The organism is Achromobacter ruhlandii, assembly GCF_002082135.1.
GTDB lineage: Bacteria > Pseudomonadota > Gammaproteobacteria > Burkholderiales > Burkholderiaceae_B > Achromobacter > Achromobacter ruhlandii.
This window is the reverse complement of sequence record NZ_CP017433.1, coordinates 5,817,631-5,875,301: the sequence shown is the minus strand read 5'-3', so window position 1 is coordinate 5,875,301 and position 57,671 is coordinate 5,817,631. Positions and strand designations below refer to the sequence as shown.

45 protein-coding genes and 1 pseudogene (2 of these 46 only partly in view) are annotated in these 57,671 nt (G+C 64.8%); 10 read left to right on the top strand and 36 right to left on the bottom strand.

Annotated elements, in window-relative coordinates; translation table 11 throughout:
* The 28 genes and pseudogenes from stbB to AruCF_RS26510 form a co-directional block, all read right to left on the bottom strand.
* A protein-coding gene (gene stbB, locus AruCF_RS26640) for a StbB family protein (protein WP_083036994.1) crosses the window boundary here: on the bottom strand, positions 1 to 202 show its start. 506 nt of this gene lie to the left of the window's left edge; 202 of the gene's 708 nt are visible here — the first part of the coding sequence; it begins with the start codon at positions 200 to 202; the stop codon falls past the left edge of the window.
* 9 nt (positions 203 to 211) lie between these two features.
* Positions 212 to 634, bottom strand: a complete 423-nt coding sequence (locus AruCF_RS29350; protein WP_157130061.1) for a hypothetical protein — start codon at positions 632 to 634, stop codon at positions 212 to 214.
* Between the two features lie 37 nt (positions 635 to 671).
* Positions 672 to 1,319, bottom strand: coding sequence for a KfrB domain-containing protein (locus AruCF_RS26635; RefSeq protein WP_157130060.1), 648 nt, complete (start codon positions 1,317 to 1,319; stop codon positions 672 to 674).
* Positions 1,320 to 2,008: 689 nt separating this feature from the next.
* The gene (locus AruCF_RS26625; RefSeq protein ID WP_157130059.1) at positions 2,009 to 3,058 is read right to left on the bottom strand and encodes a helix-turn-helix domain-containing protein; all 1,050 of its coding nucleotides are present in this window, start codon (positions 3,056 to 3,058) and stop codon (positions 2,009 to 2,011) included.
* Positions 3,059 to 3,122: 64 nt separating this feature from the next.
* Entirely contained in the window at positions 3,123 to 3,392 is a 270-nt protein-coding gene (locus AruCF_RS26620) for a hypothetical protein (protein ID WP_056560060.1), read from the bottom strand.
* A gap of 293 nt (positions 3,393 to 3,685) precedes the next feature.
* On the bottom strand, positions 3,686 to 4,705 hold the full coding sequence (virB11, locus tag AruCF_RS26615) for a P-type DNA transfer ATPase VirB11 (RefSeq protein WP_083036989.1): 1,020 nt from the start codon (positions 4,703 to 4,705) through the stop codon (positions 3,686 to 3,688).
* 115 nt (positions 4,706 to 4,820) lie between these two features.
* Positions 4,821 to 5,990: a type IV secretion system protein VirB10 gene (gene virB10 / locus AruCF_RS26610; protein ID WP_083036987.1), complete on the bottom strand. Its 1,170-nt coding sequence runs from the start codon at positions 5,988 to 5,990 to the stop codon at positions 4,821 to 4,823.
* Positions 5,987 to 6,805, bottom strand: a complete 819-nt coding sequence (locus tag AruCF_RS26605) for a TrbG/VirB9 family P-type conjugative transfer protein (RefSeq protein WP_083036985.1) — start codon at positions 6,803 to 6,805, stop codon at positions 5,987 to 5,989. The genes virB10 and AruCF_RS26605 overlap by 4 nt, the downstream gene beginning before the upstream one ends.
* On the bottom strand, positions 6,802 to 7,389 hold the full coding sequence (locus AruCF_RS26600) for a hypothetical protein (RefSeq protein ID WP_083036983.1): 588 nt from the start codon (positions 7,387 to 7,389) through the stop codon (positions 6,802 to 6,804). Before AruCF_RS26600 ends, AruCF_RS26605 begins: the two co-directional genes overlap by 4 nt.
* A gap of 5 nt (positions 7,390 to 7,394) precedes the next feature.
* Positions 7,395 to 8,090, bottom strand: a complete 696-nt coding sequence (locus tag AruCF_RS26595) for a VirB8 family type IV secretion system protein (RefSeq protein ID WP_083036982.1) — start codon at positions 8,088 to 8,090, stop codon at positions 7,395 to 7,397.
* 586 nt (positions 8,091 to 8,676) lie between these two features.
* Positions 8,677 to 9,567, bottom strand: a complete 891-nt coding sequence (locus AruCF_RS26590; RefSeq protein WP_083036980.1) for a TrbL/VirB6 family protein — start codon at positions 9,565 to 9,567, stop codon at positions 8,677 to 8,679.
* A complete protein-coding gene (gene virB5, locus AruCF_RS26585) occupies positions 9,567 to 10,316 on the bottom strand; it encodes a P-type DNA transfer protein VirB5 (protein ID WP_083036978.1) in 750 nt (249 codons plus the stop codon). Before virB5 ends, AruCF_RS26590 begins: the two co-directional genes overlap by 1 nt.
* A 2-nt stretch (positions 10,317 to 10,318) precedes the next feature.
* A complete protein-coding gene (locus AruCF_RS26580) occupies positions 10,319 to 12,778 on the bottom strand; it encodes a VirB4 family type IV secretion/conjugal transfer ATPase (protein ID WP_083036977.1) in 2,460 nt (819 codons plus the stop codon).
* Positions 12,775 to 13,176 carry a VirB3 family type IV secretion system protein gene (locus tag AruCF_RS30215; protein ID WP_083036975.1) on the bottom strand — a complete coding sequence of 134 codons (402 nt, stop codon included), beginning with the start codon at positions 13,174 to 13,176 and terminating at the stop codon, positions 12,775 to 12,777. Before AruCF_RS30215 ends, AruCF_RS26580 begins: the two co-directional genes overlap by 4 nt.
* A 1-nt stretch (position 13,177) precedes the next feature.
* Positions 13,178 to 13,504 (bottom strand): TrbC/VirB2 family protein, encoded by a 327-nt coding sequence (locus tag AruCF_RS26570; protein WP_167385898.1) that lies wholly within the window; start codon positions 13,502 to 13,504, stop codon positions 13,178 to 13,180.
* A 108-nt stretch (positions 13,505 to 13,612) separates the two neighbouring features.
* Positions 13,613 to 14,278 carry a lytic transglycosylase domain-containing protein gene (locus AruCF_RS26565; protein WP_083036972.1) on the bottom strand — a complete coding sequence of 222 codons (666 nt, stop codon included), beginning with the start codon at positions 14,276 to 14,278 and terminating at the stop codon, positions 13,613 to 13,615.
* Positions 14,279 to 14,281: 3 nt separating this feature from the next.
* Positions 14,282 to 14,899, bottom strand: a complete 618-nt coding sequence (locus AruCF_RS26560; protein WP_083036971.1) for a TrbM/KikA/MpfK family conjugal transfer protein — start codon at positions 14,897 to 14,899, stop codon at positions 14,282 to 14,284.
* A 15-nt stretch (positions 14,900 to 14,914) separates the two neighbouring features.
* On the bottom strand, positions 14,915 to 15,745 hold the full coding sequence (locus AruCF_RS26555; RefSeq protein ID WP_083036969.1) for a hypothetical protein: 831 nt from the start codon (positions 15,743 to 15,745) through the stop codon (positions 14,915 to 14,917).
* Between the two features lie 60 nt (positions 15,746 to 15,805).
* Positions 15,806 to 16,534, bottom strand: a complete 729-nt coding sequence (locus AruCF_RS30070; protein WP_254431154.1) for a hypothetical protein — start codon at positions 16,532 to 16,534, stop codon at positions 15,806 to 15,808.
* 471 nt (positions 16,535 to 17,005) lie between these two features.
* Positions 17,006 to 17,083, bottom strand: a pseudogene (locus AruCF_RS30210) (prepilin-type N-terminal cleavage/methylation domain-containing protein); the annotation flags it as partial.
* Positions 17,084 to 17,149: 66 nt separating this feature from the next.
* Positions 17,150 to 17,773: a type II secretion system protein gene (locus AruCF_RS26545; RefSeq protein WP_083036966.1), complete on the bottom strand. Its 624-nt coding sequence runs from the start codon at positions 17,771 to 17,773 to the stop codon at positions 17,150 to 17,152.
* A gap of 78 nt (positions 17,774 to 17,851) precedes the next feature.
* On the bottom strand, positions 17,852 to 18,952 hold the full coding sequence (locus AruCF_RS26540) for a hypothetical protein (protein ID WP_083036965.1): 1,101 nt from the start codon (positions 18,950 to 18,952) through the stop codon (positions 17,852 to 17,854).
* The gene (locus tag AruCF_RS26535) at positions 18,949 to 20,742 is read right to left on the bottom strand and encodes an ATPase, T2SS/T4P/T4SS family (protein WP_083036963.1); all 1,794 of its coding nucleotides are present in this window, start codon (positions 20,740 to 20,742) and stop codon (positions 18,949 to 18,951) included. Before AruCF_RS26535 ends, AruCF_RS26540 begins: the two co-directional genes overlap by 4 nt.
* Positions 20,739 to 21,275: a hypothetical protein gene (locus tag AruCF_RS26530; RefSeq protein WP_050447569.1), complete on the bottom strand. Its 537-nt coding sequence runs from the start codon at positions 21,273 to 21,275 to the stop codon at positions 20,739 to 20,741. Before AruCF_RS26530 ends, AruCF_RS26535 begins: the two co-directional genes overlap by 4 nt.
* Complete coding sequence (locus tag AruCF_RS26525; RefSeq protein ID WP_157130058.1) at positions 21,259 to 22,620, bottom strand: type IV pilus inner membrane component PilO; 1,362 nt, start codon at positions 22,618 to 22,620, stop codon at positions 21,259 to 21,261. Before AruCF_RS26525 ends, AruCF_RS26530 begins: the two co-directional genes overlap by 17 nt.
* Before the next feature lie 2 nt (positions 22,621 to 22,622).
* Positions 22,623 to 24,314 carry a type II secretion system protein GspD gene (locus AruCF_RS26520; RefSeq protein ID WP_083036960.1) on the bottom strand — a complete coding sequence of 564 codons (1,692 nt, stop codon included), beginning with the start codon at positions 24,312 to 24,314 and terminating at the stop codon, positions 22,623 to 22,625.
* A gap of 24 nt (positions 24,315 to 24,338) precedes the next feature.
* A complete protein-coding gene (locus AruCF_RS26515) occupies positions 24,339 to 25,076 on the bottom strand; it encodes a toxin co-regulated pilus biosynthesis Q family protein (RefSeq protein WP_083036959.1) in 738 nt (245 codons plus the stop codon).
* 15 nt (positions 25,077 to 25,091) lie between these two features.
* Positions 25,092 to 25,418 (bottom strand): hypothetical protein, encoded by a 327-nt coding sequence (locus AruCF_RS26510; RefSeq protein ID WP_083036957.1) that lies wholly within the window; start codon positions 25,416 to 25,418, stop codon positions 25,092 to 25,094.
* Positions 25,419 to 27,355: 1,937 nt separating this feature from the next.
* Here AruCF_RS26510 and AruCF_RS26495 point away from each other — a divergent pair.
* From AruCF_RS26495 to AruCF_RS26470, 6 genes are all read left to right on the top strand, one after another.
* A complete protein-coding gene (locus AruCF_RS26495; RefSeq protein WP_049071434.1) occupies positions 27,356 to 28,519 on the top strand; it encodes a TolC family protein in 1,164 nt (387 codons plus the stop codon).
* Entirely contained in the window at positions 28,516 to 30,687 is a 2,172-nt protein-coding gene (locus AruCF_RS26490) for an ATP-binding cassette domain-containing protein (protein ID WP_231891550.1), read from the top strand. The genes AruCF_RS26495 and AruCF_RS26490 overlap by 4 nt, the downstream gene beginning before the upstream one ends.
* Before the next feature lie 53 nt (positions 30,688 to 30,740).
* A complete protein-coding gene (locus AruCF_RS26485) occupies positions 30,741 to 31,922 on the top strand; it encodes a beta-barrel domain-containing protein (RefSeq protein ID WP_053085990.1) in 1,182 nt (393 codons plus the stop codon).
* Between the two features lie 65 nt (positions 31,923 to 31,987).
* A complete protein-coding gene (locus tag AruCF_RS26480) occupies positions 31,988 to 44,182 on the top strand; it encodes a hypothetical protein (RefSeq protein ID WP_049071436.1) in 12,195 nt (4,064 codons plus the stop codon).
* Positions 44,183 to 44,192: 10 nt separating this feature from the next.
* Positions 44,193 to 45,110, top strand: a complete 918-nt coding sequence (locus AruCF_RS26475) for a hypothetical protein (RefSeq protein WP_049071438.1) — start codon at positions 44,193 to 44,195, stop codon at positions 45,108 to 45,110.
* A 10-nt stretch (positions 45,111 to 45,120) separates the two neighbouring features.
* Positions 45,121 to 46,425: a hypothetical protein gene (locus AruCF_RS26470; protein WP_049071440.1), complete on the top strand. Its 1,305-nt coding sequence runs from the start codon at positions 45,121 to 45,123 to the stop codon at positions 46,423 to 46,425.
* 37 nt (positions 46,426 to 46,462) lie between these two features.
* Here the strand turns inward: AruCF_RS26470 and AruCF_RS26465 are convergent, their stop codons facing one another.
* From AruCF_RS26465 to AruCF_RS26440, 6 genes are all read right to left on the bottom strand, one after another.
* Complete coding sequence (locus AruCF_RS26465) at positions 46,463 to 46,894, bottom strand: RidA family protein (RefSeq protein ID WP_049071442.1); 432 nt, start codon at positions 46,892 to 46,894, stop codon at positions 46,463 to 46,465.
* Between the two features lie 109 nt (positions 46,895 to 47,003).
* Positions 47,004 to 47,291 (bottom strand): hypothetical protein, encoded by a 288-nt coding sequence (locus AruCF_RS26460; protein ID WP_049071444.1) that lies wholly within the window; start codon positions 47,289 to 47,291, stop codon positions 47,004 to 47,006.
* Positions 47,292 to 47,407: 116 nt separating this feature from the next.
* Positions 47,408 to 49,024, bottom strand: coding sequence for a methyl-accepting chemotaxis protein (locus AruCF_RS26455; RefSeq protein WP_049071446.1), 1,617 nt, complete (start codon positions 49,022 to 49,024; stop codon positions 47,408 to 47,410).
* 139 nt (positions 49,025 to 49,163) lie between these two features.
* Positions 49,164 to 50,075, bottom strand: a complete 912-nt coding sequence (locus tag AruCF_RS26450; protein WP_049071448.1) for a LysR family transcriptional regulator — start codon at positions 50,073 to 50,075, stop codon at positions 49,164 to 49,166.
* Positions 50,076 to 50,486: 411 nt separating this feature from the next.
* Entirely contained in the window at positions 50,487 to 50,906 is a 420-nt protein-coding gene (locus AruCF_RS26445) for a hypothetical protein (protein ID WP_049071450.1), read from the bottom strand.
* Entirely contained in the window at positions 50,903 to 51,343 is a 441-nt protein-coding gene (locus AruCF_RS26440) for a Fur family transcriptional regulator (RefSeq protein WP_080977315.1), read from the bottom strand. Before AruCF_RS26440 ends, AruCF_RS26445 begins: the two co-directional genes overlap by 4 nt.
* A 107-nt stretch (positions 51,344 to 51,450) precedes the next feature.
* Between AruCF_RS26440 and AruCF_RS26435 the strand changes: the two genes are divergently transcribed.
* Together AruCF_RS26435 and AruCF_RS26430 are read left to right on the top strand one after the other, a co-directional pair.
* Positions 51,451 to 52,233, top strand: coding sequence for a helix-turn-helix domain-containing protein (locus AruCF_RS26435; protein WP_080977316.1), 783 nt, complete (start codon positions 51,451 to 51,453; stop codon positions 52,231 to 52,233).
* 359 nt (positions 52,234 to 52,592) lie between these two features.
* Positions 52,593 to 53,456, top strand: coding sequence for an alpha/beta hydrolase (locus tag AruCF_RS26430; RefSeq protein ID WP_049071451.1), 864 nt, complete (start codon positions 52,593 to 52,595; stop codon positions 53,454 to 53,456).
* Between the two features lie 38 nt (positions 53,457 to 53,494).
* On the opposite strand, the gene AruCF_RS26425 is transcribed toward AruCF_RS26430, so the two are convergent.
* Complete coding sequence (locus tag AruCF_RS26425) at positions 53,495 to 53,968, bottom strand: YkgJ family cysteine cluster protein (protein ID WP_049071453.1); 474 nt, start codon at positions 53,966 to 53,968, stop codon at positions 53,495 to 53,497.
* 218 nt (positions 53,969 to 54,186) lie between these two features.
* Here AruCF_RS26425 and AruCF_RS26420 point away from each other — a divergent pair, with 218 nt between their 5' ends.
* Positions 54,187 to 54,792, top strand: coding sequence for a DNA-3-methyladenine glycosylase I (locus tag AruCF_RS26420; RefSeq protein WP_049071454.1), 606 nt, complete (start codon positions 54,187 to 54,189; stop codon positions 54,790 to 54,792).
* A 69-nt stretch (positions 54,793 to 54,861) separates the two neighbouring features.
* Here the strand turns inward: AruCF_RS26420 and AruCF_RS26415 are convergent, their stop codons facing one another.
* Positions 54,862 to 56,790 (bottom strand): LTA synthase family protein, encoded by a 1,929-nt coding sequence (locus AruCF_RS26415; protein WP_049071456.1) that lies wholly within the window; start codon positions 56,788 to 56,790, stop codon positions 54,862 to 54,864.
* A 298-nt stretch (positions 56,791 to 57,088) separates the two neighbouring features.
* On the opposite strand from AruCF_RS26415, the gene AruCF_RS26410 reads away from it, so the two are divergent.
* A protein-coding gene (locus AruCF_RS26410; protein ID WP_049071457.1) for an AsmA family protein crosses the window boundary here: on the top strand, positions 57,089 to 57,671 show its start. It continues 1,490 nt past the right edge of the window; the window shows 583 of its 2,073 coding nt (coding positions 1-583); its start codon is at positions 57,089 to 57,091; its stop codon lies off the right edge, out of view.

Genomic DNA, 57,671 nt, shown 5'->3' with positions numbered 1-57,671 from the left:
CTTCTGCCATAAGCAGCTTGCGAAAGAGACGGCCGAACTGCCCGCCACGCATTTGTTCGACATCCAGGCCGAGATCGGCCGCGCTTTCGTTGGTCGACTCAACTGCGATAATCTCGGCGTCCGGAATACGGGGTGCCAGCAGGTGGCTCGTCGTGACGGTTTTGCCGACGGAGCCGGAATAATTGACGGTTGCGATTTTCATGGGTGTTGCCTATTTTCTTCGGCCGATTTCGGCCAGTTCGTTGAGGTCAATGGGACCTGAAGCATTGCGAAGTCGAACCAGGTCGGCTTTGCTTTGAATGCTGCTGGTTGGCGTTTGAGGTGACGCAGCGACCGGAACTTCTGGAACAGCAGACGCGCTGCCGACCGTCGCAACCGTGGATGGATGTGACGGCTGTTGTTGACGCCGGCGCCAACGGTGCAGCGCCTGCCGTAGCGACGCGGGCTTCAACTTGACTCCGGCGCGGCTAAGTACTTCGAGGATCCCGGAATGGGAAACGCCTTGCCGCCTCAAATCGTCGATGAGAGGCAGAAGCGTCCGAAGTCGCGCTTGGGAATCAGCAACGCGGAGGTCGTTTAGCTGCTGAACTGTGGTGGACTGAGCGCCGTCCTGTGATGGGTGTTTCTTTTCCATGGTGAGTAGCTTCACCGTCTGATGTCGGCGTGCTTCTCTACCGCTCGAGGGCGGCTGAAGTTTTCTCCGCGCCAGCCTTTTCCAACGCGGTCGTTGCAATCGCCAGGGTGTCGATCTGGCGCACCAGGCCGACCTTTCCGCACGGGTAGCTGATCTCCACTTCCTTGCCCACGTATTGCTGGGGTTCGGAAATGGCCAGCGTGCCGATCCTGTGTTCAATTGCGATCTCATCACCAACAATCTGACACGCGATATCGCCATGGATCGAGACGATCTGTCCGCGATAGGTCGCGCCAATCTCTGCGGGCTGTACGGGAAGCGAGCCGTCCCAAAGGTCATCTGCAACGTCGAGCTTCAGATCTGCGGCCGCGCCGTAATCCCGCAGGAGTTGGGCGGCTCGGTCGGCGGACATGACGGAATAGGACCACCCCTCGGCGTCGCGAGCATCTTCGACCACGTACTGCCTGACGAGCGCCTCGCCCAACTGGTCGATCGCTAGCACGGTGATGCTGGACCGATAGGCGGGGTCTGGTGGCGCCGGGTTCCAGAATTCTGCGCGGGCTTGCACAGGCACGCTGGCCTGCAGCGCCGAGTGCGTTTCGAGATGCGGATAGTCGTAGAAGCGTTCCGTGTCGATGTCGCGGACGGATCTTCCGTCCCAGCGCTCGATTCCCAGGCCACGCACTGTCGTGGGGTTAAGTTGACGCTGGCGGTGGCGTCCCTCCTGCTGGAGAACCGTGGGGTTGAAGGAGGGGGGGCCGCGCCCGTGAGCGGGCGCGGGGGAACCGTTGCGGTTCCCCGGGGGGTCGGAAGCGCGGACGCCGAACAGGCGGCCGGCCAGGGGGGCAGCAGCCCCCGCGCTTTTGGGGCCTGCCGATCCCCACCCGGCGGATTCGCCGGGAAGGGGACGGACCTTTTCTCCCGCACGGCAGACACCGGCGCAGCCTCGGAGGGCCGCAGCGGTGGTGTGGCGTTGACGGTGTTCAGCAGGCAGGTCGTGGCGCTCGGGGCGGGGCGAGGCCAACGGCCCGCGACGCCTGGGGGGATGCCTTTCCCCCGCCTGGCGGCGCATTGCGCCGGCGGGGAGGGGGACTCAAGCTAAGGGGTTCAGGCCGGCGCCGCAGGCGGCGGGGCGGAGGGAGCGTAGCGACCGGAGGGTAGGCGGATCGGCGTTCGCGACGAGCCAGCGCCTCGCGCGCGACTCTCTCTAAAACCTATAAAACCTATATATACCTATTGGGTACCGTTTTCGGTACTGGCAAAAAGCCGTTTTCGGTACTGGCGAACGAACAAATTGGGACGGGCAAAAACACTTTTCGGGCTAGGCCCAAAACTGGGACTGGTCCCGATATGGGTGCAGGCTGTGGACAACTTTTAATGGGACGGCACGAGTCCGGCGGCGAGGAATACGCGCGCCTTGAAATGGGGCGGCGGCTCGTTCGGAGCCTGCTCAACGCCGAGCTTCTTGCCGGTGGCCACGATGCCGGTCCAACTGTTCTGCCAGGCAATGCCCGCCGTCTCGCCGGCGTCGCGTTCCCGGAAAACCCAGAGCCGCCATGACTCGAACCAGTCGGGTGACATGCCCAGTTCTCCGGGCCTGGACCGCATGTAGGCGCTGAAGGTGGCGGCCATGGCGTCGATCTTCTCCTGCGTCCAAAGCGGCCGCTGATCCTGCGTCCAACTTCGCCACCGCTCCGGCAGGGTCCAGGTTGCTGGAAGCCGGGTGGGGCCGGCGCCGGCAGGGCGCCCATCAGGCTCGCGTCGTCGCCCTTTTCGCCTGCCCCCCTTCGCTGCTCTGCTGGTGGGCATATGCCGTGTGGCATCGGAAGTAGGAGAGCCTTCAGCGCTGACGCGAGCGCCCGCTGCATCGATTGATCCGCCCGTGGGAAGGAATGTCGCGTCGGCCCCCTCGCAGTGCGGCGACGAGGCGTCGCCCTCGGGAGGAAACAGCGACTCGTCGATCGCGGATCCATCCCGCTCTGACGGCTCGCTTTGGCCGGCATTCGCCCCGCGGTCGCCCTCCGGAGCTGCCAGCGGCACAATCCCATCCTCAAGCTCAAGCCCGTCCTGCAGCGCGAGATCTTGCTGCGTCGACTGCGATTCGCCGCCGGCGACGGCACCAGAGGCCGCAAGGTCGATCAGGGGGACTGCATTCGGGCACAAGCGATAAATGATGCTGCTACGGTTGTCGCCCGCTCGTCGCCCTGTGTCCTGGATCGCGCCCAAATCGCGAAGGCGGCCGAGGGCTTCGATAACCGTCTTGCGATTCAGATGGGTGACTTTGGCCAGGTAGTCGATCGATGCGAAAACCGTCCAGTGGTCTGCATCGTAACGAACGAGCTGTGCCAGGTTCAGCAACACGAGCTTGGATGAGGATTTCTGGACGTCGGCCATTCTGGCCCATTTGGATGCTTCGACGCTCATGTTCGCCCCTTGCGTTGCTGCGAGTTATTGCCGGGTAATGGATCTTGCTGGTACAGCGTGCCGGTCACGAGTCCGTCTCCAGTGATTCAGCGATGGTGCGGCGTGCCCGCAGGGGCAGGCCGTGTGCTTCATAGAACTCGCGGCGGGCCATCAGCCACGCCTTGTACGGCCACGCGCGGCGCTCACCCCAGGGGTAGGCGTCCTTGATGGCTTGGTGGGTTTGTTCGGCGCTGAGGCCTTCGGCGCGGCAGCGGTCGAAGACGCTTTGCATGATCTTGTAAGCCATGCGGGTGCGTGCTTCCTGCGCGCCGCGTTGGCGGTTCGCTCGGGTCATGGAAGTCTCCGGGAGGAATTGACGGCGGGACGCTGCGGTCGGCCGCCGGCGGCCAAATTTGATTTACAGCCGCTCTTGTCGTTCGATGGCGTGGATCGCGTCCATCAACCCGTCTACAAGCCGGTGCATGTCGGCAGTGGTAAGAGGTGCGGATCCAATCGGCCCGCCAAGCATTTCACGGCACTCCATGGAAAGAAGTGCAGTGTTTCCCTTGCTGCATTCGTGGCGGAGCCGCAGAACACCTGGCAGTCCTACCGGCGATATAAACGGAAGTTCGACTTCTACAAGCGTGCTCATTGCACGCGCCCAGGGTTGAAATAGACCTGAGTGAGCTTGTAGTTGGCGAAGTACAGCGAAATGTCCAGCGTGGAAAACAGGTAGCGCCGAATCGTGTCGATATCCATCTGGTTGCCGGCCGCGGACTGTTTCACGAGAAGCGCAACGCGCTCAAACGTATCGCGCGCACTGTTAGCGTGGGTGGTCGTCACTGATCCAGGGTGGCCTGTGTTCAAAGCGTTCAGGTAGTCCCACGCTTCGGGGCCGCGCAGTTCGGACAGAAAGATCCGATCGGGCGAGCTGCGCATGGTGGCCTCGATGCACTCTGTGGCCGACATCCGGCCAGCACCTTTGCCGTAGATCATGTGCACGCGGTTGGGATGGTTTGGCAGGAAGAGTTCGTGCACATCCTCGATGGTCAAGAGCCGTTCGAAGAACGGCACGCAGTCAATGAGACTGCGTGCAAACGTCGTCTTTCCTGAGCCGGTCTTGCCCGCGACAATGATGTTGCGGCATTGAGTGACTGCACGACGAAGAAACTGAAGGATGTCCCCTGCCTTCATGAGGTCGAGCAATTCCTGGTCGTGCTCGGTCAGGTTGTCGGCGTTACCCATGGGGCCGCTCACATCGACCCAGTTAGCAAAGGCGCCTTCGGCGGCCAGCTCGTCCAAGGTCTTCACGACGCTGCTGTGCTTGCGAATGTTGATCGAAAGCGAGCCGTCGATCACGGCCGGCGGCTGGGCCACCTGAGCGCGCTCACCGTCGGGCAACAGCAGCGACATGATGGGGCTGAAGTTGACGTTGTTATAGCTGGCCATGGCCGACACCAGCGCTTCCAGGAAGCTGAACGTCAGCTTCGGATCATGGCGCTCGTGCCATTGCCCGTGAGAGCGCGTAAAGATCACGCCGGGCCGCGTAATGGTGATCTCGCGGACGGCGTCATCTGCCATGTAGCCGGAGATGGGTCGCATCATCTGGCGTAACGCAGTGTCACGGCCGTCCGAGTCGATGGGCGATGTGTTGTGGGAATCTTTCATGGGATGCCTAGTCAATGAACGCTGGCCCCCGCGACCGAATGGTCAGGGGGCCAGGCGCTTGGTCGAGTAAGAGGTTCTGTGCGCGAGGCGTCATTAGCGGCGCGCGACCGCGCTGCTACCGAGCGACGGATCTGAGCGTGTAGACCGAGCTGAAGTCCAGATCTCGAGCGACATAAATTCCCAGCCGGCCGCCCTGGTTGCGGTAAAGCGTCGGCGGGATGTTGATGGTGTTGTCGAGCACGGTGGTTACTGCGTTTGTGGCCGCCTCGCCCGTGGTATTGAACTGGACCTGGCTGTTGTCGCTGCTGCCACGCGAGGTTGCCCACGTACCCAAATCGCTGATCAAGCTGACCATGATGGCTCCGCCGAATCGCTCAGCGAAGTGCGTGTCGATGAAGCCATCCAAGCCTGCCTCACCCAGGGGGCCCGTGCCCGGAGAATCTAGCTGGATGACGACGCCCTTGGGAGTTTCGAGACGTGACCACACTACGCCGACACGCGGCTGGCCTTGTGCCAATACACCTTGCTGATAGCCGATGAATCGCGTCCCTTTGTCGATCAGAACCACGCGGCCGCTGGTTGAGCGGATATCGTGCGGCGCATAGCAGGCGAGCATGCCGGCTTGTGCAGTGACGAGCTTAGTTTCCTGCACGCAATCAATCATCGAACCTTGAGTGATCAGCATGTCCCGATTGCCAACTAGTCCGGCGCGAGACGCTGAGAGCTTCATCGGGGTGAGCTTGCTGGCCATCGGCCCGCTATCTGCTTCACGCGGCTGCTGCTGCGAAGACGCCTCCTGGTTTGAGGACTGACCTCCCTCTCCCTTTGTGGACCGCAGCCCGCTCGCCAAGCGCCGCTGCATGATGGGGTCGACCGCCACGGCTTCAGCGAGATTGGACAGGGGACCCTTCTGTTCAGGTGGGCGTGCCGGGCCGGGAACTGCCGGCGTACCAAGTGACGGCTCCGGCGGGGCTGGCGGCGGCGGTGGCGGCGGATCGGGTCTGAGCTTCAGACCGGGAAGCACGTTCTCGATCTTGGCTTGCATCGCGGGTGCGGCTTCTTCGGCGGCTGTCGAGTTGAATGCGCGCCAACCCATCGTGCCGATCACCATGCACGCCATGAGGGTTAGAAGCCACATAAAGGCTTTGGCACCCTGTTGCATCGGCCTTGCAGTACCCGACAGGTCCGGGCGGCCGCGGCCCTCGATCTGCGCCTGGTGCTCTTCGATCTCCGCCACCGCGTCTATGGTTTGACCGGGTTTTTTTCGCCTTTTGAAAAGTCTCATGGCGCAGTTTCCTCACGAACGACACGCTCGACCTGCGGCGAAACGGTTCCGGTGGCCAGGCTGCGTGCAACAGGTGGTCCGTCGTTGTGAACGGCCAAGACCTGGTTACCGATACGCAAATGCCAGCGCTTGGCGACCCGATGAAGCACGACAGTCTGCTCGTCCTCCATATGCCGGTTCACGATCACTTCCTGGCCGTCAGCGTCTACGAAATAGATCGCAGGCAGATCCTGGCCAGGAGCAAAACGAAGCCATGTCTGCGCGCCGTCATCCCATGCGGCGACCGGCGCCAGGCTGGTGTCGCCGCTCATCGAATAGGCCTGCCAGTTGATCGCGACGTCGGCAGTGGCCAGATCGCGCTGCACGCGGTCGCGCTCCTCCTGGGCCGCAGATTTTTCCTGCTCCAGTTCGGGATAGCGCAGTACCACGCGAAAGACGCCGCCGCTCTTACGCGCCTTTTCGTACTTCAGCAGGAACGAGTAGTTTCGCTTGGTGGTGATGTAAAGGAGGTTGGTGTCGGCTTGCTCGACGATGGGCTTGAGCAAGAGGTGCTTGCCCACTTGCTGGAAGTCGTACGCCGCCGAATCGCCAAAGGCGTGGGTCACATAGTCCTCGTCATCATTGAGCTGAATCTGGGTCGCGACGCCTAAGGTGGTGTCAACCTGAATGACGTCGGCGGCGTCATAGTCCGTCCACCGGATTCGTTGATCCTTGGGCGAAGCGGCAGGTCGGTCAAGCGACCAGGCCGGCGCTGCGGCCGCGCAAAGCGCGACCGACAGCACCGCCACGGCCAAAGGCCTGAAGCGGATGTTCATCGTGCGTGTCCCATCTCGAGGTTGCTCTCACGTTGGCGCGCCGACTGGTGCGTATGTTGATGGTCCATCCCCATCTCCGCCTGCTTGTCGTGGTCAGCGTCGCGCACCAGGCCCACGCCGCCTACCGCCTTGAAGGGGTAGCTGATTGCGAGTGCCTCTTCCTGGCCGGTCATCTCAAAGGACCGGTTCAGCGTATTGCGGGCATGAACGATGAGGTCCCCCGTTTCGTTGTCACGCTGGATCAAGCAGTTTGGCGTTGTGCCCACGATCGGACCCTTGTATTCGCGCCCATCTTCCGGCTGACGGATTTGCCGGTCTTGCTCGCCGTACAGCTCTACCGGCCGGCGCGCCTCACGGATGCGCTCTTCAAAGTGCTTGCCGATACGATCGGCAGCCAAGACAGGCGTGGGAAGACGAAGGTTCGCGTCCTTGTGGAGATGGTCCTTGCAGAGGCGCGCGGCGCCGTAGAGATCGCTCTTCGCGTACCGTTCGATGTCGCGCAGCAGTGCCGTGCGCTCTGCGTTGCTCATGCGTCCTGCATCTTCGAGGCGGCGGGCGAGTTCGTTGATTTGTGCTTTTTGCATGACGATTACCTCAGCGTTTCGACAGCGGTCGAGTAGGAAATGACTTGAAAGCCCAGGGGGTTGTCACGAATCACGCTTTCCGACATCGGAGCGTTGACAAACCTGTAGGCGATGGTGGCGATGAACTGTTCAGTGTTAGGTGAGCGCTGGGGGCCCATCTCGCTGCGCGTAAACCGGACCGTGGCGGTCTGGTTGGGTCCCGGAGTGATCGACCGCACGTTGATGACCAGGCGGGTGTGCTCCCCATACTTCTTGTCCAGGGCTTCCCGGCCGGTCCTGGGGTCGTCTTCGAACTTGGCGTGGTACTGCTGTTGCACGTCCGGCGAGCTGAACAGTCCGCAGCGGTCGTACATGTTTTGCAGGGTGCGCCAGTCGTAGCCTTCGCAAGACAACACGTACTGAGTGACGAAGTAGCGCGCGATCCGATGGCCATAGTCCTCCTGTGCGTCGCCGAGCTGGGATACGTTCTCGACCTCACCTGTCGCATCGTTGACGCGCACGACGTAAGGCGGCTGGGGCGTGTAGCTCAGCATGAGTGCGGCCAGCGCGCCGACCGCCATAAACGCCAGCACAAATGCGCCTACTGTGACGCGCCATGCTTTTGATCTGGAGGAAAGGATCTCGGTCAGGAAATCCTGGTCTAGGCTCCGGTTTCGGTCCAGCTCCTGCTGCAGCGAAAGCTTCGGGTCTTCAAAGGACATTTCGGTCCTCCAATTGCCGAGCGAGATGATGGGGCCGCACGTTTCGTACGGGCGTGAAAGGGCGAGCCGCGGCGAGCGCGGCCAGAATGGCGTGCTTCATCGATTCTCCGAGGAGACTAGGGGATTGAAATCAGAGGGCGCTGGCTACTACGCAGCGCAATAAGAAAGGCACAGCGATTGCTGTGCCCTATAAGTTGACGCGGGTATCACTCGAAAGACGTGAACGATGATGAAGACCTATTACTCTTCACGCCGTTCTTGGCGCTTCCGGTGGTCCCACCACTCATCTTCTTCCCGGCGTCGTTCGTCGCTCCGCGACGCTGTCGTAGCAGGGATTAGGAGCTGGGTCGGCCATTTGAAACAAAGGTACCAGAGGGGTCGCAAAATCCATGTCCAAGCGGCACGGGCGAGACTCACCCATTGAAATGCCGATATAGGTTCGGCGGGCGCAGCCTGTGCAGGTGTAGACAAAGGGACGTGCGAGCCCACCATGGGGTTTTGGGAAAGAGGCTTCCCCAGTGGGGTGATCGGTGACATCGGATGCTCCTCGTTCGGGTGCATGAATGCTTAAATTACTGGTTACATGCTATCCGATCTTTCCTAGAAAGGGAACGGCGATACCCCCGCCCTTGCCGCCAGAAATTTGCCCGGCGACAGAGGAAACCTGCTCGAGCATGTACTTCGAGCACATCATGAAGAAAACAATCGCAGTCAACATGGAGAAGATGTTGATTTGATCCGCCTTGGTGAGGTCAATCAGCCCTTGCTGCAACATGCCGAACATGCCCATGATGAACATAAAGACCACCATGAAAAGCCCTGCATAGATCGCGTAGTACACCGCCTGGTGAAGCCAAGCCTTGAAAAAGCCCTTCGTCGGCTCAAACAGCAAAGCAAGTATGCAGAATGGTCCTAATACTACGACCAGTCCCATACCGATCTTCACCGTAATCAAGACGAGCATCCCGATTGCGCTCATGACTGCCGAGACAACCGTGATGATTACGGAGACCACGACGAATACGAAGGCCTGCGCAATCTTCTTGAGGCCGCTCGGCGCACGCTCCTGCAGCCGCGTGCCGATTTCCGCGCCATTATTCGCCGCGTCGTCCATCATCTGGGAAGGCGTCTTCACGGTGTTGCTGAATAGTTGCGCCATGGATGTGGGCAGGTCCAGCATGGCACTGACAATCTGCTGTTGGTACAGCCCGTTTGCGCTGGCGATGCTCACGATGATCGCTATGTTGACAACTCGCCGACATGCGTGGAGGACCGGCGTTTGGATGGCGCCCGAGCAAATGAGCCACCCGTACCAGACCAGCGCGACGGACAGACCAACGGAAACGAACGGCAATAGTTTGGCGGTGACGGACGCGACCATTGGCGTGACGACGCTCGTTAGCATCTTAGTCACAGACTGGTCGATCCAATTCGCGATCCCGCCGAGACTGGCCAGACTGACCGCGGTGGTGGCCATTATCTCGCTCCAGGAAGTGGCGCGCGAATTGCGCTGAGACTGAAGGAACTATCTGCCAGCTTTTCGGCTTGCTGCTCCATCAGCGCTTGTTCGGCCTCAATCTGGCGGGTGAGCATGTCCGCCCGAGTTTGGTCCGCCTGGATGTTCGCCTGCTCGACGAGCAGCCGGGCCTGCAGGTCAGCGATGGCCTTCGGATCTTGTGCCTGGTTGATCTTGGCCTGGAGCTGGTCCACCTGCTTGACACGGGCGGTCATCGCCTTCTGGGTCTGCTCCATCATCGCCTGACTGCGGACCGCGAGCTTGTTAGCGCGGGCGTCCAGGTTCTTTTTGTCCTGTTCGTAGTTGCCCGTCAACCGTTCTTCACTCTCAATGCGCTCCACCACGTCCGAGATCCCGCCTAGCCCCCCGTTGGAGGCGCGCAGGATTTCCCGGGCATCCGCTGGCAGCGCATCGCGGATCGCCGGGTTGTTCAGGATGTCGCCCAAGTTCCGGGTCCCCGTGAGCGCTTCGAGCTGGCGCTTCTGACTCTCGAGCTGGTTCCTGAGGACTTCGATTTGCTCGGCGTATTTCGCCAGCGTCTCGGCGTGCTTAAGAGCGCGGTCCATGATGCTCGCTGCGTCCACTACCGGGATGCCACTCGCGTGGACAGGTGTCAGGGAGTTGGAGAGAAGGACAGCGGCCAGGAATGCGGTAAACCGCGCGCGCCGGGCGAGATTTGGGCGGTGGTCGGGGGTGTGCGTCTGGGACATGATCAGCTCCTTGTCGCCTCTTGGGCGAGCTTGAGGTAGTGGGGCAGCCAGAGGGCGGGGTCGTCACCATGCTTGGCAACTGCCGCTTCGGCGATTTCGGCCAGGTCTTCGGATCCGGAGAACACCAGCAGCGCTTCGGGACATGATGCGAGGTCAAGTTCGGCCGTGACGGCAGACTCGTTTTGTTTCACGACGAACTGACGGCTGAACGGCGGCAGATCCTTGACCATCTTGAAGACAGCGGGAGATAGCTTGAACCCGTCGATGTAGTCCTCAGCAGTGGCCTTGGGATTCTCGAGAAACATGGCGGTGGCGGACTGCTGAATAAGCGAGCGACCCACAGGGTTCTCCAGGATCGCGGCGGGCTCCTGCGTCGCGAAGACCAGGACGCCGTTTTTCTTACGGACCGTGCGGCTGGCGTCTTGCATCGACGCCTGGAAGTAGGGCACTTTCAGAGGGTGCTGAACTTCGTCAAAGAAAAGGGCGATTCGCCGCCCGTCCATCATCTGGTCCGTTCGATAAAGCAAGTACGTTATTGCCGCGTCACGGATCGTGCCTTGTTCGAGGAACTCCGTTAGATCAAAGCCGAAGAGGTTGTTAGCCGCCAGATCGAGTTCGTCTTTGGGGTTGTCGAACATCCAGCCGTACTCGCCGCCCATGCACCAGCGTTTAAGGCGCTCTTTCAGGCTCAGTTGACCTTCAGGTGCCGGCGCGGCGGGGAGAAAATTAACCAGGTTGGACAGGCATCGATCCTCCAGGTCGATGTGCTCCACGAGGTGATTGACGGCCTTGGCGATCTGCTTCTGCTCGGAAGCGGTGGGGGGTTCCTCCCCGTTTGCCCCCAAGAGCTTGGTCATGCTGGCCATGAATGCGACGTTTGAAGCGGTGTTTGGCAGTTGCAGGTAGTTCCAGCCGGTTCTCACGCCCAGGCGCAGTGGGAAATATTTGCCGCCCATCGCCATGACGGTCACCTGCATGCCGCGATCCTTGTCGAACACGATGCCCGTGTAGTTGAACTTGCGCGCCTGGGTGATCAGATGACCTAAGAGGACCGTCTTGCCGGCGCCGGACTGTCCGATGATGGACGTGTTGCCGAGGCGGCGCTTGCCGGTCTCGTCGACGTCCTCGAGCGTTGCGTGGAAGTTCAAGTAATAAGGCGTGCCGCCCGTCGTCTTGAGCATCGTGACCGCGGGCCCCCAGGGATTGCCCGATGGCTTTCCGAAGAGGTAGTTGTGCATCGAGGAGAAGCTCAGGAAGTTCAGCGAAGTAATCGGCGCCGGGCGAGGGCGCCATTTCCAGTTGCCCGGGAATTGGGCGGCCCACGCGGCCAAGGATGAGCGATCACACAGCCGACCGATGATTTCTTCGTCAGCGAGCGCACCGCTGATATTCGCAGCAGCCCGTAGGGCTCCCTCGCTGTCTTCGCCGAACACCTGGATTGTGGCGTGGTGGTCACCCATGACGAAGCGGCCGGCAGCGAGTTCGTCGCGGGCCTTCTTCAGATCTTCAATCTGCGACGCCGAATAGTCGCCAGAGTCTTCCAGCCACTTGATCTGGCGTGACAGCGCCTTCAGCCCATCGGGCTTGGACATCGCACCAAAAGACTGCGACAGCACAAACTCATGCGGCTGGTTGAGCAGGCAGTTCAGATGGCCAGCTTTGGTGTTGTTGGAGTATTCCCGCAGTTCCAGCATCACATAGCGGCGCGTCCAGTCAGGCCCCCGCATCTCGGCGAGTTCGCCATGCGTGGAGAAGAACTGACGGCTGGTGGGCAGATAGTTGTATAGGCGCGCGTTCACCAGCGGCACCGGCTGCATCTTGCCGTTGAGCAGATAGCCCAGGAATTCGGCCGGTTCCGAAAACCGCGATTTCCGGCGCGGTGCCTCCTCGCCGCCCAGGTCGTGCGGAGATTCCCGCTCGACAATGGATAGCAGTTCCGGTGAATAGCGCTTGAGCGACCCGCGAAGCTTGCGGTTGACGTCATCGAGCTGCTCAATCGCCTGGTTCTGCCAGGCTAGCGCCGAGCGCGCGGTGCGCTTTTCGAAATTTGACAGCAAGCGCAAGGCGGGGTCGATCTGCGCGCGCATGATCACGGTCAGGTACATCTCATTGATCATCGGCGGCTTGCCGGCGAAGACTTTTCGATAGGCTGCATCGTGATCGCGTGAGAAGGCGTCCGGATAGTCGCTTTTGGGATACTCGAAGACCCTGCGACGGACAAGGTGTGACCAGATCCCGAAACCCGTCGGAAAACTCCGGAACACGTTGTTGAGTTCCTCGACCCAGCGGCAGTGCTCCTCGTCGCTGTAGCCTTGAAAGGTGCGTCCGTCGATTCGCCAGACCGAAAGGTACTCCCAGTTGCGGGTCGCGATGATGGTGGGCGTGACGTGATGGGAGTAGGGAACGTACGTGCTGACCGCCGGCTCGTACGCCGGCAGCGCGACGATGGATTGTTGTTTCATCGGTCGTGAACTCCGAGCCAGCGGGCCCATGGGCGCCGCCGGCTGTAGGGTGTTGGCGTGAGGGAGATCGCTCCCCAAAAGCGCTTGTTCTTAGCCAAGAACTTGGTCTTGACCCAAAGCTCCCAGATCCAGAAGGCTCGGTCATCATTGCGACTCAGAATGGCCATCACCGGGTAAAGGATGGGAAAGAGCAGCCAGCCCCACAGCGTGAACGAGGCGGCGGTGACGGTCAGAAAGACCAGACCCGCAAACGCGCGAGTGGGAACCCCTCCGGGAACAGTTGCAGCCCGGGTCGCCCCTTTGAAAAGCGGAAAGCGATTGGGGGGGACGTGCGACCCGACCGCCGCTGGCACCGCGACGGCGGGAGCTTTGGCCTTTTGCTTTGATGCGGCCGCCATGTCAGAACAGCAGCTTGATGATGCCCCCGGCGATGGCGCCAGCGAAGCAGATGCCCACCGCCCACTGATAGGCGGTTTCCTTGCGAATCACGTCGAACGAGTAAAGGATGCCGATAATGCCGGCGGAGACAAGACCGATGACGGGGATGATGAGCCACAGCCAGTCTTTGACTTTCTGCACTGCAGTGGTGGCCTTCTCGAACTGCGCCATCGCCAGTTCCGGTTGCAACAGGAGGAGCACAGCAAGGGTCGCGTATGCCAGGGCGACAAGTGTGCGGCGGCTCCTGGGCTGCGCGTCGACAGGGGAGATATTGGATGCTGCGGTCATTTGAAACTCCAATGGGTGACGCCACCCGGCTGATGAGCGGGGCGGCATTCGTTGAGGAAGATGAGAGGGCCGGTTTTTAGCGGCTAAACACTGGCGAGGGGTGCGCTTCTACTGCGCCGGCAGGCGCGAGGACGGCGTTGGGATCGGCCTGCCGAATATGGCATCTGGGCGCGGTTCGAATGCGTCTTTGCGGGGCGCCACAAAAGCGTCGTCGCGGGGCTTCTGAAAGGCATCGGGTTTGGACGGCTTCGGAAGCGGGGGGCTACGCGTCTTGGTGTCAGCATTGGCGGGCGCGCCGCCCTCCTTCACGATGGCCGGTACCGCCAGGCCAGCGCCGGCGATGACCTTGCCGACATACCCATTCCTGAAGCCCGAGGTCAGGTTGCCCGTGTTGTAGCAACTGAATGCCGCATACAGCGCGTTCTGTCCGGGGCCGTGCAGCTTGGCGGCTCGCTTGTAGCAATCAACGAGGACGCGCTGGGCAGATGCAAGGTTGACGCACGGGTCGAAGATGCTCTCGGGTGTGACACCAAGCCACTTCCAGTTCCGCACGTTGATCTGGCCGTAGCCGACGACGAAGTCCACTCCTTTGGCCATCAGATCGCGCACCGCCTGGACTGCCTCCTCTTTGGACTTCGGGCGGATGCTTACGTGGGGCTTGGCGTTGACGCCAATGGCCAGAGGATTGAATGCGGACTCGTGACGGACCACAGCGCTGAGCGTACTGATGTGCACGTCGGGCGCACACTGCCTGGCGAGGGTAGGGAAGTCCATCGGTCAATTCCCCACCATGCCGAAGCCAGGACTGTGAGCGTTCTGCTCGCGCTCCTTGCGTTCGGCAAGTTCCTTCTCGTACTTGGCCAGTTCACGGTCATAGTCCTTCGCTTCGACCCAGTAACCGCGCTCTTCAGGCGTGCCCACATAGCGGGGTAGGTCGTCATCAAAGGCGGTGTATTCGTGTGAGGCGTAGACGCTGCAGTACCCCGGTCGCTTGTTGCTGATGATCGGGTAACCATCGTCGCTCGTGCCCCGCCACGCACCGAGTCCCGCATTCAAAGCGGCCGCATCGCAGCGGCCCGCGCCGCGTGCAATCGCATCGGCAAGAGATGCCATTTCTTTGGTTTGGTTGGATGACGGACATAGCGACAAAAAGTCATGCCGTGCATCCAGGGTGTCCGAGAGCTTCTTCTTCTTGATGCCGTAGAAGTGCGACAGTGCAGGATCGCATGCCGAGGGCCGATACCCGCTGGAGAGGCAAATCAGGGCCTCGCAGGCAAGCCTCTTGTCACCTTCAAGCAGATCGAAGTCACCAATCCCCTGCGCGGTCGCAAACGAAGGAAGCGCAGGGTAGAGCGCCACGAGGAATATTGTCAGCAGGCGGCGAAAGGACCGCATATTGGATCTCCCTAGTTAGTTGCAGATGCCGTAGTTGCCGACATCGATGAGCTGGCCATGCAAGCGCGTCTCAGTTGTGACCGAGCACCCGCTAACAGACGTGATGTTGACGACGCGTGTCGCGCTCTGGCAGTTGTCGGCATCGCCGCCACTACTGCTATCGCAGTTGCCGTATAAGGTGGCGGTTCGGTTTCCGTTGGAGAGCTGGCAGTAGCCGGACACACCTTTGGTCACGGACGTGCCGGGCGGCATCAGCTGTCCCGTCCATACTCGAGTGGTGTCCCCTAATGTGGTGCCTGATGCGTGTATGCAGTTCAGTTCTGCGGTCGGGCGATAGATGGTGGCGCCGAACATCGTCCCGTAGTTGACTTGCATCTGCGCGGCGATCGTGCCGTGCAAACTGTTGTCGAGTGTTTCGCCGGTCTCGCGGCCACGGGCCTTTGCGATCACGACATCGAGGACGCCGCCCGCGCGAGATGCCGTGCAACCGTCTTGCCACGGTCCCCAGCCCTCGTAGGCGACATCGTTCGCGTTGGCTTGCAGAACGTAGTAGGTCCGGTAGCGGACCTGATTGCCGGTGTACCCGGCGGGGCACTGCGAATACTCGGCCTGCGTCCGGGCGATCCGGCACCCGCCGTAGGTCGTGTGCCACGAGTAGCCACCGACGCAACCGCCGGGCGGAAGCGGCGCGCCCTGGTCGACCCGGATGACCATCGTATTGAGCTCGGTTCCCAGTTGTACGTCAGCTTGATTGGTGGTTGATGCCTGGCTGACAGTGGGCAGGAGCAGCGCGAAGAGCAGGGCGAGCAGGGCCCTGCCCTTGCCCCGCGTGGAGGGAAGGAACATGAATATCTCCGATAGAAGAGCCGCTTGGTTGGCGGCGAGGGGAAGACCTGTGGCGCTGGGCTAGTTTTTGCAGCCCTGAATCACCGAGGCGCGCGCGCCCATGTCTGCGGGTGTAATCACGACGCGGTCGCCGGCAATGCTGGCGCGCTGCGCCATACGGACATAGCTATTTCCTGAGTTCTGGAATGTGCCACTGAAGGAGCCGCCAACCGACACGGCGCCAGCGGCATTGACATAGCCAGAGCCCTGGATGGTTCCGCCGATCGCGCCACCGATATTGATATCGCCACCACGTGCGGTTGCGTCAACGCCCTGCAGGGCGATCTGACGCCAGGGCGACAGCCCCGCAGGGCACGTTACAGCCGGGATTGCAGCGTCGTTGGGAAGGTCGCTGTACGTGCCCGTGATGACGTGGCCGTTCTGGGCGAACCACACACCGCCTGTGCAAACGGCGAGCAGCTTGTTGGCGGTCGAAGCGTATAGGCCTTCAGGCGTGCACGCAGCGCCAGGTGCGACGGCCGTGTTGAGCAGTAATCCAGTATTGGTCTGAATCGCACCGGCCACCGTCAGGGTGTTGTTGAACGTGACTGGTCTGGTTTCTCCGTGGCGGACAAATTGACCGAAGGGCGTGGCACCCAACCCCGCCGCCAGGACTGCATGGCCCGGCTCCGCACCGAAATCGAACCACCCGCGCGGAATGTTCATAAGCGGGCCACGCACATTGGTGCCGCCGTTGGCGTCATGGCCACCATATCCTTCGGCCGCTGCCATCACCTTGCTGAGCAGCACTTGATTGAACCGAGCCGCCTTGCCGGCCGGTGCGGTGCAGGTGTCATTGAGTCGACGACTACGCACATCGCTGATTGGTTGGCAGGTATATACATAGGCGCCTGTGCGGCAGCTGTCACCGGGACATGATCCTTCGCGAACAAGGATGAAGCGGGCGGTTTCGCCGAGGGATGGGAAGCGGGGCGTGCTAGGAGGTAGGAGGCCCAGCGTTGCGAGATCTGCCACACCACCTCGCGCGACCTGTGCTCCTGGGACGGCGACCCAGCTAAGTGCTGGCGGCGGGGGATAGGTGCCCGCTGGGGCGCTAGCGATATTCTCACCGCGCAGCCACGCTTCGTGCTTAACCTGAAGGTCCACAACTGCACCGCGAAGTTGCGCAAGGTAACGGCCGGTGGATTCCGCAGCGGTCGCGTCAACCTGTCGCTTTAGTGACGGTCCGCTCAGGACAACGGCGAGTGTGAGAAGCGCGAGCACGACCATCAACTCGATGAGCGTAAAGCCGGCCTGGCGGTGAACTGATCGAGGCACAGTAACTTCAGAAGGGCACATGGCAGGTTCGCCGTCTATGCAATGTCAGGCGAGGCAACGCCTCGTCCGGATTGCGGGTTTACGGGTTTATCGCGTGGCGAAGACGAACGTGTTGTTGTCACCCTTCACGCAAAGGTCTTGAGCCGTGACTGCATTGAAGGATCCTGGCTCATTGTTCGTGCCTAGCGTCTTTGCTGCGGTTCCGTTCACGCTGATCGTCTCGGACACGGAGTTCAACGTGGTGGCAAGACCTGGGCACGCTCGGTGGTTCACATTGGTCAACGTCAGCCCAAAGCCGCTGCCGGCAGCGCCACCCCCGAGAGCCACAGGGCCGATAGTGATCGTGCCGTTCGAACCCGCGCCTGAGCCTCCCAGTCGGTGGGCCACCGTGGCACCGTTCACTTTGAATACCGAAGACTCGCTCATGGCCGGCGCAAGGTTCGACGCGTTGCTGATGGCTGCGTAGGGCGTTACAGAATCGCCTTCGCCCAGCAAACGGGTCGCCGTCATAAAGCGTTGAAGTTCGGCCGACGCCGGACCAACCCGGGCTTGAACAAAGATGCCTTTGATGGCGGGCATGCTGATAATCACCAGGAAGCCAATGATCGCGATCACGGCGATGACTTCTACGATGGTGTAGCCGCCTTGGCGAAGGCGTTGCCTGGCCGCATGGCTCTTCAAATTTCGGGGTCGCATGGAGAATTTCTTCATGATGAATTCCAGGTGTTTAAAGGCTGAAGTGATGGAACATGTTTGCCGCTTGGGCACGCGTGATGGTTTGGATTTGCACTAGCTCATGGCGTCGAGAACTGCTGCGTTCTGCATGTCGTTCAGAACGCTCAGATGCCAGGCATAGAGGCCTGCCATTGCGAACAAGGCGCAGCCCAAGATGACCCAGCGCAGTACTTGCGCGCGTCCTTCGACGCGCTTGAGGACGACCGTTTCCATCCTGTGGCGGGTCTTCTGTAGAGCGATGTCCAGGCCAAGGGTGCTGGTGAGATCTTCGAGATACCAATAAGTCTCTTGATCCATCAGTCCGACATCGAAAACTTGCGCGCCCGATCTTGAATCTTCAAGACGATTCTGAATGGCCTGCAAGCGCCCGGTCAGCCAACGAGAGGCACCGTCGAATTGAAGTTCGATTGCCTCGCGCAATTGCATCGTCTTTCCGGTCCTTGGCTTGACCGCAGTTGCCGCTGTGCTGATAACGCCAATGCCCTGGACATCCCGGTAGAGGCTGTATGGACCCCAGCGATCCAGAAATCTCCGTATCGGTCCGTCGAGGTACGGGAACGACAGTTGGACCGCAATCCCCGCAACGAGCGTGCCCACCCAAACCCGAGCGCCGCTCTGGCGTATCCATTCGGCGAGGTCGAAGAATGCCAGGCTGTGTGGACTCAGGTACGCACGTGGAGCCGCCGGTAACGATCCGAGAATCATCGGGGCGGTGAAGTAGGGGATTCCAACCATGATCACAAGCCATAACAACGCCATTGCCATGGCCGAAGTCATGAGCGTGGTGACGAGGATTGTCTTCAGCCTGGAGTTCAAGCGCACAAGGCTGGCCATATCCCGCAGTCCGCTGGCCAGCACTGCTTGGCCCTGGCGTTGCAAAGAAACAAATTCAGCAACCTCCTTGGCGGGCAGTGTGCCGTGTAGGGTTTTTCCGATTTCGCCAGTTTCGACAATCTTGTGCGCCCAGTGGGCAGAGAGGATGCCCCGCGCACTGCGCCCATACCGCTGGGCGTCACTGTCGAGGATATTGAGGATCGTCCGTTGGCCTTGAGTGTCCTCGGTCATGTCGGCCAGATACTCGTACCAATCCGCCCGCTGGCGGGAAAACTTGCGCGCGGCCTGGCCGGCCCGAGTCAGAGCGAAGGGCAGCTTCATTTCCGCTCGCTTTGTCGAAGCAGCGTGGCAAAGGCTTGGAAATGCGGCTCAATGTCCCGCGGATCGATCAGGCCTTGACTCATCTTGTAGACAGCGCAGTCCATGGTGGTCTTTCCTTCCATGTCGGGGTGGTCATATACGGCGGTCCTGTGACCGGCGTAAATCTCACGGAGACGCAGCTCATCGCCGCTGCTGATGGCACGAAGCGCTTCTGGATCTGACGACGGTTCGAACATTTCCGCGACAACTGTCCGACCGGCGTACCCGAACAGCTCCGGAATCCCCTTGATCCGACATTTCTCACAACCGTCCGGGTTGCGAACTTTGATGCGACTGCTGCCGAAGTCGTAAAGGGTTTCGATGTCGTCTAGGTAGCGGGCCCAGTCATCCCGCGTCCGGCGCACTCCCAACCGATCGGCGGCGCCTTCAAGCAGTGAAGCTGCCGGCAGTGCGCAATCGCAGGTGACAGGCATCAGTGCTTGGTGTGAGAGCAGCTTCAGGACGCCGGGCGTGCCCAAGGTCGTTCGCGGAACGCCGATCTCGCTGGAAGCAAATCGCTGCGGAATTGAGAGCGCGTGGCCAACGTGTGTCGTTGTATAGAGACTGCTTCCCGACAAGACGATGTCCTGAAATGCTGATCCGGTGAGTGAATCGCGGATTTCGCCAAGAAACACGTCGCTCGCAGCAGCCCGCTTGAGTGCCATGAGCTTGGACCGCATCGTGTCGCGGTCCGAGCCATCAAGTGAGCGAGAGACACTGGCGGCCAAAGCGCGCGGGATGGTCAGTTCGACGGGATCCTCGATCGTCATGACCTTGCGTGTTGCGGGCAACCGCACGATCAGTTGGGCGTTGGTGACGGTTTTTCCCGATCCGGGAATGCCGCCCGTCACGATGGCGCCGCCCTGGCTTTGCAGGCATCGTTCAAATTTCGCGACGTGCGAAGGCATAAAGCCCAGCGTTTCCATGTCCACGGGCTCAACTTTGGCATCCATGTCCAGAATCCGAAGGGTGATGGAGGGTCCCTTGTCTGCCACAAATGATCCCCAGCGCAGCATGTAAGAGCGGTCGTCCACAACTTCGTATAGCCGGCCCTGTTGCTCGTTGGTCATGTCGAGAAAAAGCCCGTTGCCGCCGTGGACATCCAGCCATGCAACGTTTCCCATCTCAATGAGCCGTTCGGTCGGCATCGCCAGTTGCTTGGGCGTGGTGTACTGCCCGTCAATCGTTGCGCTCACATGTGAGATGGCAGCCGTGGTGTCGATGTTCAAGTGCATGTCGCTGGCGCCGTTACGAACAGCCCACGCGGCCAAATCATGAAACCCCACGCGCACCGCAGAGCGTGCGCCAAGCGCGCGCGTCCTGGATGTGCGCTGCTTGACGTCCTTGGCTTGCATGCGCTCACGGACCAAGGCAAGCAGCACGACGGGATTGACTGTGTACACGTCCACGTTGTCGCGCCCGGCGGCCTCCCGAGCACGTAACAGAACGGCACGGTACAGGTCGGAGTCCTGTTCCCCCTGTTTGACGAAGACCACATACCGCTTGCCTTCGAGTTCTGCCACGCATGCTTTCGCAGCGGCTTCAGAGCCGCACCAATCCACGCGCAGAAGTTCGAAGGCCGGACGCATGTTTTCAACATCCTCAAAAGAGTCAAGATGACCTTCCGGGGAGTCGTCAGTTTGGACAGGCGTCGGCGACATGCTCAGGACAGGCGCCGGCTCTTCTTCGCGAAAGCCGACGCGCAACACGCGCGTCATTCGCCGAGTCCATTGGAAAATGCTGAATTTCATGGTGCCCTCTCGTCTAGGCAATAGGTGAACGTCTCTTCCTCTTGCGATAGGAACGTGGCGCAGGGTGGAGAAATCTCCAGCAGACGCATACCCTGGCCAGCGCCCGTGGCCGGCGCGGCTTTCCCGGTCACGTAGACGGCCTGTCTGTTGTCCAGTTGCAGATGCGCGGCCAGGTGGCCGCCCACGCCGACGATGGCGATTAGCCGCGCCAGGCGTTGCTTCGAAGGTGATGCCGAGGCAGCGGTCGCCTGTTCGGGATCTGCCGGCGTGATTCCTATGGCGGGCGGTGCTGCGAGCGACGAGCTCGCGAGCGCTGTCTTGTTCTTCGAGCGTTCAATGGCGAGCGCCTGTTTGGCGTCATGCTCCAGCAGCTCGCGCACCAAGTGGCTTGGCGGTGCCGCCGGAGCTTCCGGCGCCACGGAGAGATTGTCGGATTGCGCCAACACGCCGGCAGGTAGGGCAACCGCCAGGGCGAGGCCCGCCAGACAAAGGGCACGCCGATTGCGCAGCGACGTTTCACGGCGCGAGTACATAGATATCTCCTTTCAAGGTGGCCGAGAACGCGCTCGCGGCAAGCCCCGGTGCGGAGTCCGGCAGGTAACGCACATGCAGCTGCGTTATCTGGGTTGTCGTCGGCAAGGCCAGGCCATAGAGCGAGCGCAGGGGCGCATTGACCACCAGCGCGCGGCTGGCGGGTAGCTTCGTGCCCGACGGCATCGGCACAGGTTCTTCCAGGCCGTTGGGCAACTTGATGTTGGGCACGAGGATCTGCACGCTCGCAGGTTTTGAGAGCGTGAAGTCTTGCAATGCGGGCCGAAGCGCTTGCCAGCTCGGTTCCCAGGTTGTCTGGATCGCGGCTGGCGTCGGGAGGTCCCGCAATGCCACAGTTGGCGCCGAGCGCCCCTTCGGAAGTGGCCATGTTGCGGTAGCAGTATCCAAATCCGGATGGACGATGCGAAACGATTCGGCCAGTGCTGCCCGCAGCGTATGGTTGTCGGCCAGACGTGTACGGCGGTATGTGGCGGTGCACGACCCGACGCCGGGGCGGCAGTCGACTTCCGTCAACCGCCACCGCCCGGGTTCTACTGGCACCGTCAGGATGACATTGAGCAGTTCGGTCATGCCCGTGCTGCCCTGAGTCTTGACCGACTTCGCCCAGGCGCTGATGGCGTTTTCCCATAGCGCATTGGCGTCGAAATGGGGCTGTGCCGCCTGGGCCTCTTCGTGAAGTTTCGCCTGCCGTTCGTCCCACCAAGCGGATCCGTAATCCCATGCCTCGTAGGCGACGACCGCCGCTATGAGCACCCACCAGATGGGCGACACCATGGACAGCCTAAAGGACGCCCTGCGCAAAGCAGACTGTCCATTCACATGTGCAGTGAGCTGTTGCAAGGAGAACAAGCGCGCTTGTGTGATGTAGTTGCTGTGGACCTGGTGTTCCCGGTAGCGCGCAGTCAGTTCTTCGACGGCGTTCTTTGCCTTGGCCTGGTCGGGAAATATCGTGTCGCCGCCCGTCTGCACCACCCCGTCGATGACCACCGCCAACCATACGGATTGGTCGGGAAGCGTGCATGCAACGATATGCGTGCCATGTCGATGCATCTGTGCAAAAGCAGCGGCGCCAGAGAAAAGCGTTGTTCTGCTCTTTGCGCGTGTTTCGCTTCCTTTGGCAGCCAACAAGCCGACCGATGAACTGCGCGCATCACTCTGCACAAAGTGCGTTGCCCGTGCTTTGCGGGCGGTCTTGAGGGCAAGTTTTTCCAGGTCCTCCCCGAGGACGGTGCGCCACTTGAGCCCGAGGACAAGTTGATTCGGCGAGCCCGGTATCGCGACGAGCTTGTAGCTCGTGCGCCGAGCGACTTTCTGTCGCGTTGCCACGGTCAGAATCCTTCTTCTGGGATTGCGGTTACCAACACCACCGTCAGTAGTTGCTGTTCTTGCGAGGCGTCGGACCCTCCCATGAGCATCGGCGCTTTGTCGTCAAGACGGCGCCGAGTTGAACTGTCGGCAGATTGTTGATATCCGCCAATGACCACTTGTTCTCCGGGGCGAACCATCACCTGTTGGACTCGTCCCTGGCCGCCGATGTTGGTCTGCTGCACAAAGGACTGATCGTCACGTGACCCGAGCGGCTGCTTCTTCATTTCGATGAGCCGGGTGTCGTCGTAAGCGATGGTCAGCAGAACCTGGCCGTCATCTTGCGCGTCAGGCACGACCGTGAGGAACGTCCCGACCGTCTTTTCGTCTTGCGTGACCGTGACCGTCGGCGCCGAGCTGTCGGACGTGCTCTGGGTCTGTTGCAGATCCTTGATGTACTGGAAGGTGTTGCGCGTGTCGTACTTCGCGGGGCGGCGGTTCTGCGAAAGAAGCGGAATGCTCTTGTGATTGACGATCGACCCGAGTTGCGAAAGCGCGCTCAGTGCGATGTTGGTGCCAGCGAAGGGGCCGCTGCCCACCGAAGCGCCCACTGAGCCCGCCGCCTGGGCTGCGTCTAGCAAGGGGCCTACACCGGTTGCCGATGCTGTGTTCCCGCGCCCGAGGCTGTTGAACAGAATTTTCCAGTCGATGCTGCCCTGGTTCAGGCGATCGCGCTGGACGGTGATCTCTTCAAAGACGAGGCGCACCCGACGCGTCATCTGGCGATTCTCAGCGTCCAGAAATTCACCGATTCGATCCTGCGCATCCTTTGTATCGGTGACCACGATGGTGTTGGCCGCACCGTCCGCAGACTTGATTACGCCTGCTCGACTGAGGAACTGGCTGAGCTTGGTGACGACAGCGGCCAGTTCACGGGCTTCTTCTTTCGAACTGTTGGTCGACTTGTCCGCGAGCGTCGAATTCGCCGATTTGATGTCGCGTTGAAGGTTTTCTTCAGCGGCTTGGGTCGGCGTGCGGACGACGTAGCTCTTGGTCTCCGTCCGATAGAAGCGAAGCGCACCGATCTTTTCGTCGTAGCGCCAGTAGACGCCTAACCGCAGCGCAATCGAGTCCAGTACGGTGGCGAGGGGCGCTTGGCCCGGGGGCAGGGGAGCCATCTTCGTGCGCGCAACCCCCTGGGGCAGCACCGGGCCTGCGATGCGGTCAACGGCAATACCGGGAATAAGGGCCGGAACCAGCGTGTCGGCCGTGGCCGCCGTAAAGCTGGCACTTGCGGTGGCAATGCCCTGTTCGATTGCCAGGCGCGGAAGGAAATACTCGGCCGGCAGCAACGCGTCCGCTGACACGTGGGTAAGGATGCCGGTGGCAAGTTGGATGCGGTCGGCGAGCGTCTTGAGGTCTGCCGCGCTGTTCTCGAACAACAGCGTCGTGTTGACGTTCGCACGCAGCGCTGGAGGCAGCGTGACATCGCGGGCAAGCGGCTGGGGTCGGCCTGCGATCCACGGTAGTTCAACGACTTGGCCTTTGGCGCGGTCGGTGTCACCTGCCATGCCCTTGAAGGCGTCCATGGCAAAGGCGCCCTTGGAGCCTTCGTGGTCAGCACGGGCGTTAACTCGGTCTGTGGATTGGAGCGCGGAGCAGCCGGACAGGGCTGCAAGCGTCAGCGCGGCCGCTACAGTGCGGTATGCAGTCATGGATATTCCTGGTCAATGCCACGGCTAGGATTGCGGGGCGGGGGAGCGATTGCAGCTGCGGGTGAAGGGCAACATGCGCAGGACGCGGTTGCCGTAGAAGCAGGGGCGGATAGGCGATTCGCTCATCGCGACCGCCTGGGACAGCGCCTGGGTGGCCTCCCGGAAGGAGGCCTCCTCGAACTCGGCCGGAGCCTGTATCGGTATGTCGAAATTCAGTTCCCACTGATCAGGCCCAAACGTCCAGTTGGCGTCGGACGCCCAGCGCACGAGCGCTTGGCGTACCGTCCCGTCCTGCGGGCTGATGCGCCAAATTTGCTTGGGCGGTTCCACGATTTCCGGTTCGGCGACCGGCTCCGTCGAAGCGACCTCCACGGTGATGACGGGGCCAGGCGCGGCCGCGACCTGCTGCGGACTTGTGCTCGCCTCAGTGGTCTGTGCCGTCGTCTCGGCAGCCGGTGCCGGCGTCGCGGCGGTGCTGGCGCCAGGGGTAGCAGCCGTTGCATCGGTAGCCATCGGCGACGTGGCGCTGGCGGGCGACGCTGGACTTTCAAGCTTGGGCGGCGCTTCGGGCACCGGGATCGGGGGAATGTCTGCCGAAGCCAGGGCGGTCGGCGATTTACCCGGTAGAACGGTGCGCGGATCCGCATGGTTGATCAGGATGCGTCCCGAGTCCGGGGGTGTCGGAGGGGCGGGCGGCACGAATCCGCAGGCCGAAAGAAGGCAGGCCGCCGAGACGACGGCCGCCAGAAGGGGTGCTTGCATGGGGGATCCTAAGAGTTACTTGAAAGTCCGGGGCATCACGCCCTGCCGTTCAAGTTCATGATGGACGGCGCGCAACTCGCCGGGTTGGCTCTGTCGCCTCGTGAGTAGCAACAGTTCGAGGAGGATGGGCAGCAGCGAAGCGTCGGATTGCCCGCTCGGAGCGTTGTCCAGCAGGGTGAGGCGCAGCTGCGAGACATGTTCGGCGACCTGGTCGTCGACTTCGAGCCGATCCCGCAGGTACGCGGAAAGCGTCATGCCACGATCCGAAGCTGCCTGCTCGTATCGCCGGCGGGCGGCATCGGACAGGCGGAACGTAATCGGGCGTTCAAGCAGGGAGCGCATGGAGCCGCGCCTCCTCCACCACGATGTGGCCCATGGCCTCAGCGAACGCCTGTCTGAAGGCCGCCCGCCGGATCCTGCGCTCAAGGGCAGAGTCGGGCTTGTCTTTGCAATGGTCCCGGAATTGCTGATCACGGAATTGCGCGGGAGTAAGAGTGGGAGCGGTTTCGAACCATGTCCGGGCTGCGTGACGTGCTGCGCGAGCCGTAGAAGGGAATTCAAAGGCGGCGGCCGTGGGATAGGCCGTGGGCGACTTGGCCATACGGGGCTCCTGCGTTCGATTTTGACGAGCGCGAACGCTTGCCCCCAATGGGGGGCAAGCGGTTCAGTGCGCGAGGGGGACGCCGTCCCGTTGGCCTCAATATGGTTTCGGGAGAGCGCGGCGGGGATTGAAGGGTTAAACGGAGGGATTGCTGAAGCGGCCAGAAACGGGTTGGCCTATTGGGGAGCGTGTGACGAGCCTGATGGCGGCTTTGACCAGATCTTGTCCATAATCATTGAAAATGAACCTGAATCTCTGCAAATCCCTGGTTGAATGTCCAGTTGATGGATTAGGGCTATCACTGCAAGTCGTTGATTAAAAAGACATTGTGATTTACAGGGATTTGCAGATCGGCGGACTTTTAATCCGTTGGTCGCGAGTTCGAGTCTCGCTCAGCCCACCACCCCGAATTCTCGCTTGAGCCCAAGCCTCCCAATCATCGGGAGGCCGGGTGCCCAGGCACCCAGGTCAAGGCACCCAGGTCAAGCCACCCAAAGACGCCGCTTTCGAAGCGGCGTTTTTTTTTGCCCTGCCCTGGGAGCCGACTGGGTATCCGTGCAGCGGCATCCCGCCGACGGGGCTGCCACGCGGCACGCCTCTCTAGGGATTTGTGTCCGGCCCCTTCCGCTGCTCGGGGCGCGACCCCTTTCTTTACCAGCGCCGGTCCCCGCCGCGATCGGCTGATTCCATCATCGGCCATTGCGGTGCGCCGCGCATTGGCGCTGATCGCCAACGCGCAAGCCGAGAAGTCTTTTCGGCGGATATCGAGCGGCGTCGTCGTGTCGATGATTATCCGTTTCCCCGCTCCGGCGCCCGCCACACTTTTCCCGATCAGAAGAACGATTCCGCCACCGCTGCCGCTCAGCGATGTCCTGGCGGATGAAGGGGATGCACGGCAAAGCGCTGGGGGCTCGTTATCCGGATGTAGGTTAATCCGAGAAACGGGATGAAATAACCTGCGCTGAAAAAGCTGTGGGAGAAAATAGCTCTGGAAAATATAAGACTGGATTACTCATTTATGATTATCTATGTGTTTTATTTGTCCAGCCTCCCACAATAATAATTATTAAATTTGGGGCTGCGCATTGATATTCGATTGCTCAATCAAGAAGCCGATTGAAGCGAGCGTTCGAAAAATTAATCCCTATGGCGCCGCGCATGGCGGGCATGCCGTAAGTGCTCTAATTCATTAACCAAATCGTCTCGATTTCTCCGCAGGGGTTGTGCCTGCGAAGGGCTGCCCCTGGCCGAGTGCGCGGAGTGGTTCCAAATGGAATCGCGCCACTGCCTTCGGGTCGAGATAATGTATTTATAAGTTGGTTTTTGTCGTCTGAATAATGAAAAAATATAAGGTGAAAATGCGGGCGGGCTGCAATATTGATTGGCAAAAGCATCGATGCGCAACGATTGCCGTGTCCGATGTTGACACGGGTACGTCATGCCTTTCCTGATGCCGAGGAGGGCCCGCTCCCGCTCATGGGGCGCGATGTTCACGCCGGGAAGGCTTGTGTTGCCGCCTTGGTGCGCGGCCGCCGTCATCGGAATGACCCTGGCCGCGGCGGCTGGCGCGGCCGAGGCGGGGGCGAACGGCGGCGGGGCAGCGCCGGTTGCCGCGCCCGCTGAGGCCGCCCGCCCCGGGGGCGCGCCCATCACATTGCAGGCCTTGGTCGAGGCGGCGATGAGCGGCCATCCGCTGGCGCGTGGCGCCGTGCGGGAGCTGGACGCGGCCAAGGTCGACGTGGAGGCGGCCCAGCGTCGCTGGTGGCCTTCGGCGTCTGTGGTCATGGAGTCGCACTCGACTTCCGTCAATTCGCCCGCTTCGCGAGGCGCCCAGATCGAGCAGACGCTATGGGATGGCGGCCAGATCAATGCCAATATCGACCGGGCCCGCGCGGACGTGAGCAAGAGCGAGGCGCGGGTCACATGGCAGCGCCAGCAACTGGCCCTGCAGGTCATCGGCGCCTGGCAGTCGCTGATCAGCGCCCGGGACCGGATCGCCATCTCCGAGGCAACCATGACGCGCCTGCGCGACTATGAAGCGCAGATGCGCCGCCGGGTGGCGGCCGATGCCTCGCCCGCCGTTGACATCGAATTGGCGCTGTCGCGCCTGCGGCAGACGGAAGTCGACCTGACGACGGCGCGTTCCGCCCTGCGGCTGGCGGCGCAGCGGATCGAGCAACTGTCGGGCGTGGCCGGGCTGGACCGCGAGGCCGACACGCTGGCCGCTTGGCCCGACGCGCAGCGCGTGAAAGACGTTGCCGCCAACCTGCTGGCGGGGGACATTGGCGCCCAGGCCTGGGACAGCGCGGCCGTGAAGATGGCCCAGGGCGATGCGGCCGCGATGCGGGCGCAGCTCGACGCCAAGTCCGCCCAACGCTGGCCGACCGCCTACCTGCGCGTCAACCGCCCGTTGGGCGATGCCTACCCGGGCGCCGGCACCGACCGTGGCGTATCGGTGTTCGTGGGGCTGCGCTACACGCCGGGCGCGGGGTTCTCGACCGGTGTCGAGGCCGATGCCCTGCGCGAGCGTGTGTCGGCGGCAAGCATGGCCGTGGATGCGGCCTGGCTCGAACAGCGCGAGGCGATGCTGGGCGATATCGATCAGATCGCGGCGGCCCAGAATCAGCTGGCGGCGCTGGAGAGTGCCGTCACCGGTTCGCAGCACGTGCTCGACTCCTATTCCCGCCAGTTCACCGCCGGGCGCAAGACCTGGATCGACCTGTTGAATGCCGTCCGGGAACTGGCGCAGAACCAGTACGCCCGGGCCGACTCGCAGGCCGCGCTGGCCGCGGCCGCCTATCGTCTGCAAGTGCGCCTGGGCGCGACGGAGCTGGCGCCGTGAGCGCCGTCCCCAAGATGGAACCGCTGGACACGTTGGCCTGGGCCTTGAACCGGCTGGCCACGTTGCAGGGTTCGGTGCTGGATCCGCTGCAATTGCGGTCCGGCTTGCGCCAATGCGCCGGCGTCCAGCAGCCTGCCGAGTTGCTTGCCCTGTTGTGCCGCCTGCTGGGGGTGGGGGCGCCGCAGCGGCTGCGGCGTCCCGATGCCGCGCATTTGCCGCTGCTGTGCCATCTGCCGGATGGCCAGTGGGGCATCGTGACCGACCTGGCGCCCACGGGCGACTGGATGGTGGCATGCGGCACCGTCACCCAGGCGTTCGCGAGCGCCGCGCTGCAAGACCGCTGCACGCGGATGCAACTGGCGCCGGCGGGTTCTTCCGCGGTCAGCGGCCATCCGGTCGGGCCGGCCCCGGCCGAGACCTTCCGCTCGCGTCGCAACGCGGCCATCCGGCCGTATCGCGGCGCGTTGATCGAAGCGTGCGTCGGCTCCGTCATGGTCGGCCTGCTGGCGCTGGCCACTTCCATGTTCTCGATGCAGGTGTATGACCGTGTCATCCCCACACGCGGCGAGTACACCCTGTTCGTGCTGGCGACCGGGGTATTGATCAGCGTCCTGATCGAACTCGCCGTCAAGATCGCCCGGGCCCGCGTGATGGATCACGTGGTGGTCGGGGTCGACGGCATGCTTTCGCGCGACATCTTCCATCGCCTGATGTCGCTGCGCATCGATCAGGTGCCGGCTTCCGTCGGTTCGCTGGCGGCGCAGATCCGCGGCTACGAACAGGTGCGCGCGTTCTACACCGCGTCTTCGTTGTTCGCGCTGGTCGACCTGCCGATGGCCCTGGTGTTCGTGGCGATCGTGATGGCGCTGGCGACGCCGGCGGTGGGCCTGGTGCTGCTGGGGTTCGCGCTGGTCGCGCTGTTCATCGGCCTGGCATCGCAGCGCCGGATCGCGCGCCAGGCCAAGGAGGGCGCGGCGTATGCCAATCTCAAGACGGGCCTGCTGGTGGAGGCCGTCGAAGGGGCCGAGACCATCAAGGCCGGCGCGGGCGGGTGGCGCTTCCTGTCGCGCTGGCTCGATGTCAGCGCGCGGACCATCGCCAACGATCTCAAGATGCGCCACTTGAGTGAAAACGTGGGGTATCTGGGCGGTTCCATTCAGCAACTCAGTTATGCCTCGTTGATCGTCGTGGGCGCCTTGACGGTGATGCACGGCGACATGACCACCGGCGCCTTGATCGCGTGCTCCATCCTGAGCGGCCGGATCCTGAATCCGATCCTGGCGGTGCCGGGCTTGATGATCCAGCGCGCGCATGCGCTGGCCGCCGAGGACGGCCTGGAAAAACTCTATCAACTCAAGACCGACAACCACGGCGTGCGGCGGCCGCTGGCGCCGGAGCGGATCGAAGGACGCTTCGCGCTCGAAGACGTGTCGTTCGCCTATGGCGACAATCCCGTGGCCTTGCGCGTGCCGAACCTGCGCATCCAGCCGGGCGAAAGAATCGCGGTGGTCGGGCCGATCGGGTCGGGCAAATCGACGCTGCTGCGCGTACTGACCGGCATGTACGTGCCGCAATCCGGGCGCGTGCTGCTGGACGACCTGGATCTGTCGCACATCAGCCGGCTGGCGTTGAGCCGGCAGATCGGCTATCTGCAGCAAGACCATCGCCTGTTTCAGGGGACCCTGCGCGAGAACCTCCTGATCGGGCTGCCCGATCCCGGCGACGAAGAGATTCTGCGCGCCATGCGCCGCACCGGCATGGATCGCATCGTGGCCGCGCATCCGAAGGGCCTGGACCGGCCCATCGTCGAAGGGGGACGCGGGCTGAGCGGCGGGCAGCGGCAACTGGTGGCGTTCACCCGTTTGGTGCTGTGCCGGCCGCGCATCATCCTGCTGGACGAGCCCACCGCATCGATGGACGACGACCAGGAGCGTCGTTGCCTTGGCGTGTTGGCCGAAGAGGCGCGCGCCGGCGCGACGCTGGTGGTCGTGACCCACAAGCCCAATGTGCTGCCGCTGGTGGAGCGCGTCGTGGTCATGATCGGCAATGGCATCGTCAGGGACGGCCCACGTGACGCGGTTTTGAAAGACCTGGAGGCCGCGCGGCGCGAGGACGATGCCCGGCGCGCGGCCGGAGCCGCGCTGGGCGTGGCGGGAGCGCAGGCATGAGCCGGCTGATCATTGATTCCCGTTCGCGGGGCGCGGGGAACGCGTTGTCGCCAATGCTGCCCGCGGACGGATCGGAAGGGGTGTCGCTGGTCACGCCGCCGCGCCGGGCGCGCTGGTGCATGCGCGCCATGTTCGCCGGCCTGTGCGCGTTGCTGGCCTGGGCCGCGGTGGGCAAGATCGACCAGGTCACGCGGGCGCCCGCCCAGATCATCGCCGCCGCGCGCACGCAGGTGATCCAGTCGCCCGATGGCGGCATCATCACCCAGCTGCATGTCAGCGAGGGCGACGTGGTGCATGCCGGCGACGTCCTGGCGACGCTGCAGGAAGAGCGGGCCCGCGCCGCGGTCAGCGACAGCAACGCCAAGGTGGCGGCCCTGCGGATCACGCTGGCGCGCCTGCATGCCGAGGTCTATGGCACCCCGCTGGCGTTTCCCGAGGACCTGCACGGCTACCAGGACTACATGCGCAACCAGCGCGACCTGTACCAGAAGCGCCGCACCGCGATCAAGGAAGACCTGGCGGCGCTGGGCAACATGCTGTCGCTCGCGCGCCAGGAACTGTCGATCAATCGCAAGCTGGTGGCCACGGGCGACGTCAGCCAGGCGGAGATTCTGCGGCTGCAACGCGCGGTGGCCGACATCGAGGCGCAGATGACCAGCCGGCGCAACAAGTATTTCCAGGACGCGCAGGCGGAAATGACCAAGGCGCAGGAAGACCTGACCAGCCAGACCGAGCAGTTGCGCGACCGCAATCAGGTGCTGGAACAGACGCGGCTGGTCGCCACGGCCGACGGCATCGTCAACAACATCCGCGTCAACACGATAGGGGGCGTGGTGCGCCCGGGCGAGACGGTCATGGAGATCCTGCCCACCGGCGGCGACCTGCTGGCCGAGGCGCGGGTCGGCCCCGCCGACATCGCCTTCGTCCAGGTGGGCCAGAGCGCCAATGTGCGCATCGACGCCTATGACTCCTCCATCTTCGGCGTCATGTCGGGCGAGGTGAGCTACATCAGCCCCGACGTGCTGCAGGAAGAGACGCGCCAGGGGCCTTCGCATTACTACCGCGTCCGCATCCTGATCCGGGAAGCGGAGTTCAAGCGCCATTCCTCCGAACAGATCCAGTTGCGGCCCGGCATGACCGCCACGGTGGACATCAAGGCGCGCGAGCGCACGGTGCTCCAGTATCTCGCCAAGCCCATCACCAAGGGATTGCAGCAATCGCTGGGTGAACGCTGACCTGCCTTGTCTTGCCGGGTGTGACAGGCCCGGGATTTCGATTCTACTTTTGTGAAACCACCGCCATGAAAAACCGATTCAGAACGCTCTCCACCTTCGCTAAAGATGGCCGCATTCCGCTGAACTTCAAGCTTTCCGACGTCAAGGCCATGGCGATTGTCGGCGTCGACGTGGTGGCGCTGATGAAGGATGGCAGCCGGGTGCTGTTGCCCGGGCTGGCGGTGAAGATTCTGGAGCGGCCCTCGCCCGAATTGCAGTTCGACGACCAGTCGCTTTCGGGCGCGGAACTGTTCTCCAAGGTGGATATCGACAGCACCGCGCTCAAGGACGCCGCCGAGGCGCTGCAGGTGCCGATAACCGAACCCACGGCGCAAGAGGAGCAGGGCTTCGCCGATGAGGCGGCGGCCGTGCCGCCGGACAGCGCGCAGGCCGCGCCCAAGGAGGATGGCAAAGGCGCCGAGGAGCCCTTGGCCTGGTACCAGGAATACGGCTGGATGTTCGGCGTGGTCGGCCTGATCGGCCTGGCGCTGGGGCTGTCCAGCAAGAAGGGCAAGGGCAGGGAAGAAGACACGCCGGCCGCGCCGGCGCCCACGCCAGACGTGGGAGAGCAGCCGGAGGCGGGCGGAAGCACGCCGGCGCCGTCGCCGGAGCCTGAGGGCAACCCGGAGGCAAGGCCGGCCGTCACGGTCACGGGCGGCATTGCGGCCGGGGTGTTCAACCATGCGCAGACCCTGTCGATTTCGCTGTACGACGGCCAGGGGCAGTCGCTGGGCCAGGGCGATCTGGTGCTGGGCCCGGGCGGCCAGGTGCTGTCCTACCGCGCCGAGCTGCCGTCCGACTATGTCGGCCTGGTGCGGGTGGTGGTGTCCGACAAGGCGCGCGACGGCCAGGGCTACATCGACGAATACCGCCAGGCGCTGGCGCTGGCCCAGGGGATGACGGCGGAGCAGGCGGCGCAATTCGCCGCCACGGATTTCCCGACACTGAGCGCGATCGGCTACCGCGCCGAAGGTCAGACCGAACTGTCGATCTCGGTGACGCCACTGACCGAACTCGTCACGCGCCTGGTGGGCGCGCCGGCCGATCCCTCCGCGCCGCTGGACGGCGTATCCGCCGATCAGGTCAATGCGATGGCGGCCGCGGTTGCCAAGCTCATGACGCAGTTCACCAGCGATGCGCAGCTGGTCGACATCCTGGGGCCCGTGGTGGCCATCAATGCCGACACGTTCGCGCAGGCGTCGGTCGCGGCCCAGGCCTATGGCAAGGTGCTGGCGGCCCTGGCCGGCATGGATTCGGTGTCGGGGGCGCTGGCCAACACGCTGCAGCTTCTGGCTGGCGGCCTGGCGCCGGACGCCGACGGCGCCTTGCACATCGCGCCGACGGTCGAGGGCGCGGTGCTGCTGGCGGCCATGCAGGAAGCCAATGCGCTGCTTGGCAAGCTGGTCGATCCCGCCCTGTTCGATACCTTCACGTTGCCGCAGGTGCCCTGGGCTTCCGTGTCGGCGACGTTCACGGACGCGGGGGCGGCGCCGATCCCCACGGTTGACGCGCTGGGCAAGGATGCGCAGCCGTCGGTGACGGTGTCATGGACCGCCAGCGCCGACCGTATCAGCGCCGGCCAGCGTGTCGAGCTGCATCTGCTCGATGGCCGCACCATCCTGTCGCGCGTGTTGACGGCGGAGGACGTGGCCGCCGGCAGCGTGGTGCTGGGGGCCGGCGACTACGGCGAGAACACATTGGGCGAGGATGGCGCCAAGCGCCTGTTCGCGGCGATCGTCGATGACCAGGGCGAGCTGATCGCCGGTTCCGACCTGCGGACCTACGGGCTGGTCAGCGTGGAGGTCGATGAGATCACGGCCCTGAGCGCCGATACGGGTGTTTCTCCCAGCGACTTCATCACCAATCAGCCGGTGCAGGCCGTGTCCGGCCACTATCTCGGCACGCTGGGCCCCAACACGCACATCGAGGTATCGGCCGATGGCGGCAATACCTGGGTCGAGGCCGTGGCGACGCCCGCCGCCGATGGCGCGGGCGGCGGCACCTGGCTCTCCGGCTTCCTGCGGCTGGACGGCGCGGGCGAGGACGCGCGTCTGCTGACGCGGGTCGCGGTGACCGGTGTCAACGGCGAGCAGCCGCTGACGCTGCCCGGCGCCTCGCACGCATTCGTGCTGGACGTCACGCCGCCGGACGCCCGGGTGGCTTCCATCGACAGCATCAGCGCGCCGTTCGAGGGCGCGGCGCTGCCGGGCGGCTTCCTGTTCACGCAGCCGTCGCAGACGATCCGCGGCAAGGTGCTTGGCACGGTGACCAGCGACGACCGGATCATGGTGTCGATCGATGGCGGCGCCACCTGGGCCGTGGGCGAGCTGTCGGCCGACGGCGCGTCGTGGAGCGTCACGGTGGGATTCTCCAGGCACGGCACGGGCGACATCCTGGCGCGCATCAGCGACGTGGCCGGCAACACCACGGAGACCGTGTCGCAGCCATACTCGTACACCGAGGCGGCGCTGGTCGGCATACAGCCGACCCAGGCCGCGCAGATCGTCATGGTGGCCGACGACGTCGGCGATCCGTCCACCGATCCCTACGATTTCGTGGGCGCGCTCAGCCCCAACATGAGCACCGACGATCGGCGGCCGACCTTCAGCGGCACGCTCAGCGCGGCGCTGGAAGGCGACCAGGTGCTGGTGCTGGCGGATAGCGTGAACGGCGGGGCCGAACGATTGCTGGGCTACGCCAACGTGGCGCCGCCCGACGAGGGGCAATTGCCGCAATGGTCCTTCACGCCGGTGTCGGACATGGCATTGGGCAGCCATCACGTCGTGGTCAAGGTGTTCTCGCCGGGCCTGAATGCGTACGCGCCGGTCTATCCCGAAGGCGTCGATGCCGATGCGCCGGACGCAACGTCCAACTGGGGTAGCTGGGACGTCACCGTGCAGTCGCTGTCGTTCGACGGCGTGATCGTTCCGGGCGTGACCGAAGTCAACCTGTTGGAGACCACGAGCCCCGTGACGGACTACACCCAGCCCATCCTGACGGGCGCGCTGGGCAGCCTGCCCGCCCCAGGCGAGTACGTGGCCATCTACGACGCCGTCAATGGCGGCGCGCCGACACGGGTGGGCAAGGCGGACGTCACGCCTGCCAGCGAGGGCTCGGGAGCGACGTGGCGCTACGAATTCCCCGCCGACAGCGAACTGAAGGACGGCGTCCACCGGCTGCGCGCCGTGGTCGAGCGCGCCGGGCCGGATGATGGGCCTCCACAGGCGCTGCTCAGCGCTGCTCCGCCTGCCGTCATCGTCAGCACCGAGCTGCCCGAGCAGCAGGTGGTGATCGACCAGGTCATGGATGACGTGGGCGTTTACACGGGTTTGATCGCCAGCGGCGCCTCCACCGACGACACCCAACCTTTGTTGTCCGGGACGCTGTCAGGCCCGTTACTCGCCGGGCAACGCCTGCAAGTCCGCGTGGAGGACGTCAACGATCCCGGTCGATCCTTTTCCTATCAACCTCGGATCGACCAAACCGGCCTGGGCTGGTCGCTGCGGATCGATCCCCCGCTGGCCGAGGGCAACTACCGCCTGATGGCGGGCGTGGTGAACGGGGGCGACGCCATGGGGCCGCGGCATGCCGAATTCGATCTGCGGATCAACAGCCTGACCTTCAGCGAGCTGGATGACGCCGCCGGCCCCATCAGGGGCAATGTGTTCGACGGCGACGGTCCGTTCCTGACCGACGACCATGCGCCGGTGCTGCGCGGCCACCTGGGCACCGCGCTGGGCGACGGTGAAGCCTTGCGGATCGTGTCCGTGCAAGGCGGGAAGGAGACGGTGCTGGGCCTGGCGACGCTGCTGCCGCGCGCGCCGGGCGGATTCACCTGGCAACTGGAACTGGGGGCAACGCAGGGCGGCGCGGGCGAGTTGCCGGAAGGCCATTCCACCTTGTCGGCGCGGGTGGTGGACGCGGCCAGCGGCCAGATCCGCCTGGCGGTGGACCGGCAGATCGACTTCGATGATGGCACGCCCACCGGGGTCGTCAACATCACCGAGGTTCGTGACCAGATTCCCGGCAACGGCGGGTTCGTCGGCGCGCTGGCCCCCAGCCAGAGCACCGACGATCGCCGGCCGTTGATCTCGGGGATGCTGCTGGGCGCGAATACGCTGCCGGCGTCGCGCGCGGTGCAGATTGTCGACGCCGTGAGGCAGCCCGATGGCAGGGTGGTCGAGACCGTCCTGGGCCTGGCCACGCTCAACGCCGAGCGCGGCGACGGTAGCTGGAGCTTCAGGCCGGGTGAGAGCCTGGGGCTGGGCGACCATACTTTCTCCGCCAGAATCGTCAACCGGGCCAATGGCGAGTTGGGGCCGGTTGGCCAGACATTCACGGCCAGGGAAAGCCAGCTCACCATCAACGCGGTCCAGGACAGCGTAGGGGCATTGCAGGGCAATCTGCTGGATGCGAAGCTGTTCGCCCAGCCGCCCTTTACCGACGACGTGCGCCCTCAGTTGTCGGGCAGGCTGGGCATGCCGCTGGGACCGAACGAGCGCGTCGCGGTCTATGATTCGGTCGATGGCACCGCCGCGGTCCTGCTGGGCGTGGCGACCGTGGCGGACACCACCTGGAGTTTCCAGCCAACCGCGGGTTTGAGCAACGGCGCACACGGGTTCCAGGTCAGGGTGGAGCGGATCGTCGCCGGAGCAAGGCCTCAGATCCTGCTGTCGGATTCGACGGTCCCCATCACGATCGACGCCGTCGCCCAGCCGGTGACGGCGGTGGTGCTGACGTTGAACGTGACCGATCGCGTGGGCGCCGATGGCTCGCAGGTGGGGCCGGTCGGGTTTCGCGCCAGCACCGATGACAGAAGGCCGGTGGTCAGCGGCACCCTGAGCGAGGCGTTGGGGGCAAGCCAGCAAGTGCAGGTGTTCCTGTCGCGCGAGGACGGCGCCATGCGCCGGCTGGGCGCGGCAACCATGAACGGCGTCAACTGGACCTACACCCTGACCGAAGCGTTGGCGGACGGGCCTGTGACGCTCCACGCGCGAGTGGTGGCGATCAATTCGGGGCTGACCAGCAATACGCTGGCGACCTCGGTGAACGTGAACAGCATCCAGGTGTCCGAAGTGGTCGAGCCGACCACGGGCGCCAATGTGCTGAGCCGGGATGGCCATGGCACCGCCGACAACCATGTGACGCTGCGGGGCAAGCTTGGGGCGCCCCTGCTGCTGCCGTCGGAGCGCGTGACGATCTACGTCAAGGGCGAGGGCGCCACGCTGTTCACGCCGGTTGGCGTGGCGAGGATCGACACGAACGGCACCGACTGGACTTTCAGCCTGCCGCAAAGCAATGGCGTGCCGCGAAGCTGGCAGGAGGGGCGCTACGAGGTGTCGGCGCGTATCGAGGATTCCTCCTCGCGCGCGGTGCGGGCGGTGACGAAGGTGGGCTTCACGGTCGACACCCAGGTTCCACAAGAGCACGCGGAAATCGTCGGCTACGAGGATCAGGCCGGGCCGCTGCAGGCCCTGCTCACCCAGACGGGCGTGAGCACCGACGACGCCCGCGGCATCGTGCGCGGCAGGCTCGACAAACCGATCAATGCCGATACCCGACGCGTGGTGTTGTATGACCGTATCGACGGTCAGCTGGTGCGCCTGGGAGAGGCCACGGCGACGGACACCGATTGGACTTTCCAGAGCCGTGAACCCCTTGGGGCCGGTATCCACACATTCCTGGCGCGGGTCGAGAATATCGTCCTGGGCAAGGAGGGCGATGCGTCGCCGGAATTCACCATCCATGTGCAGCAGGTCAGCCTGGAATCCATCGCGGATCCGGCGCACCCGGACCAGAACATCCTGCTGCCCGGGGTCGATGGCGCCTCGAAGCAGGGGAAGTTCGTCTTTGGCGGTCACCTGGGCGCGCCGCTGGGAGAGGGCGAAGTCCTCAAGCTCGTGATCGACGGTGTGCCGCGCGATGGCCAGGTCACGTTCGACCAGGGCAGCTCGACATGGTCGGGCACGCTGGCCGATGACGAGGTCCTTGGCGACGGCGCCCATGTCATCGCCGTCCAGGTCATGGACCATGACGGCGCCGAATTACGGGCGGTGTCGGCATCGCATACGGTTTACATCGGCAGTAGCGCGCCCACCGAGACCGCGACGATCAGTCAGGCCCGCGACATATACGGGGCGGGATCCTCATTCACGGGCGCCAACGCCACCGGGGTGCCGTCCGACGACGCGCTGCCACAGCTCAAGGGCAGTGTTTCCGCGAGGCTGGCCGGGGGGCTGAGCGTGGCGGTGTATGGCCGCTTGCCCGGGCAGGCCGATCAGGTCTTCCTGGGCTATGCCACCGTGGATGCGAATGCCGAATGGACGTTCCAGGTCGACCGGGAGCTTCCCTTTGGCGACACGGTATTCAATGCCCGCGTGGTCAATCGGGCGGATCCTCAGGCCCTCCAGGGCCCGCTCTCGTCGGACTTCATCGTGCATCAGCAGTCCGTGAGCATCACGGCGCTGATCGATGACCACGGGGATGTTCGCGGAGATCTGTTCGCGCTTGAATCCCTCGGGGCAAACGGACGCCCGGTCCTCATGCGCACCGACGATGCGCGTCCGACCTTGAAGGGCCATCTGGCCCAGCCGCTCGGCAGTGGCGAGGTGCTGGCGATCTTCCGAGGCAGCAACAGGCTCGGCGAGGCTCAGATGGATGCCGATGGGGTGTCGTGGTCCTTCACGCCGCAGGCGGATGTGGAGCCGGGCAGCCAGCGCTTCAGCGCCGTGCTGCTGACGTCCGACGGCGTGTCGCGCATGTCGGCGCAAACCCCGGAAATCACGGTGTCGACGCTGCGGCCGGGTCATGCGGTGGCCATCACGTCGGTGCTGGATTCGAACAATCTGCTGGGTACGTGGGACCGGACCGCGCTCGGGCAGGAGGCGCCGCGGCGCGAGGTGGTGACGACGGCGGTGCTCGACGATACGCGTCCGCGCTTGTCGGGCACCTTGGGGCAGGCGCTGAACGCCTTCGAAGTGCTGCGGGTCTACGCCGAGCACGACGGTGTGGCCCAACTGCTGGGCACGGCCAATACCGACGGCCTGACCTGGTCGCTGCGGCCGCCGGTATCGCTGCCCGCCGGCCTGAGCCATATTTACGCGGCCATCGAGAACAGGGGTGATAGCTTCGGCGCGGTGCGGTCGGATGCCGTCGATGTCAACGTGCTGTCGCTCTCGCCGATATCGGTGCAGGACCTGTCGGCGCAGGGCGCCGTCGAGACGCTGCGCCCGATCCTGCGGGCCAGGGTGAATACGGATAGCACCCAGGGGCTGTCGGTGCGCGTGCTGGTCGATGGGGACGTGGCCGGCGAGACGACCGTCGGCACGGACGGGGCCTGGACGTTCCAACTGCGCGCGGACCTGGCGACGGGCATGCACCGGGTCGAATACGTGTTGCTAGATGGCGGCGTGCCGGTCGAGGCGGTACGGAGCCTGGCGCCCGTGAACGTCATGGTGAGCGGCGCCGATGCGCCCGCGTTCGGCGTCACGTTGGCGACGGGTTCGACACCCATCTTCACCGACCGTGGCTTGACGTTGCTGACCGGCGCCACCACCGAGGCGGTGGCGCCGGGCATGGGCGTCATGGTGTCGATCGATGGCAAGGACGTGGGGCTGGCTGGCGTCGATGCCTCGGGCACCAATTGGTCCTATGCGCTGTGGGCGCAGCCGCCTGGCGCGCACGAGGTGGCCGTCAGGCCGGTCAATCTGGCGACGCTGGCGCCAGCCCCGGACGGGGAGGCGCGGACCACTGTCCACCAGAATGCGATCACGATCGACGCGCCCGTCGGCGCGCAGCGCCTGCCGGACGGCGGGTTGGTGGCGTTGATCGGCAGCGGCGACCTGACGTTGTCCGGCCATCTGGCGAGCGAGTTGCCAGCAGGGACCACGCTGCAGGTGCGGCGCGATGGCGTGGCGTTGGGAAGCGCGACGCTGGAAGGCAAGAAATGGAGCTATGCGCTGGCGTCCACAGATCAGTTGGCGGGGGACCATCAGTACAGCGTGGTGGTGCTGGCGGACGGGGATGCCGGGGATGCCAGCGCGGCGTCCGCATTGTCGGCGCAGACGGCGTTGACGCTCGTGGCGGAAGGAAGCGGGCCAAGCCCGGACTTGTTTGCGTCGATCACCGGGCTGATCGACGGCCAACGGTCGGGCCAGTTGAGCGCCAATTCCACCATCGAGGGCCAGATCGCGACATTGCGCGGCACCGTCAGCACCGCTTTGGGAGGGCAGGATCAGATCGTGGTCTACGGACAACCGCAGGACGGCGAACGGCAGCGGCTGGGCGTGGCCCGGATGTTGACCGACACCACCTGGGAGTTTCGGATAGGCAAGGCCCTGCCGTCGGGCTCCTACACGTTGAGCGCGATTCCCGAGAACCGGTTGACGGGGATCGGCAACGACATCGCCGCGGCGATAGCCAATTTCCAGGTCCAGCATCTCACCATCACCGAGCTGAACGACCAGACGGGGGCCTTGCAGGGCAACCTGCTGGATCTGGATCAAGGCTCGCGCCTGACCGACGAGGCCACTCCGCTCATCAAGGGCACGTTGAGCGCGCCGCTGCTCGAGTTCGGGCAACGCCTGCGGGTGTCGGATACCTTCAATGGCGCCACCTCCGAGCTGGGTCAGGCCGTGATCGACAGGGCCGACCCGCTGAAATGGTCCTTCCGGCCGGACGCGCCGCTGCTGGATGGCCGGCACGTCCTGTCGGTGGAAGTGGTGGGGACCACCACCGCCATTGCCGAGACCGGGGATAGCGTGTCCTTCCGCAAGGACAGCCGTACCCCCACCCAGACCGTGTCGATCGTGACCGTGCGTGACGATGACGGTCCGGTCGTCGGCAATGTGCCCGTCGATGGGGCCATCGACTTCCGGCGTCCGCTGGTTTCCGGCAGGCTCAGCGCGGCGTTGTCGAACGCGCAGGTGTTGCGCCTCTGGCAGGATGACGGCCAGGGCAACGTCAGCTACCTGGGTGACGCCACGGTCACCGGAACCAATTGGCAATGGCGCAGCGACGTGGACATGGCGCTCGGCACCGTCAATCTGTTCGCGACCGTGGACAACGCGGCCCGGGCGGGTACCACCTATACCGCGCAGGATAGCGCGATCCATGGCAGGCCTTCGCCCACCTTCAGCTTCCACCTGCAAGGGCTGGAGGGCATCGAGGCCAAGGACGCCAAGGGCGTCGTGGTGGGGCAGAACACCAGCGAGCGGCAGTTCACGATCAGCGGAGCGCTGGCCGCGCCGCTGGCCGATGGCGAGTACGTGGAAGTCCGCGACGGCGCCCAGCTCCTGGGACGCGCCAGCGTTCAGGAGCAGCAGTGGCATTTCGACATCGAGGTGCCGCTGGGCAATGGCCAGCACGACTTCAAGATCTCGATCGGCGGCGCCGGCAACAGCCCCACGACGCCGTTGGTGTTCGAGTCGCTGCGGGTCAACGTGCATGACGCCGCGCCAGACCCGTTGCAGGCGGGGTTGATCGAGGCCGTGATCGTCCTGCCGGCCGGGCAGGTGCTGTCGGCCGGGAGCCGTTTCGACACGCTTGCGGCGCAAAGTGTCCGGCCTGGCCAGAGCCTGGATGGCAAGCGGGTCGGGATCTTCGGCACGCTGGCGCGGGAGCCGCGCGCCGGCGACCTGGTGCAGGTCTTCGACAACGACGCGCTGCTGGGCGCGGCCGTGGTGGTCGGCACGCGCTGGCGGTTCAACGCGCCGCCCTTGTCCGAGGGCGAACATAAGTTCTCGCTGCGCATCAACGAACAGCCGGTGCCCGCGTCGGATCCGGTCCATGCCAATACCTATGCGGTCGTGGTGCTGGGTGACGACGCCATCCGCATCGATGCGCTCGCCAGCCGCGTGGATCCGGCGCAATCCTTGAACGGGTCGTTGTCTCACGACTTGGGACGGGACGAGGTTCTGGGCGTGTACCGCACGCTCAACGGCGAAACCGTGCGGCTGGGCGATGCCACGGTACAGGGCGCCGCGGACAAGGACGGCCGCTTCGCGTGGTCGTTCACCCCGGGCGCGGGAATGGGCCTGGGCGTGGGCGCACAGACCCTGACCGTGCAGGTCGAGGGGCCGACGCACACGCGCGTTGCCGCGACGCAGGCGCTGCCCGTGGTCATCGACGAGGCTGCCATTGCGACGATGGCGACCATATTGTCCGTCTCGACGCCCCAAGCCAGCGGATTGTCCAGCGTGGAGTCCGGCGCCACGGTCGCCAGCGCCGCGTTGGTGGTGAGCGGCGCGCTGGATCGCGGTCTGCTGGGCAGCGAGCGGGTCGCCCTGTATGACAGCGGCACCCGGGTGGGCTACGCCAGCGTCGATGCCAGCGGCCGCAACTGGACCTACGTGTCGACGGGGCTGAACAATGGTTCGCACACGTTGACCGTGGCGGTGGAAAACGAACCGGGCGTCAAGGGCGCCTCATCGCAGCCGTTCGCATTGACCATCGCCGCCCCTGCGCCGGGCCAGGCGGTCACGCCGGTCCGCGTTCAGGATGGCGACGCGGCGCTGGGCAGCGCGGTGCAGCTCGATACCGACGGGTTCTCGGTATTCGTATGGAATATGGGGCGTGCGCAAGCGCCCAATATCGACAACATCTGGACGACTTCCACGGCCAATCCCACTGGCCAGGGGCAGTTGCCGCAGCTCAACGCCAGGGGGTACAACAGCGCGCTGCTACCGGGTGTCCCGTATGCCACCACCGCCAACTACGTTGGCAGCGGCTGGTTCCATGTCAGCCCCGAACAGGCCGGCATCTGGACGTTCCGGTCGCCGGTGGTGGACGATTTCGAGATCGTCAGCGTCGATGGCGAGCGGGTGATGATTGGCCGCGAGTTTCTGCGAAATGGCATCCAAGGCGACGTCAGCCTGGATGCGGGCTGGCACTACCTGCGGGTCGATACCGGCAACACCTTCGGGGTGGGGTCTTGGGTGATGCAATGGCGCCGCCCAGGCGAATCCGAGTTCAGCGTGATCCGCGACGTGCAAACCGGTCCGACCGAGCAGGGTGTGGCCCTGGGGGCGAAGGACACGGCGCACCACGTGAAGCTGGACTATACGTTGAGCGCGCCCCTGGGCAAGGACGAGACGTTGCAGGTGGTGGACTTGACGGCGCATCGAACGGCAGAGGGGCTGCGCGTGCAGTTCTGGAACCTGCCCCAAGATGCCAACCGCAGCTTCCCGGACGCATTGGCGTTGACCGCGACCGTGGCGCCGGTGGTGTCCCGCATGGCCGACAACCTGCCCTACGACTGGATGCACGCGTTCGACAGCGGCGTGACCATGTCGAACGCCTCGCTGGTCGGGCGGGCGACCGGTTGGTTCCATGTCGAGCAGGCCGAGGCCGGCACGTGGCTGTTCCGCGCCACGACCCGGGACGATCAGGTATCGCTCAAGGTCGACGGCTATACCCTGTTGTCGCCCGACAGGGGAATGCCCCACGCGCAGTATGCCTCCCTGCACCTGGAGGCGGGATGGCACTACCTGGATTCCACGCTGTTCCAGCAGGCAATCCTGAGAGATGACTGGCACGTCAGCGTCATCAAGCCTGGGGAGACCGCCTTCGCGCCGCTGACCGGGTTCGCGCAGTTCGAGTCCGCCGTGTTGGGCGTCGCGGTCAATGAGGCTGCGGACCCCACCGCCTTCTCCTTCCAGGCCCAGGTCGACGACGGTCAGAGCCATACCTTGCTGGCGACCGTGACCCAGGCAGGCGCGGACGGGCCGGCGGCCGGCCCGCTGACGCATGGCGAGTCCGGCATGGTGTTCCTGGCCAATGGCGCCTTCGGCATCGTTGACAAGAAAGTCGAGGTCACGGGCGACGGGCAGTTGATCAATTTCGCGCGCACGCACGGCACGATCAACGTGGTGGATCTGGACGCCGACAAGGCGGCCCATGAGCACGGCAATACCCTGGTCATGGACTCTACCGATGTGCGGCAGATGTCGGATGTTGGGTCGGCCATGTCCCTGAGCAACGACGGCTTGTTGAACGGCGCGTTCCGCCAGTTGGTGGTACAGGGAGGCGAGCACGATGTGCTGCAGTTCGGCCAACTGGGCGGGGCGCGGTTCTGGACGGAAAGCGGCCAGATCCGAGGGAACGACGGCGCCGAATACACGGTGTTCACCGAATCCGCACTGGCGCTGCAGGTGATCGTGGACACCCACGTCGCGCTTGCGCTGGACAGCGCGTTGTATTCCAACGCCCATCCGGTCATCTGAGAGGGCTCCCATGCAAAGTCAATCTTCGGGAAGCATCAACTACTGGCCGGGCTTCGTGGACGCCTTCTCCAATCTGGTGCTGGCGCTGGTCTTCGTGATCGTGATCCTGGCCATGTCGCTGGGGATGTTCAGCGGCCTCATGGCCAAGATGGCGATCCAGCGCGCACTGGTGGAGCAGCGGCTGGACGAGTCGAAGAAGGCCCAGGCGGCGGGGGGCACGCCTCTGGCGGCCCCCGAAGGTGGCGGACGGGCGACGCCAGCGGAGGATCCGGATCTCCCGGATGCCGCTGACGGCGGGGATGCGCCGGCGGCGCCACCCGCGCCGCAAGCGTCGCCGTCGCCCGAACAACGGGCAAGCGATGCGGCAGCCATTCCGGCCGAGCCGGCGCCCGGCGTCGATGCCCGGCCGGAGTCTGGCGGGGTGGCCGGCGTTGAGCGAGAGGCGAACCTTCGGCAGCGGGACGAGGCGGCCGCCAGCGCCGTGGCGCAGGCGGATGCGCTGGAACACGCCATGTTGCGCCGGGAGAACGAAGATCTGCGGCAGGAGCTGGCAGCCTTGCGCAAGAAGCAGGCCGCGGCGGCGCAAGGGCCGGCAGGCGAAGGCTCCGGCCATCCGAAGGCCGCCGACAAGTTCGGGCCAATGATGCCGCAAGACGACCACAGTTTCCGCCAGCGGATCGAGGACGAGCTGCAACGCACGCTCAAGGAGTTCGAGGCGCGGCGCGACAGCGGCGCCAGCATCGACGTGGTGATCTATGTGCCGAACTACGCGCTGACCGAAAACAAGCGCACGGCTTTGTTCTATCTCATTTCTATCAAGGACTATTTGATGAAGCGGAAAGTGGCGCCCGGGCAGATCCGGATGCACATGGCCCCGGCGCCCGCCGGGCAGAAAGACATGACGGTCTCGATGTCCGTCGAGCCTTGAGGAGTCGACCATGATTCGTTTCCGATCGATACGCTGGCAAGTGGCGAAGGTGCTGTCGCCGCTGATCTGCGCGGCGGTGGCGTCGGCCATCTGGCCGGACCTGATCAAGCTGGCGTTGGGGTCCGGCCATGCCATCACCTTCGTGATCCTGACGGGGATCGCGGTGGGCACCCTGCTCATCGTCAACCAGAGCCTGCGGATCAATACGCGATGGGATGCCCTGAGGCGATTCATCGCCGAGGTAGAGGGCCAGGGCAAGGACTGGCGCACGCTGCCGTATGTCAAGACCACCCTGGGCAAGGTGCTGCTGCGTCAGGAAACGCTGGCGCTGGGGCAGGAGGCCCTGGAAAAGGACGTGCAGGACCTGCGGGTGCGGGTCTATCAAGCCCAGATATTGCCGGATTTCCTGGTCGGCCTGATGGTGGCGCTGGGCCTGGTCGGCACGTTCATCGGCCTGATCTATACGCTGGGCGATGTCGGCGCGATGCTGGCGGAACTGAACACGAACTCCGTCGACGGTTCCCAGGTCGAGCAGGTCTTCGGGCGCCTGGTGGCGCAGTTGCAGAGTCCGCTGACCGCCATGGGCACGGCGTTCGCGGCATCGTTGTTCGGCCTGGTGGGGTCGATCCTGCTGGGCCTGATGATGGTGCTGCTGCGGGGGCAGATCGAGGATTACATCCGCGCCGTCCGCAAGTTCATGCTGGAGTGCCTGGACGTTCGCAACCAGCGCCTGAGCATCATGCCTGGCGACGTGGTGAACGAGCAGATGCTGGCGCGCCAGGTGCACCACCTGGGCGAACTGGTTGAGCGGCTGGCACAGCGCCAGGCCGAAACGCTGCAGTCGCACGAGGCCTTGCAGCGGCAATTGGCGCAGGCGCGCGAACGCGACGAGCGCGTGCAGGCCCAGATCGAGACGCGCTTCGAGCAGATCGGCGACTGGCAGGACGCGGCGATCGCGCAGGTGAATACCGTCAAGGCGCGCTCCGACTCGATCGAGGAGGCGCTGACGCTGCTGATCGAGCGCGGCGGCGCGGTGGTCAGCGCGGTGCGGGCCCTGGCGGATGCGTCAACCGAGGAATCGGCCGAGCTGCGCCGCACCGCCGGCGTGCTGGCGGAGCTGGGCGACGCCCAGAAGGCACAGAGCCAGCTGCTGGATCAATGCGCGCAGGGGCTGGCCCAGGCGCCGCGAGTACTGGAAACGCTGCAGGCCTGGAACCAGGCGGTGGGGGCGCACCAGGATGCGCGCCTGCAGGGGTTCGAGACGCAGTTGCAGATGATCCGGGCGTTGCTGGAGCGCAGTCCGGTGGGCGCCTGATTGCCGGGGGCAAACACGCCGCCTGGGGCGGCGTGGATCAGAGCGGCAGCAGCGCCGTCGCTTCGATTTCCACCAGCATTCCGTCCAACGCCAGCCGCGGCACCGGGATCAGGGTGCAGGCGGGCGCCAGGTGGATGCCCCAGCGCGACTTGATCTCGTTGGAGAACAGCGCCAGGCGTTCCTGGCTGTGGTCGACCACCAGCACGGTCAGCTTGGCGACATCGAACAGGGTGGCGCCGGCCGCCTGCAGGGCGGTCTGGACGTTGTCCAGCGCCTGGCGCACCTGGGCCAGGAAGTCGGGTGAAAGCTCGCCCCGGGCGTTTTCGCCGCCCTGGCCGGCGGCGAACACCAGCCGGGCGGGCGTGTCGGCCACGGCGACGTGCGAGTAGCCGTTGGGACGGGGGTCGTACAGGCCGGGCGGGTTGATGAAGGCGAGCGAGGACAGGGCGGGGGTGATGCGGGACGACATGCGAAGGCTCCGTGGACAAGCGTAGTGACGAAACCACAGTATCGAACCTCAACCATGGTTGAGGTCAAGGCGACGGCCGTTGCCATCACTTGTCGGCCGGGCCGACGGATCAGGACAGGGTGCGCGGCGGCATCGCGGACAGGTCGGCCAGGCTCAGGCCGCAGCCCCGGGCGCGCTCGGCCAGGGTGGCGCTTTGTTCCAGCGCCCGCTTGCTTTCCAGCAGCAGCACGTCGAGCTGTTCGTCCAGCGATGACGCCATGGCCCAGGCCCGCTCGGTGAATTCGATGGAGAAGGCGTCGACACAGGCCTTGCAGATGGCCGTGCCGTTCCGTTCCAGCAGCGGGGCGCCTTGCGCCAGCGTCGAGAGGCAAAAATGACAGGCGAGGGCGCGGCTCATGCGGGGGGCTCGTGGTCGGGGGGAAGGCCGGCCGCAGGGGAGCGGGGCCTGACCTTCTGGACAACGGCCGATCGGGCGCAGTCTTAAATCGGCGCGCCCGCGTCATTGGCCCTTTTTCAGTTCACGTAGGCCGGCCGCAGCGGCGCGGCGATGGCCTGCGGCGTGACGTCGATCACCGTCCCGGCCGGCAGCTTGAAGAATGCGGCGGTGGCCGCCAGGCGCTTGGCCTGTTCCTCCAGCGACGAGGCCGCCGCCGCCGCTTCCTCGACCAGGGCGGCGTTCTGCTGGGTGACGTCGTCCATCTGGGTCACGGCGCCGTTGATCTGGTCGATGCCGACGGACTGCTCGGTCGAGGCTTCGGTGATTTCCGCCATGATCTGGGTGACGCGCTGCACCGAGGCCACGATTTCCTGCATGGTGTCGCCGGCGGCGCGGACCTGTTCGGCGCCGCTTTCGACGTTGCTGGAGGACTGTTCGATCAGGTCCTTCACTTCGCGGGCGGCCTGGGCGCTGCGCTGGGCCAGCGTGCGCACCTCGCCGGCGACCACCGCGAAGCCCTTGCCCTGCTCGCCGGCGCGGGCGGCCTCGACCGCCGCGTTCAGGGCCAGGATGTTGGTCTGGAAGGCGATGCCGTCGATCACCGAGACGATCTCCGAGATGCGGCGCGAACTTTCCGAGATGCGGGTCATGGTCTGGACCACCTGGCCGACCACCTCGCCGCCGCGCAGGGCGATGCCGCGGCTCTCGGCCGCCAGGGTGTTGGCCTGGTGCGCGTGTTCGGTGTTCTGCTTGACGGCGGTGGCCAGTTCTTCCATGGATGCGGCGGTCTCTTCGAGCGAGGCGGCCTGTTCCTCGGTGCGCGCCGACAGGTTGGTGTTGCCCGAGGCGATTTCGGCCGCGCCGGCGTTGATCTCGGTGACGCTGCGGCGCACTTCGCTGACGGTGCGGGTCAGGCTCTCCTGCATGCGCTTGAGCGCCGTGAACAGCACGCCGATCTCATTGTTGGAATTGACCGTGACGCGCTGGGTCAGGTCGCCGGAGGCGATGCGGTCGAAATGCACCGCGGCGTCCTTGAGCGGTTGCAGCACCTGGCGGCCGATGAAGCGCCAGCAGCCCAGCGCCAGCGCGGCGGCCAGCGCCAGCATGATGATCGTGGACAGCTCGGCCCGTTCGTAGCGCAGGTCGGATGCGGAATTGATCGCGGCGCTGCGGCGCTCGGTGTGCGCCAGGAAGGCGGCCACGCGTTCGGCGAAGCGGGCGTCGGCGCCGCGGGTCTCGACCACGGCGGCGGCATAGCCGTCGGCGGATTGTTTCTGCAGCGCCTGCTCCAGCGCCTCGATGCTGCGCACATAGGCGGTGAAGACGGCGTCCAGTTCGCTGGCCAGCTTCAGGCCGGCCTCGGTGCTCTTGGGCACGCTCTGGTAGATGGCGAAGTGCTTGCGCGCTTCCCGCAGGTGCTGGTTGGCCTGGTCGATGCTGCCCTGGGATTGGCTGCCCTTGCCGGACACGATGTCCAGGTAGGCGGCCACCAGGGTCAGGCGGCTGCGCAGCAGCAGCGTCTGCGTCTCGTACAGCGGCCGGGTCTGTTCGGCGGCGACCGCGTTCAGGTCGTCCACCGCGATGTCGGCGTCCCTGGCATACAGCCAGCCCATGCCGGTGGCGGTTGCCAGCGCCAGGACGAAGATGGCCAGGACGGCCAGCAGGCCGGTGCGGATCTTCAGGTTCTTCAACATGGTGGGAGCTCCTGTGTGTGTCTTGGGGCGACCCGTCAAAGCGTGGTCTCGGAAAATCCGCTTGACTGTAAATTTAAATTACATATTTAACAATTGATCATTTTTCACCGGGGCATTCTGGTTTTGGCAATGCCCGGGTCTAGAACTGTTGCGGCGCGTCGCTGCGGATGAAGCGCAGGAAGCGATGGGCGGCATCCGACAGGGGGCGCGAGGCGTGGGTCTGGAACTGGAGTTGACCCGCGTTGAGCAGCGTGTCGTTGATGGGGCGGCAGATCAGCCTGCCGGCTTCGAGCTGGTCGGCGACGGTCAGGCGGGCGCAGAGGGTGATCGCGTCGCCGGTAAGGACATAGTGGCAGGCGGCGTCCGGCTGGTTGGACGTGAAGGCGGGCGACAGCGTGATGTTGTACAGGCTGCAGGCCATGTCCAGCACCTGCCGCAAGGCGCTGCCGCCATGGGGCAGCGCAAGGGGATAGGCGGGCAGCTGGGTGATGTGCAGGGACTCGAAGGCGGCGAGCGGGTGGCCCGGACGCATCACCGCGACGATTTCGGCGGGATGCGCATGGATCACCGCGATGTCCTTTTCGGCGGTATGGCTGTAGGTCACGCCGATATCGGCCTGCGCCGAGCGCACGCGCTCGGCCACCAGGCCGGCATCGAGGATGTGCAGGCTGAAGCGGACCGAGGGGTGTTCGGCCTGGAAGGCGGCGAATTTGCGCGGCAGGGCGTAGGCGGCAAAGCCGGGGGCGCCGGCGATTTTCACGGTCTGGGTGTAGCGGCCATTCTGGCCATGGATTTCGGCATAGGTGCGGGCGGCGTCGGCTTCGACGCGGCGCGCGTGGTCGGCCAGGATGCGGCCGACCTCGGTCACCCGCATGCCCTTGGGATGGCGTTCGAACAATTGGTTGTGCAGGCGCTGTTCCAGGCCGGCGATCTGCCGGCTGACGGCGGAACTGACGACGTTGAGGCGCGCGGCGGCGCCATTGACGGATCCAGTGTCGACGACGGTGAGGAAGTAACGAAGCGCGGTGCTGTCGAATTGGAATCGCTTCATTGGTATGAGTGCCGTAAATCGCAGTGTCGAGTCCGGGCGGCGGGCGACCGCCGCAAACGGCGCGGGCGGCGGCGGCCCGGGGGCGGCCGCGTGCCGTGGCGTCTTGTGGACGCCGTGGCCACGGCGTTGGGCCACGGAAGCGAGGGCGGTTTGCGCCGCGGGGGACAGGCGCGCCATCCGGTGGGCCGGTGCGCCGGGATGCCCGCCCCGGGCCTGCGGGACAGGCGATGGGCCAGACGTGGAATTTATTCCAGCAACACCTTTTGCCACAATCGCAAATTTATCAATATTGCATTCTAATTTCGGCAATAAGGCGCAAGGCGGGCCGCTGCGGACGGGCGGGGCGCGGCGGCGAAAAAAAAGCGCGCCGGCAGGCGCGCTCGAGAGCGGAGGGAAACGGCGTCGCGCGGCTCAGTCAACCACGAAGCCGCCGGGCCCGGTCTGGCCGAGCAGTTCGCGCGCGCATTGCACCGCCTCATGGGGCGTGGCCACCGCCAGGAACGGCATGCCGAAGGCGCGCGCCATTTTCTCGCCGCGCTTGCGGATCTTGTCGAGCGCGCCGGCGTCGCGTTCGACGGCGATGAAGGCGCGGCAGCGGGCCTTCAGGCGCGGCATGTTGCTGGTCTGCCATTCGATCATGGCCTTGCGGTCGTCGTGGCTGGCCTCGCTGCGCATGTCCGGCACCACCATGACGAAGGTCTGCGGGTTGTCGACCAGCATTTCCATCTCGCGGATCCAGCTGGCGGAATAGCCTGCCGGGGCGCTGCCATGCCTGGCGGTGACGATGGGGAATTGGGACAGGTCGTGGAAGAAAAACTGATCGCGGTTCATTCGAATTCTCCAATGGAAGGGGCGGGCGTGTCCTTGTGGCAGCCGCAGCCGCCGTAAAGCACCAGACTGTAGGAATCCAGCGCGAAGCCGCTGTCCCTGGCGATCTTGCGCACCAGTTGCGCCATGGCGGTGTCGCTGGACTCCTGGATGCGGCCGCAATGGCGGCAGACCAGGTGGTCGTGGTGTCCCTTGTCGTTCAGTTCGTACACGGTCGAGTGCGAATCGAGCTGAGTACGTTTGAGCAGTCCGGCGTCCTCGAGTTGCGTGATGACGCGATAGACCGTGGCCAGGCCGATGCTGCTGTGTTCCGAGATGAGGTTGCGGTAGATGTCCGCCGCGCTCAGGTGCTGGTCCGCATGCTGGTGGAAGATGTCCAGGATCTTCAGGCGTGGGAAGGTGGCCTTGATGCCGGCCACGCGCAACCGGGTGTGGTCCATGATGATTCTCCATTCCGGGGCGGATGCCCGAATGATGAGAATGATGTACATTTTCAAAAAGCCCCGCTAACGGGAACCCGTCAACCTGTAGCTCAAATCTGCCAACCATGTCCGACATGGTCGTGGTCCACCACGCTCTCCCCGACGTCCTGCTGACGCCTTTCAGCATCCAGCATCCGCGGACGTCCAAAGGCATTTCCGTGCCAGACCATGCCCACGACGAGGGCATGCTGGTGCTGGTGCATGCCGGCCTGGTGCTGGTGCAGGCCGGCAAGCAGGTGTGGACGGTATTGCCCGGCAGCCTGGGCTGGATTCCGCCCGGCGTGCAACACGCTGCCCGCTGGTTCGGCGAGGCGCGCGGCTCGTTCCTGTACGTGCGGGCCGATGCCTGCGCGCGCCTGCCCGATCACTGCCGCTCCTGGCCGTCGTCGCGGCTGATCGACGCCCTGGTCGAACGTTTCACCACGAGTCCGTCCGGCGCGTTGTCGGAGGCTTACCTGGAACAGCTGTTCGATGTCCTGCTGGCCGAGATCGCGCAGCGCGAACACGCTTCCGTGCTGCTGCCGATGCCGGCCGATCCGCGCCTGCAGGACCTGGCCAATTCGCTGCTGGGCAAGCCGGACGACACCTCGGGCATCGACGAATGGGCCCAACGCCTGAACATGTCGTCGCGCACCCTGATGCGGCGCTTTCGCCAGGAAACCGGCGTCACGCTGGGCCAGTGGCGCCAGCAGGCGCGGCTGCTGCGCGCGCTGGAAATGCTGTGCCGCGGCGGTTCGGTGACCGAAGCCGCGCTGTCGGTGGGCTATGAAAGCACCAGCGCCTTCATCGGCAGCTTCCGCACCACGTTCGGCATGACGCCGACGCGTTACCTGGCCGGCCGCGAGTAAGCACACGCCAGCGCGCCGGCCGGCAGGCAGGCGTGGCGGGTCCCGAAGGACCCGCATCCGGGCCGGCGGAGCGCCTCCCCAGCCTTTACGGATCTTCACTTTTTCCCGACAGATTTGCGGATCTTCCCGCGCGCCCCTTGCCTACCATGGCGCCAGGGTAGGACAGGTCTTCTCGTCCCGCCCTCCATGCATCAAGGGTGTTCCATGACTTGCCAATCATTCCTCGTTCTCCCGCCGGCCGGGAGCGCCGGCGGCGCCGTGGCGCCGGCTCCGGTTATCGCTTTCGCCCAGATCCTGGCGCGCCTGCTGGCGGCCACGCGCAGCGCCTGGCAGCTCGATGCCGTGGCCGGGAGCGCGCCGTGACGACGCCCCGCACCGGTGCGCTGCTGATCCATGGCCTGGGCGGCACCGAATTCGACATGGGCTCGCTGCACAAGGTGCTGGCGCGCGCTGGCGTGGAAACCCATGGCGTGACGCTGCCCGGGCACGCGGGGCGGCCGGAGGACCTGCTGGACGTGCGGGTCGAGGATTGGATGGACGTGGTGACCCGCCGCTACCGCGAGCTGTGCGCGCAGTACGAGGTGGTGCATGTGATCGGCATGTGCCTGGGCGCGCTGCTGGCGGTGGAACTGTGCAAGCGCGAGTCGCACACCCGCGGCGCGCTGGTGTCGCTGTCGGCGCCGGTGTTCCTGGATGGCTGGAGCACGCCCTGGTACCGGGCGCTGCGCTATCTGCTGTACCACGTGCCGGGTGTGCCGCGCCGCATCCGCGTCGAAGAAGAGGATCCCTACGGCGTCAAGAGCGAGCTGGTGCGCGCCTTCATCAAGGCCGGATTCGCGCGCGGCGACGGCTTTCACTACCAATGGGTGCCGCTGGCCTGCGTGCGCCAGGTCGACCGGCTGCGCGGCATGGTCAAGCGCGGACTGGAGCGCATGCGTTGCCCGACGCTGGTGATGCACGCGGTCGAGGACGAACTGACCAGTCCGCGGTCGGCGCGGCTGCTGGGCGCGCGCATTCCCGGGGCGTCGGTGGTATTGCTGCGGGACAGCTATCACATGATCTGCGTCGACCATGAACGTGAGCGTGTGATGCAGAACGTGCTGGCCTTCCTGGGCAAGGATCCGGGCATCGTGCGGGTACGGCGACGCGCCGGCGAGCCCCGGCGCGAGCGCGGCGAAGCGGCGCCGGTCGAGGCGGACGGCCTGCTCGCGGCCGCCCGCTAGCGCGCGGTCGATCCGGACAGGCGCGGCGGCGCGCCCGCTCAGGCGGCGGCGGGCTGGTCGGGCTGGTTGGGGTGGGACGGGCCCTGCGGGTCGTTTTCGGCGTCTGGGCGCGGCGGCACCGGCGCCAGGCCCAGCGCCAGCCGCAGGCGCTGGCAGTCGGGGTTGGGCGAGCCGTCAGGCTGCCAGATGTCGAATTCGCGGCAGGGCGTGGGGCGATTTTCGTAGATGGCGCAATGGATGCCCGGCCGGCCCAGTTCGCCGCGCAGCGAAATGCAACGGCCGCCGCCCATCTCGGTGCCTTTCATGCAGGCGCGCAGCGGGCTCATCTGGGTGACCAGATCCAACGGCACCTGGCCGCCGTTTTCTCCGGCCAGTTCACCGATATAGAACGACACCCGGAAATGGGAACAACAGGCGCCGCAGTCCAGGCAGGGATTGGTGGCGGGGTTGTTGTCGCCGGCCAGCAGGGCGGGCGACACGAGGGTCAGGGCGGCTGTCTCGAGCAGGGACATGGCGGTGGATCCGAAAACCCGTCCCGGCCCCGGCTCGGACGCAAAACGGGCTTGCATGCCGCAAGCCCGCCAGGCCGATCCGGGAGGGCGCGCGGACACGGCCGGCGCGGGATCAGGGGTGGAAATAGTAGCTGGATTCGACTTGCGGCCGCTACGACTTTTTTCGGGGACGTTGCTGCGGTAGCATCGGGGACCCGACAGCCGCCAGGACCCATTCCATGACCGCCAACTCCGACTTTTCCGACGGCCTCGCCCGCTGCGGCTGGGTCGACACCTCCCCCGAATACATCGCGTACCACGACACCGAATGGGGATTTCCCCAGGGCGACGACCGCGCCCTGTTCGAGCAGCTGTGCCTGGAGGGATTCCAGTCCGGCCTGAGCTGGCGCACCATCCTGAACAAGCGCGAGGCGTTCCGCCGCGGTTTCGCCGGCTTCGATCCGGCCAAGGTCGCGCGCTTTGACGAAACGCGGATCCAGGCGCTGCTGGCCGACGCCGGCATCGTGCGCCATCGCGGCAAGATCGAGGCCGTCATCAACAACGCCGGGCGCGCGCTCGAGATGATCGAGCGCGAAGGCTCGCTGGGGGCGTTCCTGTGGCGCTTCGAGGCGCCGCCGGGGGCGGCGTCCACGCGGGGCGCATCGACCTCGGCGCAATCCGAGGCCTTGTCCAAGGCGCTCAAGAAGCTGGGCTGGAAATTCGTCGGGCCGACCACCGTGTACGCGTTCATGCAGTCGGTGGGCATGGTCAACGACCACCATCCCGATTGCCATTGCCACGGTCCGAGCGAACGGGCCCGCAAGGCATTCCGGCGGCCGGCCTAGAGGCGCCGGACCGGGCCTTGGGCCGGCAGCGTGGCGGCCCCCCGAGGCGCCGCCACGTCGCAGCCTGTCTTAACGGGCGGCCGCCTGCGCGGCCGGCGCTCCTTGCATGACGGAAGCCGCGCCGGGGATGCAGTAGCGGCCTTCGCGATAGGCCCAGCTGGGCCACAGCGCGTGCGCCAGCGCTTCCTCGGCCAGTTCGGGATCCAACGGCGCCGGCGTGTAGTCTTCCGGCGCGGTGTAGCGGTATTGCACCGGCGCCTTGTTCGGCGCCAGCACCAGCAGGTCGTTTTCCTTCAGATAGCCGTAGGTGTTGTCGTACTGCATGATGGCGCGCCCCGGCGCGCTGCGGGTCAGGTCGTGGCCCAGCATCGGGTGTTCGGTGTCGACGCCGATCAGCGACAGCAGCGTCGGCGCCAGGTCGATCTGGCTGATCAGGCGGTCATCGCGCCGCGCTTCGATGCCGGCGCCCAGGATGACGGCCGGAATATGGAAATGGCGCACCGGCACCAGGCTGGCGCCGAACACGCGCGAGTCATGGTCGGCGGCGATCAGGAAAACCGTATTGTCCCAGTAGGGCGCGGTCTTGGCGCGCTCGAAGAAACGGCCCAGCGCCCAGTCGGCGTAGCGCACGGTGTTCTCGACCGTGGCCGGATTGCCCTCGGTCTGGATGCGGCCCGCCGGATATTCCCATGGCGAATGGTTCGAAACGCTGAAGGCCAGCGTGAAGGTGGGCTGGTCGCCGTCCTCGCGCAGCAGGCGGTCGAGCTGGTTGAACATGTCCTCGTCCGACGCCCCCCAGGTGCCGACGAAGGCGGGATCGACGAAGTCCTCGCGGTCGACGATCTGCTTGAAACCGTTGCCCAGGAAGAAGCCCTTCATGTTGTCGAAGTGCGATTCGCCGCCATAGATGAAGCGTGAATGGTAGCCATGGCGGCCCAGCAGGTCGGCCAGCGAGAAGAAACCGCGCTGCGAGCGCGGCAGCTTCAGCACCGCTTGCGCCGGGGTCGGCAGGAAGCCGGTCACCACCGCCTCCAGGCCGCGCACCGAGCGTGTGCCGGTGGCGTAGGCGCGGGTGAAGGTCCAGGCCTCGCGCGCCAGCGCGTCGAGTTCGGGCGTCAGGTCCATGCCGCCCAGGCCGGCGCTGTATTGGGCGCCCAGGCTTTCTTCCAGGATGATCACCAGGTTGAGCGGGCGGGCGGTCTTGCGGCTGGCAGGCTGGCGATGCAGGCTGGGATGGTCGGCGTTGGCCGGCGGGTAAGGCAGGCCGGCTTGCGCCAGCACGCGGCGATGCATGTCGTCGTCGTCCATGCCGCCGTACACGGCGGAGGCCGACTTTTCGTTCTTCATGCTGTAGACGGCGTAGAACACGTTGTACAGCGAGTTCAGCGCCAGGGTGTTGAGCATGCCGTCGGAGCTGTAGGCGACCGAGGACGGATTGATCGGGCGGTGGCCCAGCGTGCCGCGGATCGCCAGGATGACCACGGCCAGGATCGCCAGGCTGGCCAGCGGCATCTGCCACCAGGCCAGCGGCGCGTCGGGCACGGCATGGCCGAACAGCGTGTAGGCGCCCCAGCCGATCAGCCCCAGGGCGCCGAAACCGCCCAGCAGCGCGCCCTTGTAGCCGCGCCACAGCATGCCGGAGACCTCGCGCGGGTGCTTCAGGTATTCGACGAACAGCCGGTTGGGGCGGGTGTCATATTCGAGAATGAACGGCGGGGTGGCGACTTCCAGGAACGCCAGCAGGATGAAGGCGACCAGATACCAGATGCCGGCGGCGGTGGCGGCGAAGGGCAGGTGGCCGAACCAGGGCGACAGCACCGCCGGCAGCGCCGCCATCACGCCGATCTGGTGGGCGTCGATGCGCAGGCCGCCCAGCAGCAGGGGCACCAGCCCGCCGGCGTTGCGCACGCGCTGCCATTGCCATGCGGCCAGGGCCAGGCGGCTGACGGTCAGCAGCGCAAAGGCCGCCACCACGAAGATCAAGCTTGAATGCCGCATCGGGCCTCCAGGTAGTACTACGATTGCGCGCCCAGGGGGGCGGCGGGTCGATCGCCCCGGGCATTTGAACAGCGCCGGCGTCAAAAATTCGGTATGGATTATTCCTTCCATGCCGGCGAAACCCTCGGTCCGGCCTGGCCGCTTTGTAACTTTTGCCGACGGGTCTCTCTGTGACACGGAAAAATCCGTACACATTATCAGGCCGGCAAGCTTAACCCGCCCGGCGCGGCGCGCTACCCTTGAGGGTAAATAGGGCCGGGACATCCACGCCCCGGTGGCAACGGCAAGGATGATAACGATGACGCGCACAACAAAAATAGCGGTCGGAATCGTCGGAGGGCTGGCCCTCCTGGCGGCGGTATTGGTGGTGGTGGTCGCCACGTTCGACTGGAATCGTGCCAGGCCGATGATCAATGAGCGCGTCAGCGCGGCCATCGGGCGGCCCTTTGCCATCAATGGCGATCTCAGCGTCGACTGGGCGCGGGAGCCGGACGAGGGGGGATGGCGCGCCTGGGTGCCGTGGCCGCATGTGGTGGCCAATGACATCAGCATCGCCAACCCCGACTGGGCCAAGGCGCCTGAATTCGCCACGCTCAAGCGCGGCGAATTCAGCCTGTCGCCCCTGCCGCTGTTGCGCCAGCGGGTGGTGATCCGGCGCATCCAGCTGACGGAGCCCGCCGCCGACCTGGAGCGCCTGGCCGACGGCCGCGCAAATTGGGTCTTCACCCTGCCCGAGAGCGGCGAGCCTTCGCCCTGGGTGCTGGACATCAACGAGATCGGCTTCGACAAGGGCAGTGTCGGCCTGACCGACGCGATCCTGCAGGCCGACCTGACCGTGCTGGTCGACCCGCTGGGCAAGCCGGTGCCCTTCGCCGACGTGG

Excerpts from the sequence above, each read along its gene's own strand:
- AruCF_RS26580 (WP_083036977.1), bottom strand. The coding sequence starts at position 12,778 with ATGAAACAACAATCCATCGTCGCGCTGCCGGCGTACGAGCCGGCGGTC.
- AruCF_RS26515 (WP_083036959.1), bottom strand. The coding sequence starts at position 25,076 with ATGCAAGCACCCCTTCTGGCGGCCGTCGTCTCGGCGGCCTGCCTTCTT.
- AruCF_RS26450 (WP_049071448.1), bottom strand. The coding sequence starts at position 50,075 with ATGAAGCGATTCCAATTCGACAGCACCGCGCTTCGTTACTTCCTCACC.
- AruCF_RS26590 (WP_083036980.1), bottom strand. The coding sequence starts at position 9,567 with ATGGCCACCACCGCGGTCAGTCTGGCCAGTCTCGGCGGGATCGCGAAT.
- AruCF_RS26625 (WP_157130059.1), bottom strand. The coding sequence starts at position 3,058 with ATGAGCGTCGAAGCATCCAAATGGGCCAGAATGGCCGACGTCCAGAAA.
- AruCF_RS26570 (WP_167385898.1), bottom strand. The coding sequence starts at position 13,504 with ATGACCGCAGCATCCAATATCTCCCCTGTCGACGCGCAGCCCAGGAGC.
- AruCF_RS26475 (WP_049071438.1), top strand. The coding sequence starts at position 44,193 with ATGCAAAGTCAATCTTCGGGAAGCATCAACTACTGGCCGGGCTTCGTG.
- AruCF_RS26440 (WP_080977315.1), bottom strand. The coding sequence starts at position 51,343 with ATGGACCACACCCGGTTGCGCGTGGCCGGCATCAAGGCCACCTTCCCA.
- virB11 (WP_083036989.1), bottom strand. The coding sequence starts at position 4,705 with ATGAAAGATTCCCACAACACATCGCCCATCGACTCGGACGGCCGTGAC.
- AruCF_RS26510 (WP_083036957.1), bottom strand. The coding sequence starts at position 25,418 with ATGCGCTCCCTGCTTGAACGCCCGATTACGTTCCGCCTGTCCGATGCC.
- AruCF_RS26595 (WP_083036982.1), bottom strand. The coding sequence starts at position 8,090 with ATGTCCTTTGAAGACCCGAAGCTTTCGCTGCAGCAGGAGCTGGACCGA.
- AruCF_RS26530 (WP_050447569.1), bottom strand. The coding sequence starts at position 21,275 with ATGTACTCGCGCCGTGAAACGTCGCTGCGCAATCGGCGTGCCCTTTGT.
- AruCF_RS26495 (WP_049071434.1), top strand. The coding sequence starts at position 27,356 with ATGAGCGGCCATCCGCTGGCGCGTGGCGCCGTGCGGGAGCTGGACGCG.
- AruCF_RS26425 (WP_049071453.1), bottom strand. The coding sequence starts at position 53,968 with ATGTCCCTGCTCGAGACAGCCGCCCTGACCCTCGTGTCGCCCGCCCTG.
- AruCF_RS26485 (WP_053085990.1), top strand. The coding sequence starts at position 30,741 with ATGCTGCCCGCGGACGGATCGGAAGGGGTGTCGCTGGTCACGCCGCCG.
- AruCF_RS26620 (WP_056560060.1), bottom strand. The coding sequence starts at position 3,392 with ATGACCCGAGCGAACCGCCAACGCGGCGCGCAGGAAGCACGCACCCGC.
- AruCF_RS26470 (WP_049071440.1), top strand. The coding sequence starts at position 45,121 with ATGATTCGTTTCCGATCGATACGCTGGCAAGTGGCGAAGGTGCTGTCG.
- AruCF_RS26445 (WP_049071450.1), bottom strand. The coding sequence starts at position 50,906 with ATGAACCGCGATCAGTTTTTCTTCCACGACCTGTCCCAATTCCCCATC.
- AruCF_RS26415 (WP_049071456.1), bottom strand. The coding sequence starts at position 56,790 with ATGCGGCATTCAAGCTTGATCTTCGTGGTGGCGGCCTTTGCGCTGCTG.
- AruCF_RS26540 (WP_083036965.1), bottom strand. The coding sequence starts at position 18,952 with ATGAAGCTGCCCTTCGCTCTGACTCGGGCCGGCCAGGCCGCGCGCAAG.
- AruCF_RS26605 (WP_083036985.1), bottom strand. The coding sequence starts at position 6,805 with ATGAACATCCGCTTCAGGCCTTTGGCCGTGGCGGTGCTGTCGGTCGCG.
- AruCF_RS26455 (WP_049071446.1), bottom strand. The coding sequence starts at position 49,024 with ATGTTGAAGAACCTGAAGATCCGCACCGGCCTGCTGGCCGTCCTGGCC.
- AruCF_RS26465 (WP_049071442.1), bottom strand. The coding sequence starts at position 46,894 with ATGTCGTCCCGCATCACCCCCGCCCTGTCCTCGCTCGCCTTCATCAAC.
- virB10 (WP_083036987.1), bottom strand. The coding sequence starts at position 5,990 with ATGAGACTTTTCAAAAGGCGAAAAAAACCCGGTCAAACCATAGACGCG.
- AruCF_RS26535 (WP_083036963.1), bottom strand. The coding sequence starts at position 20,742 with ATGAAATTCAGCATTTTCCAATGGACTCGGCGAATGACGCGCGTGTTG.
- AruCF_RS26420 (WP_049071454.1), top strand. The coding sequence starts at position 54,187 with ATGACCGCCAACTCCGACTTTTCCGACGGCCTCGCCCGCTGCGGCTGG.
- virB5 (WP_083036978.1), bottom strand. The coding sequence starts at position 10,316 with ATGTCCCAGACGCACACCCCCGACCACCGCCCAAATCTCGCCCGGCGC.
- AruCF_RS26520 (WP_083036960.1), bottom strand. The coding sequence starts at position 24,314 with ATGACTGCATACCGCACTGTAGCGGCCGCGCTGACGCTTGCAGCCCTG.
- AruCF_RS30215 (WP_083036975.1), bottom strand. The coding sequence starts at position 13,176 with ATGGCGGCCGCATCAAAGCAAAAGGCCAAAGCTCCCGCCGTCGCGGTG.
- AruCF_RS26460 (WP_049071444.1), bottom strand. The coding sequence starts at position 47,291 with ATGAGCCGCGCCCTCGCCTGTCATTTTTGCCTCTCGACGCTGGCGCAA.
- AruCF_RS26565 (WP_083036972.1), bottom strand. The coding sequence starts at position 14,278 with ATGGACTTCCCTACCCTCGCCAGGCAGTGTGCGCCCGACGTGCACATC.
- AruCF_RS29350 (WP_157130061.1), bottom strand. The coding sequence starts at position 634 with ATGGAAAAGAAACACCCATCACAGGACGGCGCTCAGTCCACCACAGTT.
- AruCF_RS26435 (WP_080977316.1), top strand. The coding sequence starts at position 51,451 with ATGTCCGACATGGTCGTGGTCCACCACGCTCTCCCCGACGTCCTGCTG.
- AruCF_RS26480 (WP_049071436.1), top strand. The coding sequence starts at position 31,988 with ATGAAAAACCGATTCAGAACGCTCTCCACCTTCGCTAAAGATGGCCGC.
- AruCF_RS26545 (WP_083036966.1), bottom strand. The coding sequence starts at position 17,773 with ATGAAGAAATTCTCCATGCGACCCCGAAATTTGAAGAGCCATGCGGCC.
- AruCF_RS26600 (WP_083036983.1), bottom strand. The coding sequence starts at position 7,389 with ATGCAAAAAGCACAAATCAACGAACTCGCCCGCCGCCTCGAAGATGCA.
- AruCF_RS26560 (WP_083036971.1), bottom strand. The coding sequence starts at position 14,899 with ATGCGGTCCTTTCGCCGCCTGCTGACAATATTCCTCGTGGCGCTCTAC.
- AruCF_RS26555 (WP_083036969.1), bottom strand. The coding sequence starts at position 15,745 with ATGTTCCTTCCCTCCACGCGGGGCAAGGGCAGGGCCCTGCTCGCCCTG.